Source organism: Nostoc sp. FACHB-190 (genome assembly GCF_014696905.1).
Classification (GTDB): Bacteria; Cyanobacteriota; Cyanobacteriia; order Cyanobacteriales; family Nostocaceae; genus Nostoc_B.
The window spans coordinates 1-57,671 of the sequence record NZ_JACJQW010000025.1 but is presented as its reverse complement, the minus strand read 5'-3'; the positions used below and the strand labels follow the sequence as shown (position 1 = coordinate 57,671).

General features: G+C 41.9%; 37 protein-coding genes, 2 pseudogenes and 2 CRISPR repeat arrays (1 of these 41 running past the window's edge). Of the genes and pseudogenes, 22 read left to right on the top strand and 17 right to left on the bottom strand.

The window, feature by feature from the left end:
• The 8 genes from cas3 to H6G28_RS36445 form a co-directional block, all read left to right on the top strand.
• Nucleotides 1-2,253, top strand: partial view of a CRISPR-associated helicase Cas3' gene (gene cas3 / locus H6G28_RS23695; RefSeq protein ID WP_190674706.1) — the 3' portion only. It extends 210 nt beyond the left edge of the window; 2,253 of the gene's 2,463 nt are visible here — the last part of the coding sequence; its start codon lies off the left edge, out of view; its stop codon occupies nucleotides 2,251-2,253.
• On the top strand, nucleotides 2,244-3,782 hold the full coding sequence (gene cas8a1 / locus H6G28_RS23690; RefSeq protein WP_190674703.1) for a type I-MYXAN CRISPR-associated Cas8a1/Cmx1: 1,539 nt from the start codon (nucleotides 2,244-2,246) through the stop codon (nucleotides 3,780-3,782). The genes cas3 and cas8a1 overlap by 10 nt, the downstream gene beginning before the upstream one ends.
• Before the next feature lies 1 nt (nucleotide 3,783).
• On the top strand, nucleotides 3,784-4,764 hold the full coding sequence (locus H6G28_RS23685; protein WP_190674700.1) for a DevR family CRISPR-associated autoregulator: 981 nt from the start codon (nucleotides 3,784-3,786) through the stop codon (nucleotides 4,762-4,764).
• The gene (gene cas5, locus H6G28_RS23680) at nucleotides 4,764-5,447 is read left to right on the top strand and encodes a type I-MYXAN CRISPR-associated protein Cas5/Cmx5/DevS (RefSeq protein WP_190674696.1); all 684 of its coding nucleotides are present in this window, start codon (nucleotides 4,764-4,766) and stop codon (nucleotides 5,445-5,447) included. The genes H6G28_RS23685 and cas5 overlap by 1 nt, the downstream gene beginning before the upstream one ends.
• A 30-nt stretch (nucleotides 5,448-5,477) precedes the next feature.
• Nucleotides 5,478-6,056, top strand: a complete 579-nt coding sequence (locus H6G28_RS23675; RefSeq protein WP_190674693.1) for a Uma2 family endonuclease — start codon at nucleotides 5,478-5,480, stop codon at nucleotides 6,054-6,056.
• A gap of 62 nt (nucleotides 6,057-6,118) precedes the next feature.
• Entirely contained in the window at nucleotides 6,119-7,783 is a 1,665-nt protein-coding gene (locus tag H6G28_RS23670; protein WP_190674690.1) for a type I-MYXAN CRISPR-associated endonuclease Cas4/Cas1, read from the top strand.
• A gap of 9 nt (nucleotides 7,784-7,792) precedes the next feature.
• Nucleotides 7,793-8,086: a CRISPR-associated endonuclease Cas2 gene (gene cas2, locus H6G28_RS23665; RefSeq protein WP_190674688.1), complete on the top strand. Its 294-nt coding sequence runs from the start codon at nucleotides 7,793-7,795 to the stop codon at nucleotides 8,084-8,086.
• Between the two features lie 271 nt (nucleotides 8,087-8,357).
• Nucleotides 8,358-8,899: a CRISPR direct-repeat array (repeat unit 36 nt; unit sequence CTGATTAAACCTTTGATGCCGTAAGGCGTTGATCAC).
• A 107-nt stretch (nucleotides 8,900-9,006) separates the two neighbouring features.
• A CRISPR array of direct repeats spans nucleotides 9,007-9,330; the repeat unit is 36 nt; unit sequence CTGATTAAACCTTTGATGCCGTAAGGCGTTGATCAC.
• 83 nt (nucleotides 9,331-9,413) lie between these two features.
• The gene (locus H6G28_RS36445) at nucleotides 9,414-10,352 is read left to right on the top strand and encodes a DUF6174 domain-containing protein (RefSeq protein ID WP_199332923.1); all 939 of its coding nucleotides are present in this window, start codon (nucleotides 9,414-9,416) and stop codon (nucleotides 10,350-10,352) included.
• Nucleotides 10,353-10,604: 252 nt separating this feature from the next.
• Here the strand turns inward: H6G28_RS36445 and H6G28_RS23655 are convergent, their stop codons facing one another.
• The 7 genes and pseudogenes from H6G28_RS23655 to H6G28_RS23630 form a co-directional block, all read right to left on the bottom strand.
• Entirely contained in the window at nucleotides 10,605-11,747 is a 1,143-nt protein-coding gene (locus H6G28_RS23655; protein ID WP_190674685.1) for a hybrid sensor histidine kinase/response regulator, read from the bottom strand.
• Between the two features lie 199 nt (nucleotides 11,748-11,946).
• Nucleotides 11,947-13,161 (bottom strand): EAL domain-containing response regulator, encoded by a 1,215-nt coding sequence (locus H6G28_RS23650; RefSeq protein WP_190590916.1) that lies wholly within the window; start codon nucleotides 13,159-13,161, stop codon nucleotides 11,947-11,949.
• Nucleotides 13,154-16,555 (bottom strand): PAS domain S-box protein, encoded by a 3,402-nt coding sequence (locus tag H6G28_RS23645; RefSeq protein WP_524538617.1) that lies wholly within the window; start codon nucleotides 16,553-16,555, stop codon nucleotides 13,154-13,156. Before H6G28_RS23645 ends, H6G28_RS23650 begins: the two co-directional genes overlap by 8 nt.
• Before the next feature lie 111 nt (nucleotides 16,556-16,666).
• Nucleotides 16,667-18,010 (bottom strand): annotated as a pseudogene (locus H6G28_RS37955) (PAS domain S-box protein); the annotation flags it as partial.
• Between the two features lie 598 nt (nucleotides 18,011-18,608).
• Nucleotides 18,609-21,299, bottom strand: a complete 2,691-nt coding sequence (locus H6G28_RS23640; protein ID WP_190674679.1) for a family 10 glycosylhydrolase — start codon at nucleotides 21,297-21,299, stop codon at nucleotides 18,609-18,611.
• Nucleotides 21,300-21,727: 428 nt separating this feature from the next.
• Nucleotides 21,728-23,053, bottom strand: coding sequence for a TIGR03279 family radical SAM protein (locus H6G28_RS23635; protein ID WP_190674675.1), 1,326 nt, complete (start codon nucleotides 23,051-23,053; stop codon nucleotides 21,728-21,730).
• 85 nt (nucleotides 23,054-23,138) lie between these two features.
• Nucleotides 23,139-24,098: an undecaprenyl-diphosphate phosphatase gene (locus H6G28_RS23630; RefSeq protein WP_190674808.1), complete on the bottom strand. Its 960-nt coding sequence runs from the start codon at nucleotides 24,096-24,098 to the stop codon at nucleotides 23,139-23,141.
• 552 nt (nucleotides 24,099-24,650) lie between these two features.
• On the opposite strand from H6G28_RS23630, the gene H6G28_RS23625 reads away from it, so the two are divergent.
• The 6 genes from H6G28_RS23625 to mazG all read left to right on the top strand — a co-directional run bounded on the left by H6G28_RS23625 (nucleotide 24,651) and on the right by mazG (nucleotide 31,197).
• Nucleotides 24,651-25,430 carry a DUF3120 domain-containing protein gene (locus H6G28_RS23625; protein ID WP_190674672.1) on the top strand — a complete coding sequence of 260 codons (780 nt, stop codon included), beginning with the start codon at nucleotides 24,651-24,653 and terminating at the stop codon, nucleotides 25,428-25,430.
• A 191-nt stretch (nucleotides 25,431-25,621) separates the two neighbouring features.
• A complete protein-coding gene (locus H6G28_RS23620; RefSeq protein WP_190674669.1) occupies nucleotides 25,622-26,437 on the top strand; it encodes an ester cyclase in 816 nt (271 codons plus the stop codon).
• A gap of 692 nt (nucleotides 26,438-27,129) precedes the next feature.
• Nucleotides 27,130-27,558 carry a photosystem II complex extrinsic protein PsbU gene (gene psbU, locus H6G28_RS23615; RefSeq protein WP_190591111.1) on the top strand — a complete coding sequence of 143 codons (429 nt, stop codon included), beginning with the start codon at nucleotides 27,130-27,132 and terminating at the stop codon, nucleotides 27,556-27,558.
• Between the two features lie 484 nt (nucleotides 27,559-28,042).
• Nucleotides 28,043-28,435: a photosystem II complex extrinsic protein PsbU gene (psbU, locus tag H6G28_RS23610; protein WP_190674805.1), complete on the top strand. Its 393-nt coding sequence runs from the start codon at nucleotides 28,043-28,045 to the stop codon at nucleotides 28,433-28,435.
• Nucleotides 28,436-28,658: 223 nt separating this feature from the next.
• A complete protein-coding gene (nadB, locus tag H6G28_RS23605) occupies nucleotides 28,659-30,353 on the top strand; it encodes an L-aspartate oxidase (protein ID WP_190674666.1) in 1,695 nt (564 codons plus the stop codon).
• A gap of 19 nt (nucleotides 30,354-30,372) precedes the next feature.
• The gene (mazG, locus tag H6G28_RS23600; RefSeq protein ID WP_190674664.1) at nucleotides 30,373-31,197 is read left to right on the top strand and encodes a nucleoside triphosphate pyrophosphohydrolase; all 825 of its coding nucleotides are present in this window, start codon (nucleotides 30,373-30,375) and stop codon (nucleotides 31,195-31,197) included.
• A gap of 11 nt (nucleotides 31,198-31,208) precedes the next feature.
• Here mazG and H6G28_RS23595 read toward each other — a convergent pair whose 3' ends face one another.
• Nucleotides 31,209-32,678: an aldehyde dehydrogenase family protein gene (locus tag H6G28_RS23595; RefSeq protein ID WP_190590900.1), complete on the bottom strand. Its 1,470-nt coding sequence runs from the start codon at nucleotides 32,676-32,678 to the stop codon at nucleotides 31,209-31,211.
• A gap of 519 nt (nucleotides 32,679-33,197) precedes the next feature.
• Between H6G28_RS23595 and H6G28_RS23590 the strand changes: the two genes are divergently transcribed.
• Together H6G28_RS23590 and trxA are read left to right on the top strand one after the other, a co-directional pair.
• Entirely contained in the window at nucleotides 33,198-36,320 is a 3,123-nt protein-coding gene (locus H6G28_RS23590; protein ID WP_190674661.1) for an MFS transporter, read from the top strand.
• 438 nt (nucleotides 36,321-36,758) lie between these two features.
• A complete protein-coding gene (trxA, locus tag H6G28_RS23585; protein WP_190674658.1) occupies nucleotides 36,759-37,091 on the top strand; it encodes a thioredoxin in 333 nt (110 codons plus the stop codon).
• A gap of 225 nt (nucleotides 37,092-37,316) precedes the next feature.
• Here trxA and H6G28_RS23580 read toward each other — a convergent pair whose 3' ends face one another.
• The 4 genes from H6G28_RS23580 to H6G28_RS23565 form a co-directional block, all read right to left on the bottom strand.
• The gene (locus H6G28_RS23580) at nucleotides 37,317-38,081 is read right to left on the bottom strand and encodes a metallophosphatase (protein ID WP_190674656.1); all 765 of its coding nucleotides are present in this window, start codon (nucleotides 38,079-38,081) and stop codon (nucleotides 37,317-37,319) included.
• 274 nt (nucleotides 38,082-38,355) lie between these two features.
• A complete protein-coding gene (locus H6G28_RS23575; RefSeq protein WP_190674653.1) occupies nucleotides 38,356-39,165 on the bottom strand; it encodes a metallophosphoesterase family protein in 810 nt (269 codons plus the stop codon).
• Entirely contained in the window at nucleotides 39,162-39,935 is a 774-nt protein-coding gene (locus tag H6G28_RS23570) for a CobW family GTP-binding protein (RefSeq protein ID WP_190674651.1), read from the bottom strand. The genes H6G28_RS23575 and H6G28_RS23570 overlap by 4 nt, the downstream gene beginning before the upstream one ends.
• Nucleotides 39,936-39,996: 61 nt before the next feature.
• On the bottom strand, nucleotides 39,997-40,341 hold the full coding sequence (locus H6G28_RS23565; protein WP_190590891.1) for a hypothetical protein: 345 nt from the start codon (nucleotides 40,339-40,341) through the stop codon (nucleotides 39,997-39,999).
• A gap of 471 nt (nucleotides 40,342-40,812) precedes the next feature.
• Between H6G28_RS23565 and metH the strand changes: the two genes are divergently transcribed.
• From metH to lepB, 3 genes are all read left to right on the top strand, one after another.
• Nucleotides 40,813-44,346 (top strand): methionine synthase, encoded by a 3,534-nt coding sequence (gene metH, locus H6G28_RS23560; RefSeq protein WP_190674648.1) that lies wholly within the window; start codon nucleotides 40,813-40,815, stop codon nucleotides 44,344-44,346.
• A 519-nt stretch (nucleotides 44,347-44,865) separates the two neighbouring features.
• Nucleotides 44,866-45,285: a hypothetical protein gene (locus H6G28_RS23555; RefSeq protein WP_190590886.1), complete on the top strand. Its 420-nt coding sequence runs from the start codon at nucleotides 44,866-44,868 to the stop codon at nucleotides 45,283-45,285.
• Nucleotides 45,286-45,419: 134 nt separating this feature from the next.
• Entirely contained in the window at nucleotides 45,420-45,992 is a 573-nt protein-coding gene (gene lepB, locus H6G28_RS23550; protein ID WP_190674646.1) for a signal peptidase I, read from the top strand.
• 180 nt (nucleotides 45,993-46,172) lie between these two features.
• Here lepB and panB read toward each other — a convergent pair whose 3' ends face one another.
• The 3 genes from panB to H6G28_RS23535 all read right to left on the bottom strand — a co-directional run bounded on the left by panB (nucleotide 46,173) and on the right by H6G28_RS23535 (nucleotide 50,779).
• Nucleotides 46,173-46,943, bottom strand: coding sequence for a 3-methyl-2-oxobutanoate hydroxymethyltransferase (gene panB / locus H6G28_RS23545; RefSeq protein ID WP_190590882.1), 771 nt, complete (start codon nucleotides 46,941-46,943; stop codon nucleotides 46,173-46,175).
• 87 nt (nucleotides 46,944-47,030) lie between these two features.
• On the bottom strand, nucleotides 47,031-48,152 hold the full coding sequence (locus H6G28_RS23540; RefSeq protein WP_190674643.1) for a ligand-binding sensor domain-containing protein: 1,122 nt from the start codon (nucleotides 48,150-48,152) through the stop codon (nucleotides 47,031-47,033).
• 470 nt (nucleotides 48,153-48,622) lie between these two features.
• Nucleotides 48,623-50,779, bottom strand: a complete 2,157-nt coding sequence (locus H6G28_RS23535; RefSeq protein WP_190590878.1) for a polyribonucleotide nucleotidyltransferase — start codon at nucleotides 50,777-50,779, stop codon at nucleotides 48,623-48,625.
• A 623-nt stretch (nucleotides 50,780-51,402) separates the two neighbouring features.
• On the opposite strand from H6G28_RS23535, the gene H6G28_RS23530 reads away from it, so the two are divergent.
• From H6G28_RS23530 to H6G28_RS23520, 3 genes are read left to right on the top strand one after another with little or no spacing between them, the layout of a single operon-like run.
• A complete protein-coding gene (locus H6G28_RS23530; RefSeq protein WP_190674640.1) occupies nucleotides 51,403-54,636 on the top strand; it encodes a sll1366 family intein-prone helicase in 3,234 nt (1,077 codons plus the stop codon).
• 38 nt (nucleotides 54,637-54,674) lie between these two features.
• Nucleotides 54,675-55,511: an SWIM zinc finger family protein gene (locus tag H6G28_RS23525; RefSeq protein ID WP_190674637.1), complete on the top strand. Its 837-nt coding sequence runs from the start codon at nucleotides 54,675-54,677 to the stop codon at nucleotides 55,509-55,511.
• Nucleotides 55,512-55,552: 41 nt separating this feature from the next.
• Nucleotides 55,553-55,855 (top strand): CU044_2847 family protein, encoded by a 303-nt coding sequence (locus H6G28_RS23520; protein ID WP_190674635.1) that lies wholly within the window; start codon nucleotides 55,553-55,555, stop codon nucleotides 55,853-55,855.
• A 300-nt stretch (nucleotides 55,856-56,155) separates the two neighbouring features.
• On the opposite strand, the gene psbC is transcribed toward H6G28_RS23520, so the two are convergent.
• Together psbC and H6G28_RS23510 are read right to left on the bottom strand one after the other, a co-directional pair.
• Nucleotides 56,156-57,544 carry a photosystem II reaction center protein CP43 gene (gene psbC, locus H6G28_RS23515; protein ID WP_190595213.1) on the bottom strand — a complete coding sequence of 463 codons (1,389 nt, stop codon included), beginning with the start codon at nucleotides 57,542-57,544 and terminating at the stop codon, nucleotides 56,156-56,158.
• A pseudogene (locus H6G28_RS23510) lies at nucleotides 57,528-57,671 on the bottom strand (photosystem II D2 protein (photosystem q(a) protein)); the annotation flags it as partial. The pseudogene H6G28_RS23510 and the gene psbC, both read right to left, overlap by 17 nt.

The window sequence follows — 57,671 nt, the reverse complement described above, 5'->3', positions numbered from 1 at the left end:
TGGATACAAGACTTAGGTAAAGGGAACAGCCATTTTCAAGAGATGCTTTCAGGGAAACCAGAGTTAATTCAATTACTGCGACATGAAACTATTTCAGGTTTACTAGCGTGCTTAGAACCGCGCTTTGTTGAATGGTTAGCACCTCTGGGTAAAGCCAAGTTTATTGCTGTTTGGGGTGCAATGGGACATCACCGCAAGTTTGATGCTCGGACTGTACAAAAAGACGTTACAGAACTGACGGTTTATGTAACTCATGAAGACTTCAAAACAAATCTTCAAGAAATGGCACAAGATTTAGGTTTATCAGAACCGCCATTATTTGAATCTGATTTAGTTATTGCACCTAAAAAATATGATATCTGCAATTTAGCAGCAGAAGAATCATTAAACCAAATAAAGGCATTATTTAATAAACTAGAATCAGAATTTAAGGATGAATTATCACGAAGATTTGTAGCATTAATCAAAGCTTTTGGCATTGCTGCGGATGGTTCTGCAAGTGGAGTAGCTAAAAAATATAAACACACACGAAATTATTCTTTAGCAGCCTTTGTTGTCGAGAACTTATCTCAAGGTTTAAAACCTAGTGACTTAACTACACTAATTAACGCTTGGGCTTGGAATAATAAAGATGTCGAAAAAGAACAGATTGATTTAACTAAACTACCAGATGATTTTGAGTTTCGAGAATTTCAAAAAAAAGTAGAAGCATCCCAGTCTTTCCTTACCCTTGCACTGGCAGGATGTGGTTCTGGAAAAAGCATAGCAGCTTATCTTTGGGGAAGGCGTTGGTGTGAAAAATTACTGGCACAAGGTAGAAACAATACACGTATATTCTTTTGCTTGCCTACTACGGGTACAACTACAGAACATTTTAAGGACTATGCCTTAGAATCTGGCATTCCTCCAGAGCTAATAAGTTTAACCCATTCTCGCTCTAGTGTTGACCTAGAAACTATGGCAAAAACTAGTAATCGGGAAGAAGCCAACGAGAAAGACGAGAACGATACAACAAAAGCTGCGGAAGCTGCACTAAAAGCAGAACGAGACAAAATTGAAGGTTTGGCGCTGTGGAGTACACCTTTAGTTGTAACTACTGCGGATACCGTTTTAGGGCTAATGGTAAACTCTCGTCGCGCTATCTACAGTACCCCTGCAATTATGCAGTCAGTCATTGTGTTTGATGAAGTTCACGCTTTTGATGATTATTTGTTTGGTCATTTGCTAGTATTTTTGAAAAATTTTCCGTATTTACCTGTATTACTAATGACTGCTTCATTACCAGAGCAACGCCGTCAGGCAATTGAACAAGTGCGTCCTGATGTGTTTTATGTTCCGGGTGATGAGAAATTGGAAATTTTACCACGTTATAAAATTCAATACCCGACTGATTTTCAACAAGTGTGGGACGCAGTTAAGGAATGTGTGGCTAACAATGGCAAAGTGCTTTGGGTGAAAAATCAGGTGGAGTGGGCAAATGTAACTTATACACAAGTTAAAGAAAAATTTCCTAATATTTACGTAAATGTTTATCACTCGCGGTTGCGTTACAAAGATAGGAGCGATCGCCACCGTCAAGTAATTGATAATTTTAAGCTACAAGGACAAGCAGCTATTTTAGTTGCAACTCAAGTTGCAGAAATGAGCTTAGATTTATCAGCTGATTTATTAATAACGGATATTGCCCCTGTTCCAGCTTTAATTCAACGAATGGGAAGATTAAATCGTCGTGCGACTCCTGAAACACCAGGACATCCAAAACCAGCATTAATTTGTCAACTACCTACTGACAATGAAGTTAAACCCTATGAAAAAAAAGACATAGAAATAACTGAAACTTGGATTCATAACTTACTTGCTAAAAACAAATCATTAAGTCAAAGAGACTTAGCACAAGAGTTTGTTGCTGTTAGTAACGAAGAGGAGTACAACTACAAAACAGCCAAGGAAAGAGCTTGCTTTTTTGGTATACCGAAAAAATCAGGTTTGTGGCGGACTCGTCCAGGTTTTACTCGTTGTGAAGGATACACTATATCAGTGATTTTAGAAGCCGACTATGAAGCTTGGCAAAAACAAGGCTTATCTGGAAACCCCGATGCTGATTGGATACGCAAGCATGAAGTTGCAATACCTATCCGTAAAGACGCTTTGAACTGGCCACAAGTTGGAGGAATTCGTATTGCACCAAAGGATGCAGTCACCTATGACTATGACGAAGTAACGAAAGAAGGAACGGGTGCAAGATGGCTTTGAGATATTATTTAAATGACGGCAATTTTACCATCTATCATCGTGCCGCTTTAGGTGGATTGGCTGCAACTATTACAGCTTGGGAAGATAACCCACCAGAAGGCATTCAAACCACTGTAGAATCAGATTTTGTCGAAATCACTTGGGATGAATCACTTACAGAACAAGAAGCTTTAGGACGCATTTTAGAGGCTTCTTTCAAATTAACTGAAGACAAATTAATTGATTTACCTGGTCAATTTATTGGTGAAGATGCGGCTGATTTAAAATTGGCAATTCACGAAGGATTATGTCTAACTTTTTTACAGCACAATAAAATGCGCCCTGGTGAAAAAACGCCCCGTGTATTCCCTTTAAAAAATGCTGATAGTGAAAATCCAAACCCAATTACTTATAAAGCTATCAATAGTTATGCACATCAAAAAGCACAAGGAACAGGATTGTTAGATGTTCCTAGAAGAGGAGAGGGTGGAAATTTTCCGATAAGTGCGACTATTCCGCAATCAGTAATTCCTGGTGCAATGACTGGTAAAAAACCATTACAAGCAACACCAGATGAAGCAATTTTATTATTGTATCTCATGGTAGGTTGCGCTGTATTTTTATTACGTCCTAGAACATACAAAGAAAAAGCCCAAGCTTGTATCGTGGTTCCCGATGTTACAGATTTATTAGACTTTGCTAATTCAATGCAAATTCTTGCTAGTAGCAGTCAAAATTTTCAGCGATTTAGCAATACTTATTTAGGACGTGTTGTTGGTGGTGCAGAAGAAGCTGCTCTTTCATTCTTAATTGATATTAAAGCCGATGCGATCGCAGATACATCATCTGGTGTCTCTGGTTGTCAGGTAATTGCAATGGGTAAAGTAGCCTGGGATAAAAATCAAATTAACCGCAGTCTCAGTGTAAAAGTGCGGGGTAATTATCCAGAGATGAAAGTTTTTCGTACAGCCAAGCAATATTTAGGAGTAAGTAAAATACTTCAAACTAAAGATGGTAAAAGTTATCCTATTCCCAAAAGTCCAGTTCCAGAGTTAATCGCTGCAAATCTAGCCGCAGAAAGACATTGGTGTGCTTATTTCACAACATTAGTAAGCAAAAAACAAGACTTTAATCGGATGTTATTTCAAAAGGAGTGTTTCAAAAAAATGGCAAAAGCCATACATGATGAAGATGACCAAGCAATTATCAAAGCTTTCCACAAAGCTTGGGAAATCACTATGGGTCAACTAGGCGAGAGAGCAAGAGAAAATAATCTTGATTTTAGCCGCTTAGTAGAAGTCAGACGGGAAAAAATGCGTAATGAAATTTTGCGTACTAAAACACCTAGTGCTTTAGCAAGCTGGTTTCTACAATTTTGCATTAACGCAACTAAAGGAGCAGCTTTAGATCCTATCCGCGAAGATAAAGAGCGCATCCGCAATTTTATCTTTAATCAACGTAATTTTGACAGATTTCAGAACTTACTTTTATTTGCGTTACTCAGTTACGCAGGAGATTCGTCTAACAATAAAAATACAGGAGACAAATAAAATGGCAACTTACTATCTTTATGGCACAATTTTAACCAACGAAGCAGTTGCAGCAAATAATCGAGGTGATAATTTAGGTAACACTACAACATTACAAAAAGTATTTCATCAAGATGATTTACATACTAGCGTTTCCGGGGAAACAATTCGCTTCTCTATGCGCTATCGCTTTCAGCTAGAGAATCCAAAATCAGTCAACCGCACCTATCATCCTGACTCTGGGAAACTAGAATATGCAGATGAAAAACGCCAAAATTGGGACCCTACTAAAGATGTATTCATTGATGATGATTTGATGGGGTTTATGGATGCTGAAGCTGCTGCAAAGGAAAAAGAAGAGGAAATTGAAGAAGATGAATTAACTGCAACAGATAAACCTACAAAAGGTAAAAAAGAAAAACCGAAAGGAAAAACAACCAAGCGCCAAAGTCCTCTAGCAGTAGGAAGAGCCATTAGTTTGCGTCCTTATCGAGGTGAACTATCTTTTAACTGTGTAAGTGGAGAAAAGAAAAAAGGTCAATTATCTTTGTACAGTGCAGAAATGCACACAACAGAATATCAATATTCCTTTGGGTTAAATTTAAATGATGTGGTTAAAAAACAGCATATTGGCAACTTTATTGATGCCATTATTGACCCACCACCAGTTGCTGGTAATCATAGCCGTTTTGCTTATGATTTTTCACCTGCTTCCATAATTTTTCGCTTCACTAATGCCCATTCTTCTAGAATTCAAAATTGTTTTGAGCATGATATTGCTAATCAAACTTACACCCTGCAAAAACTAATTCGACGAGTGGAAGCAGGAGATATCTCTGCGAGTGAATTGATTGTTGGTGGCGACGTTTATCATACTGAGGAAGGACAAAAACTCCAAGAATTGCAAGTAAAAATTTTTCCTGGTGTCTATGCTGCGGCGCAACAAGTTCGTCAACAAATAGCTGCAATAGGTGGAGATTACAAAGTTGTAGGAGAAAAATAGTGATAACATTGCATATTGAAGTACCCTATGCTAGTTTTCGCCAATCCTATGCCCGTTCTTTAGCAGAAACTTATCCATTTCCTCCTCCTGCGACTGTTTACGGAATGTTGTTGTCGCTGGTGGGCGAGTATTTCCGTGCTAAACATTCTGGTGTAAAACTTGCCTTCGCCTATGCAAAACAACCAAAAATTGCTACTACACTTCGCAAATTTAGCCGATTTAAATATGGTGTGGCTAGCAAACAATCAAAGTTAGGAAATGCACCAGATTTTGTTGATACTTTGTGCGAGATCAAGTTCCTCTGCTGGGTAGATAGTTCCGCAGAAAGCAGTCAAGAAATCACTTTAGAGTGCCGGATTCAGGAAAGCTTACAATTTCCAGAAAGAGTTACCAGAACTGGGATTCTTAGTTTAGGTTTAAGTGACGATGCTGTTAATGATGTCTCACTCATTTCTGAGAGTCAGGAAAAATGGCACTGGTTAACTCCTGCTGGTAATGGAAAAATTGAATTACCAATTTGGGTTGACCATATTGGTTCTATTAATACACGCTGGCAAAGGTATAGTTTTGATGTGAATCCATCAATCATAAATCATCAACCTCCGCCAGAAAAATTTACCCCAATCATCGATCCTCATTCTTACAAACTCTCTAAGCTGAATATGGGCGATCGCCTAAACTAAAAGTAAGCATATTTAACCCATATAACACCTATGCTTCAGTCTTCTCATCAACGCCTAACCTTAGAGGAATTTCTGGCACTTCCAGAAGGTGATATTACATACGAGTTTGTGAATGGTGAAGCTGTACCCAAATATAAAAACGATGAAATGTCACCAAAATTCTTTCATTCTAAGGTTCAAAAAAGTTTACTAATTCTTCTAGACCAATGTTTGCACAGTCAAGGTCATGTACAAGTTGAATGGGCTGTTAAATTAAAACTGCAAAATCAAGATTGGATGCTTGTACCAGATTTGACTTATGTTTCCTATCAGCGTCTTTCTGCTGATTGGCTATTAGATGAAGCTTGTCCTGTCGCACCGGAATTAGTAATTGAAATTATCTCTCCTGGTCAAACCTTTGGGGAAATTGCCGAAAAAGCAACTGATTATCTCAACGCTGGTGTTTCTCGTGTTTGGGTAATTGATCCAAAAGCTAGAACCATAACTGTATTTGCGCCATCTTCTTTGCCGATTACTTATCGTTCTCATCAAATAATTACTGATGATTTACTACCAGAATTGGAAATTACCCCTAACGCAATCTTTCAACGAGCCGGGTTAAATCCCTAAAATTATATTTCCTCTGATGTCGTAAGGCGTTTAACTAATCCAAAAAAACCTTACAGACATATATGCAAATTCTCGAACATTTTGAAATCTCCGCCAAACCCGAAACTATCCGCGTTTCTGCCCTGCACGCCCTTGCTTACTGCCCTCGGCTGTTCTACCTTGAAGAAGTTGAAGAACTTTACACCCAAGATGCAGCCGTATTTGCTGGACGCAGATTACACGCCGAACTAGAAAAACAGGAAGATGAAGAATGGGAAGAACTATTTCTCGAAAGCGAAGAATTAGGTTTGCGTGGTCGGCTTGATGCGCTTCGCACTCGTGATGGACAAACGATACCTTACGAACATAAACGCGGTCGCGCTCACCGGGATGAAAATAATCAGCCCCAGGCTTGGGAAAGCGATCGCCTACAAATTCTCGCTTATGCTTACCTATTAGAATCCGCGCATGGAATCACTGTTCAGGAAGGCCGCATCCGCTATCACGCCGATAATGTAGTTGTTCATGTGCCACTAGATGAAGCAGGACGTTTAAAAGTCAAAGAAGCAATCCAACAAGCCAGGATTCTCAGACAATCAACTTACCGACCACCTGTAATTGATAATGAACGATTGTGCGCCCGTTGTTCTTTGGCTCCGGTTTGTTTGCCAGAAGAAGCGAGACTTGCCCATAATCGAGAGTGGCAACCAATTCGCTTATTTCCTGAAGATGACGAACGCCAAGTAATTCACATTTTAGAACCTGGGACAGCTGTAGGCAGAACTGGAGAACAAATCAAAATTAGCCGTCGCAATCAACCTGTTGAAACAGTTCCGGCGCGTCAAATAGGACAACTTGTGCTGCACAGCTTTTCGCAAATTTCTACCCAAGCACTACACTTTTGCGCTGCTCAGGACATCGGAGTGCATTTTATTTCCGGGGGTGGTCGCTATCTTGGCAGTTTTGACACCCGACAAGGTAGTATTCAACGCCGTATTCGTCAGTATGCGGCACTGAGTAATCCTGATGCTTGTTTAGAGTTAGCCCGTAAACTGGTCATTTGTCGCGGTCAAGGACAACGCAAATTCTTAATGCGAGGTGCAAGAGGAAAAACCAAGACAGATAAATTAGAAAAAGCGATCGCACAAATGAAAGCGGTTCTCAAACAAGTTCCGCAAGCAAAGTCTCTAGAATCGCTTTTAGGATATGAGGGAAATCTGGCTGCTTTATATTTTGGTGCTTTACCCGATTTGATTTCGCCAGAAGTACCAAAAGAATTACATTTTGCTGGCAGAAATCGTCGTCCACCACTAGACCGATTCAACGCCATGCTGAGTTTTGGTTATGCCTTGCTACTCAAAGATGTGATGAACGCGATTTTAACTGTTGGGTTAGAACCTGCTTTGGGATTTTACCATCAGCCGCGCTCGCAAGCTGCACCCCTAGCGTTAGATTTACTAGAAATATTTCGCGTGCCTTTGGTAGATATGATTGTGATGGCTGCGGTTAACCGGGGTCAATGGGATGCCAAAGCAGATTTTGAGATTCGCGGAAAGCAGGTTTGGTTAAGTGAACTTGGGCGGCGTAAATTTGTTGAGTTATACGAATCTCGCAAACAAGAAAGCTGGAAACATCCTGTTACTGGTTACTCCCTTACCTATCGCCGTTTATTTGAGTTAGAGGTGCGACTGTTAGAAAAAGAATGGTCTGGTGAGGGTGGTTTGTTTGGTCAATTAATTTTGCGATGAGGTGCAGCAATGGGTGAATCACAAAACTGCTACCTGATTTGCTACGACATTCGCGATCCTAAACGTTGGCGGAAAGCTTACAACTTACTTCAAGGATATGGCGAAAGGATGCAATATTCTATTTTCCGTTCTTGGTTGACCATGCGATCGCGCGAAAAATTACGTTGGGAACTGGAAAAAATTCTCGCCCCAGAAGACAGTCTATTATTAATTCGGCTGTCCAATCAGTGCGTTAATTCTATTCCGGCTTACAATCGTCCCGGCGCTTGGACAAGTCAAGAAGAACCTTACCGGATCGTCTAAAAACATGGATCTGAGTTTGTGGAACATGAAATACAACTCAAGCAGGATAAAAACCTGACTGGGCTTGCTTTTGAGCTTTTTTAGGTGAACAGGAGGTGCTTGCATTTTTTTGCGTGAGGTCAAAACCTAGTTCTGGTAAGCGTTCTAAGTTGAGACGGAAACTTGAAAGTTTAACTTTTGGTAAGCAATTGACTTCTTTTGTTGCTTTTTTACTTAGATGCTTGCAAAATAGCAACTGAGTGGTCTGATGACATGGGTTTGAGCGATCGCTCTGATTAAACCTTTGATGCCGTAAGGCGTTGATCACAGAACAAAAACCATAAACTATGCTGTCTGGATTGTCTGATTAAACCTTTGATGCCGTAAGGCGTTGATCACGCAAACAAAATAGCCAAGGCATATAAGGAAACCGAATTCTGATTAAACCTTTGATGCCGTAAGGCGTTGATCACTAAATCTGTATGCGCCATGAGTACTTTAGAAGCCGTCTGATTAAACCTTTGATGCCGTAAGGCGTTGATCACTATTCTAAGTTCTCAAATCTGCGTTGATTAAATAGCTTCTGATTAAACCTTTGATGCCGTAAGGCGTTGATCACGAGAAAAAACTAAGGTAGTCCGTATTCCCTCCTCTACTGATTAAACCTTTGATGCCGTAAGGCGTTGATCACTCATTTATTTGTCGGCGTTCTTCCCGGTCGAACTTCCTGATTAAACCTTTGATGCCGTAAGGCGTTGATCACGCGTACAAGGTGCGATCGCTTTTCAATTAAAATCTCTGATTAAACCTTTGATGCCGTAAGGCGTTGATCACAACAATAGCATAATTATCAGAGAATGTTTTCTGGTACTGATTAAACCTTTGATGCACTTGGTAGGTAACGTTGATTTGCTTAGTCATATTAGAGAATGTTTTCTGGTACTGATTAAACCTTTGATGCCGTAAGGCGTTGATCACGAAATTGGCGCGATCGCTGTTTTGACAGATGCTATCTGATTAAACCTTTGATGCCGTAAGGCGTTGATCACTATTTACCAGTAAACTCAGAAGCGAAAGGACAGTACTGATTAAACCTTTGATGCCGTAAGGCGTTGATCACTTTCAATCGCTACTTGTTTCTCTATATTTAATATAGCTGATTAAACCTTTGATGCCGTAAGGCGTTGATCACAAAGCTTTAATGGTGAAATCAATGTTTTCGTTGATGTCTGATTAAACCTTTGATGCTGTAAGGCGTTGATCACGACAATAACTATCAACTGTCAACGAAACTTTTTGTAATTAGTCTTGTCTATAAAACTAATTGATTAGTTTATCAGGAATATATATGCGATCGCCTATCGTAATCGGTACAGGATTACTTGTATCTATAATTTTAAATACCCAAGTATTTGCAAAATCTACAGTTAATTTACCACAAATCACTGCCCAGAACTCTCAGCAACAAATATTAAATCAAAATAATCAAAAGACAAACTCAGGGCTGATTACTCTGCAAAGAACAGCCTGCTATGGTACTTGTCCCATTTATAAAATTACCATCTTTCCTGATGGGAGAGTTGTCTACGAAGGGGAGCGTTTTGTAAAAGTTGTAGGTAAAAGAACTGCCAGAATTAGTCCCCAAGCAGTAAGAAGATTAGTTGCAGAATTTAATAAGGTAAACTATTTTTCATTAGCAAATAGCTACCAAGGTGGAAGGACAGATGCGCCTTCTGCAATTACTTCTTTAACTATCGGTAAACGTCAGAAAACTGTTAATCATTATCTCGGTTCACCAAACGCACCGCAAGCACTAACAGCTTTAGAAAATAAAATCGATGCTGTTGTAAATTCTCAGCGTTGGGTTGGTTCTAAAAATGAACAAACACCAAATCCCAATGATGCTAATTCCACCCAACTCAAAGTTAATCGTCAATTGTGGAATCAGCAAAAGCTAAATAACTATCGTTTTACGTTTAGCCGGAGTTGTTTCTGTTTACCCAAAGCGACACAACCAGTAGTGATTACAGTGCGTAATAATCAAGTTGCTTCTATTACACCTGTGAATAATAACGAGCCAGTTGATACAGAATTGTTTCAACAGTATAATTCAATTCCCAAACTGTTTGGCATAATTGATGATGCGATCGCCAAAAAAGCATCTAGTCTCAACGTCAAATATGATCCGCAATTTGGCTACCCGACGCAAATTAATATTGATTACAACCAACAAATTGCCGATGAAGAAATATATCTGACTATTAGCAATCTTGAACCTTTGAAGTAAGTTCTTGCACAGAGTAAATTATCCTTGGGGGTGTACAATCGTATACTCCTTTTATTTTGCAAGTCATACCTAGGACTGACGCATTGACAAAAAACTAAATTTCAGATTCTCTACCCCTGAGTACCAACTATCTTCTGCTACTAACCTTGGTTTTACACCCCACTAATTGAGAAATCAACTCTTATCATCTTAACTGAACCGTAGTGCTATGTAGACAATGCCTAACAAAAAGCCTGAGTAGTCTGATAAGTTTTAAGTACTGAGTGCTGAGTGCTGAGTCATGATAGATGCTTCCGCTTCCTCACTATTGCAGGGAAGGGTGACAGTCACAATAGTATATTCGTAGGGCTTACTGTCAATTTTCAGGGTACCACCGTGCAGTTCTGCTAATTTTTTGGCAATGATTAAGCCTAACCCAGAACCTTGTTGTTCATGAAGTTTGCGCTCAAATTGCCGATAAGCACCTAATTCCGCAATTTGCTCTCGGCTCATTCCCCGGCCGCGATCGCTAAAAGATACACTAAAGCTATTATTAATAGTTTTTGCTGTAATTTTAATCGGCGTACCACTGACAGAAAATTTTAAAGCATTATCCAGTAACTCTTCAATAATTCTGGTAATCTTGCTCACCGAAATCTTGACAATACAAGGCGATAAGTCAATTTGCATATCATCTTCTCTGCCAGCATTTTTAACTTTTTCACCTATCAAATTCGTCAAAACTGGTGTAGGAAACTCTGTTGACTGCTTTTGAATTTCCCTGACTCGCTGCGGGTCTGTGGCAATAATTTCTAATTCTGCGTAGAGTAAAAATTTTTGAATTAAATGAAATAAACGTTGACTTGATTGATGAATAAATTCTGCCATTTCTTTGATTGATGGTGCATCTAGCAGTTCACTTTCTTCCATCAGAATTTGCGAGAAACCCAAAATCCCATTCAGTGGGGTGCGTAATTCATGAGGCAGTGACAAAGTAATGCTAGTACGTAATTTATCAAGCTTATCTTGAGTTTGTTGATAAATTGCTGTTTGTTTTTCTAGCCGACAAGTAATAGCTGTTAATAATTCTGTTCGAGAAAATGGTTTAACAATGTAATCATCAGCACCTAAATCCATACCTTTGCGAAAGTCTGGTTTCTCTGATTTAGCCGTTAAAAAAATGAAGGGAATAATTGCTGTTTTTGGGTTTTGGCGTAATTCTTTCAGGACTTCATAACCATCGATTTCTGGCATCATTACATCACAAATCACCAAATCAGGAACTTCGGTTTGTGCTAACTGTAAACCAAAGTAACCATTTTCGGCAGTGATGACGTTGAAATTTTCTGCATAAAGTAAATCTACTAAATTTTGACGCACATTTATGTCATCTTCGATCACTAATATTTTATTCATATATTTAATTAAATGTGAATAAGTATAAAATTTTTAAAATAGGTTTTAGATAGCTTTTATAAATAAGATATGACATAAATTTTTCACTATATGCACCCATCTTGCCTTGAAATAACCAATTGAATTATATATTTAATTATCTTTAAGAAATACGAAAATTTCATGTAATCAAAACAGGGATTATAAATTTTATATAAACTTAGATATATAAATGTCGATTACTCCATAAAAAATTCTCAAATTCTGGTGCTGGTAATGGACGGCTAAATAAAAAACCCTGCATATAATCACAGTGCGCCTCACGCAAAAAATGCAATTCGTCTTCTGTTTCTACACCTTCAGCCACTACTTGCATATTTAGGTTATGTGCCATTTCAATTAAAGCTTTAGTAATGGCTGATTTTTGATAATCAACAGCTACATTATGAATAAAATAACGGTCAATTTTTAAGGTATTAATCGGTAAGTTTTTGAGATATATAAGTGAAGAATAGCCTGTACCAAAATCATCAATAGCAATTTTTAAACCTAAAGATTTTAATTTATTCATAGTAGCGATCGCACTATTGATGTCTTGCATAATCATACTTTCAGTTAGTTCAATTTCTAAATATTGGGGTTCCAGATGATTATTGTGTAAAAAATAAGTAATTTTTTGGATTAAGTCTGGCTGATGAAATTCTATCACCGACAAGTTAACGGTCATTTTCAAATAAGCAATGCCGACATCATGCCAAATCTTAATTTGTTTACAAACATTTTGTAATACCCACTGATCAATCGGGACAATTAACCCTGTAGATTCGGCAATTGGGATAAATTCTGTGGGAGTAACTAAACCTAATTCTGGACTTTGCCAACGTAATAAACTTTCAGCCGCAACAATTTGTCCAGAAGCGATATCCACAATTGGTTGATAATACACCTCAAATTCGTGAAATTTTTGTTTCTGTACCACCTGTTGTAAATTCATTTCCAACAACTGAATTTTGGGTGAAACAGTTTTAGTGAAATTTGTTGGATGAGAGAGATATTTTTTTAAAGTAGCTTGTCTTTCTAAGCGGTTCATAATTGCACTTAGTAATTCTGCCCGCGTAAATGGCTTAGTGAGATAATCATCCGCACCCATATCCATACCTTGGCGAAAATCAGACTTGGCAGATTTAGCTGTTAAAAAAATAAAGGGAATGGTTGCTGTTAATGGGTCTTTTCGTAGTGCTGTTAATACTCCATAGCCATCAACTTCTGGCATCATCATGTCACATAAAATTAAGTCTGGAGCCTCAGAAAATGCCAAATCTACACCTGTTTTGCCATTAGCAGCAGCAATTGTGTGAAAATCCTCTGCTTCTAGTAAATCCAACAGGTTTTCCCGGACAGATTCTTCATCTTCAATCACCAAGATTTTAATCATCTTTTTCCTCAATTTGCATTGTGTGATTTAATGGCAGAGAGACAGTAAAGGTAGTACCTACTCCCAAAGAACTAGTCACAGCAATTTGACCTTGATGTATATCCACACACTTCTTGACAATTGCCAGTCCTAACCCAGTTCCGAGAATATTGCCTACATTTTTAGCACGATGAAAAGACTCAAACAAATGTGGTAGGTCTTCGGGAGGAATCCCAATTCCTTGGTCTTGAATTTCTAAGATTACTTGTGCATTTGTACAAGTTATGTTTAATTTAACAGTACTCCTCTCTGGAGAATATTTAATGGCATTCGAGAGTAAATTATTCAGAATATGTCCGAGTAATTTTTCATCCATACAGCATGATATAGCAGGATATTGACTCGTAAACGCAATCAAGCAGCGATTGTTTTGATTGAGTTGTGCTTCTTCAATGATGTGATGACAGTAAGCTACTAAGTCAAAGGTTGTGGGTGTATATTCTAGTTTTCCTGCTTCTGCTTTCCCAATTACTAAAACATCATTCAACATTTCATTGATGCGGTTGACTGCGGCTTGAATGCGATGCAGGTGAGTAATTTGTTTTTCTTCTGTCCATTTATGGCGATAATGTTCGAGTAATTCCGCAGATGACAAAATCGTACTCAACGGTGTGCGAAATTCGTGAGAAGTCATCGAAACAAACCGAGATTTCAGTTCATTCAGTTCTTTTTCTTTTTCTAGGGCAACTCTGAGTTCCTGTTCTAGTTGCTTGCGTTGTGTGATGTCTGCTAAATAACCAACCATTTCCACTGGATTACCTGCATCATCCCGGACTAGTTTACCTTGGTCAGATACCCAACGGTAAGTACCATTTTTGTGGAGAAAACGATATTCTAAGCTGTAATGTTCTTGCTGTAAGATTTTATTGAATTCGGCAAACACATGCTTCACATCTTCGGGGTGGATATGGTTTGACCAAAAGTTGGGGTCTTCTGTGAAGTCCTGTGGTTGATAACCAGTGATGGAGCTAATATTGTTGCTGACAAAGGTAGGGCCAAAATTCGCGGCGGCTTTGCTGGTGTAAATTACCGCCGGACTGGATGAAAGTAAGTATTGCAGTCGCTGTTGACTGACTAATAAAGCTGTTTCTGTTTGTTTGCGTTCAGTAATATCTGTTTGAATGCCGATGTAATGGGTGAGTATGCCATCCGTGTCGTAGACAGGAGATATATTGAGTTCATTCCACCACAGACTGCCATTTTTACGACAGTTACGCTCAACTACAGTGTAGGGTCGACCAACTTGCATGGCAGTATGGAGTTCTTGTAAAACAGATTGTTCCATATCTGCGCGTTGGAATAAGCCAAAGCTTGTACCGATGACTTCATCGGCGCTGTAGCCTGTCATCTGTTCATAGGCTGGATTAACGTAAATAATTGGGCCGTTGGGAATACTGGCATCGGCAATGATAATTCCATTACTGCTGGCCGCGATCGCTCGATCACGGAGTTTTAATCCTTCTTCGGCTTGTTTGCGCGGTGTCATATCCGTATGGATAGCAACCAATCCGGTAATTTTACCAGTACTATCTTTAATGGCGTTAGCCCGTAAATAAATGTGTAATAGCAGCCCACGACGAGTTTGCATGGTCACTTCACCCCGCCATGACTCACCATTGGCGATCGCAGTTAATACTTGATTTAACTCTTGCGGATACTTGAAAATACTCTTTGAACCGCCCGCCGCTTGATATTCTTCTATGGTGTAACCGTATATTTCCGTAAATCCCGAATTAACATAAGTGATGTTACCTGTGATATCCGACATACACACAGCATCACTAGTACTTTCAATGGCTTTTTGAAAGCACGTTAAAGATTCCTCCGCTAATTTGCGTTCTGTAATATCTGTAGATAAACCACAAACCGCGTAACACACCCCATCGGCATCTTTTAAGGGGAACTTCACCGAAAAGTAGGTGCGTACTCCATCCTCTAGGGGGACAAATTCTTCTACTTTGATGGGCAAACCATGAGTCATTACCTGAAGATTATTCTTTGCAAACCCATCGGCAATTTCTAATGGCCACAAATCATAAACACTTTTCCCGATAATTTGCTCTTGGGTGATGTTGAGTAGTTGTTGTATATAACGGTTAACCAACATAAACCGATGGTTGGTATCGAAGATATAAATCGCCGCCGCCGAGTGATCTAAAATTGCCTGGAGTTGTTGTTGAGTTGCTTGTAAGACTGTCTCAGCTTGTTTACGTTCAGTAATATCTCGATTTGTGCCACGATAGCCAATGAATTTGCCATCTGTATCAAAGACCGGCACGCCACTGGTTTCTAACCAAACTAAATGTCCGTCTTGATGAACTTGGATGTTTTCTAAACATTTAAATGGTTGTGGTGAGGCGAAAATTGCCTGAAAACCGGGGGCTAGGGTTTCATGCAATTCTGCTGGCATGAAATCTAGGGGTGTTTTTCCTAAAACTGCTTCTGGTTCGTAACCCAAAATGTCTTGAATTTTGGGACTGACGTAAGTATAAACACAGTTGAGATCCACTTCCCAGATGACATCGTAGCTAGATTCAACTAAGTTACGAAAGCGTTGTTCACTGTTTTTTAGAGCTAATTCGGCTGTAACGCGGTCATCAATGTCAGTATTTGTGCCGAACCAAGTGTAAATTTCACCTGCTTGATTTCGCCAAGGGATTGCTCGTACGAGATGCCAGCGATATGTTTGATCTGTGCCTCTGAGCAAGCGAAACGCACCTTCCAATAGTTGACCTGTAGCTAAAGATGCTTGCCAATTTGCTACACACTGGGGTATATCATCGGGATGTACCCATTGCTGCCATCCTGAACCACAAACCTGCTCTGGAGTGCAGCTATGATAGTCGAGAGCTTTTTGGTTAACGTATTCGATGCTACCATTGGCATTCGCCATCCACACATGCTGGGGTATGGATTCGGCTAATAAACGAAAGCGTTCTTCACTGATTTGTAAATCAGCCTGTGCTTGTTGGCGTTCTGTAACGTCTTCTACTGTCCCCAACAGGCCAATAACATTACCTGCAACGTCATGGATAGGGATTTTACTAATTTCTATCCAAGTGTGTTTGCCATTCACTAGTCGCAGGTATGAAATCAGATGATGTTCTGGTTGATGAGTTGCCATTACTCTGGCATCGCATTCATGGTGAAAGTCTGCTTCTGATTTATTTGCCAGAAATTCATCGACGGTTTTGCCAATAATATCTTCTGGTTTTTCCACACCCACAATTGTGGCAAAGTTACGATTACAACCCAAAACCACAGAATTGCAATCCTTCCACATAATGCCTTGAGGAATGGCATCCATGACTAATTGCAACATACTTTGAGACTGCCGTAATTGGGCTTCAATCATTTGACGTTCGGCAATTTCCGTTAATAATTGCTGATTGGTTTGCTGTAGGGCGGTGGTGCGCTCTCTAACTCGCTGTTCTAATTCTTGGTTGGCTTGTTTGAGTGCGGCTTGTGTTTGTTTGAGTTCGGTGATGTCTCGTCCTTCACTAATCAGGAGGATGATTTGGCCTGTTTCATCTTTGAGGGGTTTGAGGGAAAAATCTATGGTGCGGACTGTTTGGTTAGCACCTAAAATATCGACTTCGTAACGGATAAATTCTCCCCTGGACGCGATCGCAATTGCTTGTTTTAATTGCTGTGGAATAGTAGGTGAACTCTGCCACCAGGGAGTTTCCCAAAACAATTGGCCGAATACATCTGGCGCTTGTAGTTCTCCAAAATCAAGTAATGTCTGGTTGGCTTCGAGTAATTTGCCTTCTGGAGTGAGTAAGCCAGAAAACTGAAATGTGCCATTGAAAATTGCCCGGAATCTTCTTTCGCTTTCGTGCATGGCGGCTTCTGCTTGGATGCGTTCAGTCACATCTACATCTATAGCGACGAAGCGATAGATTTGTCCATAATCATTTTTGAGAGGAAAGATTTTGCTAGAAATCCAGCGTTGCTCACCATCAGGGCGGACAATCTGGTATCTTTCATCAAAACATTCGCCAGTGAATAACTTTTGAAACGCTGCCATGACGCGATCGCGGTCTGATGGCTCAATGGCGGCAAAATATGATTGAGGATCTGCCATGAGGCGATCGCAACTTCTCCCCCAAATTTTTTCATAAGCTGGGCTAACATACTCTAATTTTTGTTGAGTTGCATCCCAGACATAAAAAGCTTGGGGTAGATTTTCGGTTAATTGGCGAAATAATTCTTCACTTTTCTGTAATGCTGCTTCTGCCAATTTACGCTCGGTAATGTTGCGGTGAATAGCCAAAAAGTGCGTGACTTGTGCTTGATCATCTTTAATCGGCACTAAGTTCATATCCACCCAATAAGTTGAGCCATCCTTGCGATAGCTAAGTAACTCGGTTCTAATGGGCAACCCTGCTTGTACAGCCGCAAACAGTCGATTCATTTCTGTAGGGCTAGTTTGTTCACCATGTGAAAATCGCGGTGTTTTTCCCATGACTTCTTCTAGGGTGTAGCCAGTCATCTGCGTAAATGCTCTATTGGCATAAACTATCCTTGGTTCTATCTGGCCGTTATTGAGGTGAGCGGCTGTAATTAAAATTGAATCGTTGGCATTGACTACGGCTGACTCTAGTAAACGCAGTCTTTCGGTTTCGGCGCTGCTTTGAGTTGATTGTTCTAGTACTTGACAAATACTTTTGGGTGTAACCGTGCCGATTAGTTGACCTGCTTCATCAATAATTGGCAAAATATTTAACTGATGCTGATGTAACAGTGATAATACGGCAGTGATATCCTGAAATTCAGATATTTTCAGTGTAATTACAGGAGATTGCATCACCTCCGTAATTTTAGTATTTTGACAGTCAATATTTGCAGCTACAATTTTCACCACATCTTGTGCTGTCAACCGTCCTATTACTTGGGAAACTGAAGCTACTAGCACATCCACACCACACTTTGCCATCAGCGAGATTACCTCTGATACTGTTGCTTCCGGCTGAACCGTTAGTGGCGAAAAGTCAATTACAGCCTCTAAGCTGTGGAGCCAGAGATTTTGTTCTTGAGTATACATAGATAATCACGATAGCTATCATCAATGAATAGTTATCTCAACTTATATATTCCCGTATGTTCTGGGATTGGGCAGGTAAATTAATAATATTATCCTAATGAAAAATACTGTAAGTATAATGTAAATTTTGGATGAAGAAATCAAAATATTAAGAATGGTTAATATAGCAATTCGATTTGGTTTCCGAATTGACTTGTGTGGGAGGGAAGTAGGGAGTGGGGTGGGGAGTGGGGAGTGGGGAGTGGGGAGTGGGGAGTGGGGAATGGGGAGTATGAGACTGGTGAACTCAAGGTTTTAAAGGTGATGTGTTTAACCCATCGTTAATTGACTAACAGCCTCATAACTCCTCATAACTCCTTACTCAACGTAATTGCGATCGCCTCTCGCCATAACGCAACAATCTTTCAATGGTGGCTAGGCGATTTTCCCACACTTTGACTTGATAAGGGTTATTAGTCCCGGCTTCTCGCATCCAAATGCGAAATTGCGTCTGGAAGCGAGTTAAAGAAGCTTTAGCTGTAAGTAGTTTAGCGGGAGAAGGTGCAGCCGCCAATTGCGTTAACGCTTTTTCGACTACTTCGATTTGATTGTTAAAATCAGCAATGTTAATGGCTGGGAAGGGGATTTGCTCGTTTTGGATGACTAACTGCCATTCACGTTTTAACAATCCATAACGCACCACGGCTGTTTCAAAAGGTTGGCGTAAGGGAATTGGTTCATCAGCCACCGATGGCAGTTTACCTTGAGTACTATTAAAGATTTTCAGCAAATCATTATTAAAATTCTCAGCCGCAAACAAGGCATAACCACTAGCAGGTAAATCTCGAATCAGTTGTAATTGGTCAAAGGCGGCTAAATTTGGTAACGATAGTAAACGAATTCCTGGTACTAATAAAGTTGAACCCAACTGACTAGAAGCTATCCAAGGTTGGGCAAGACGTTGGAAACGGGCAGTATCTTGAGCATAAGTCATCGGGACAATTACATCTATATCGCCTCGCCTCGCCCACACTTCCCAATGTTGTTGGAGTTTCTGAATCCGTTCTCGTTCTGGTAGGGGAAACACCGCCACCGACAAAATTAAATCTTCCCGCTTTTGCCGCACCATTGCTGAGACTTCGGCCACAAAGCTATCGATTTGTTGGGTGCGAAATTCTGTCCACTTTTGCCATAACTCGGTTTGGCTAGGGGAAATTGTCAAGGGATCGACACCAGTTAACTGTTGAAATTGCGCTCTGGCGGCTTTGCCATAGCCGTAAATTCTGCCAGCCAAGGGATCTTGGAAGGGATAGCGAATGTAATCTAGCTGCAAACCATCTACTTGATATTCGCTGACAATTTCCTCAAACAACTTCAGAAGATATTGGCGCAATTCTGGGTTAGCTGGATCAAAAAATGGTTTGGTTTGACCAGGGGGAATGGTGTTACCTTTGTTGTCGTAGTTTGCCCAATCGGGATGGGCGGCTAGGACTGGCCCTGGATAATCGGGATGAACATTAATTACTTGGTTGTGGCGTTGGTTCCCGGCGGCAAAAGCCCACACCCAAGCATGTAATTCCATATCACGTTCATGGGCTAATTTCACCGCCACGGCTAAGGGGTTCCAGCCTCGAATCAGGGGGTTTTGCTGGGGTGCAACTTTACTGGGGTAAATGGGATAACTGGCGTTGAGGGTTTCAAAAAAAACCGTGTTAATCCCTGACTGTGCCAAGCGGTCAAAAATTTCGGCTAATTTTTTTTCACTACCAGCCCGGACAATTGTCCCCCTATCTAACCAGACGGCGCGGATTTCGGCGGGGGCTAATCTTCGGTTCAGGGGAAAATGTTTCCACAAATTGGTTCTGGTGGCTAACCATTGTTGCCGGACTAGGGCATAGTTTTTATTGGCGAGGAGTTGGGGAATGTTTTTGGCGACTAGTCGCGCTTGGGCAATGGCTTGTTCTTTACTCTGGCTAGATAACCCTGGTCTGGTGGAGGCGACACGGGTTTCATCTTCTTTCAGGGACTGGGGGTTGCTGGTGATGGCTTCGTCCAGATTTGCTGTGTGAACTGCGGCGGCTAAATGGGCGCTTTCTACCCGACTAATTAAATTTTCTAATTCTTGCTGGAGAGCGATCGCTTCTTTTTCATCAATAGGTGCATTAGAATTTGGTTCGACATTCCAATGTACTGTTTGTTCTAGTTGGTCAATGGCTTCGGCTTGGGATGATGGCCGCGGGGCGCGGGGAATGAATGGTACTTGGGGAACTACAGGCGGAATATTCGCGGTAGCAGTCTCGATGGTGGTTGCACAGCGAGAGTCAGCCCCAGGAATTTTTTGCTGTCCTGAAGATGAGGCAGTGAGATGATGATCAATGGCAGCTTTTAACCAAGCATTATCTAATTCAAAACTGGAAGCTGCATCTGTTCCCCAACGCCAGCCGAATAAGGTAGACCATTCTGTACTGACAACGGCGGCGGGATTATCTTGGGCATTCCAAACGGCGGTGGCTTGACTAGCCCCACCTTCAGGAATAATCACACCGCCACGCACTTGCCCAAATAGTTCTTTTTGGTTAGCCCATTTTTGTGGTTTAGTGGTGGCTGGTTTGATTTGTTGTGTTTCATCTAAACCAAAGCCCCAATAACTCCCCAAGAGCGATCGCAATAACTGTCGGACTCCTGGTGCTGATAAACTGCCGACAGGGCCACTGGCAATGACTTTACCGCCTTTACTCACCCAGGATTCTAACGCGATCGCTTGGGCTGGGTTTATCGTTTCGACGTTGGGTAGAAATAATACTCTGCGATCGCCCCAATCAGCACCGCTTCTCACTTGTGTTAAGGGAATTACGCAATACCTCACCCCAAGTGCTTGTAAGCGTTTAGTAATTCCTGTCCATTGCTGTTGGTTTTCTGCACTCTGGACTACACTGAATACAGGTTCTGCATCTGCCGCCCTGACTGATAAAATATTAAAACTAGTTAAACAATTAATCATTAAAAAGTTAAAACTAAAAATGAAGAATCTGGCTCTTTTGGTGACTTTGATTGCAGTTTCCTGATTCTTCACTTTTAATCCTCACTTTAATTTAGTATTTAACAGTACTTATTATTTATCATTCAGCATAACAATAAAATGCCTCCGAAAAACAACTGATGTTTTTATATTTGTCAAATAAAAGTTAGGATTCAAAATTTAGGTTTTAACGAACCGCAAAGGGCGCAAAGGACACAAAGAAGAAGAGAGAAGAGAGAGAAGAAAAAAAATACACATGATTCATGACTTCAATGAATGATAAGACTTATGCAATAAATCTCTCAAATTCTTACACTTCGTTTCCTACCCTGCGGGAAGCCGCTATCGCGTCTATGTGTCCTTTGCGGTTAGTTTTTTCAGACTTTTGCGTAAGTCATGGAATGATTCAGAAACAACTCTCTACCTTGTCCCCCTTGTCCCCCTTGTCCCCCTTGTCCCCCTTGTCTCTTTTACTCAAACACTCATCCTATACAAGTATTAATCAATTCTTCCACTCCCGCGACTGGGAATATTTTTGTATTTAATTTTGTCTCTAAATCTGCAACTTTGACATCATCTAAAAATACTAATTCGCCATGTTTAAGCATGACATTTGGCAGCAAAATTCCATCACCTAAATCTTTATTTTGCAAATTTAAAAGTAAATCATGACCTGTAAGTAAGCCAGTCACACTAATAGCTTGCCCCCAATAATCACTGGCTAAAGCCATCATATTTACTTCTAAACCATCAACAGAATTTAGGCGTTGCAATATCGGTTGAAATGCTTTTTCAACGGCGTTACCTACTACCCAAGTAAATTTTCTGGGTGGAGAAATTTGGCTTGGGAGTAATTGCGTTGCGGCAGATGCAAATTGCTTGATAAATAACTGAATTGAACCGACACCGTTATCAATTTGCGGATAGTCTTCGTATTCCGCTTCTGTTGGTAGTTCTTCCCCGGCAATTAAAAACCATTCATCGGCTAACCAGACAACATTTGAGCCACATTTTTGGCGAAATTGTTTGGCGATCGCTCTCACCTGTAAAATAACTTCTTGGGCTTTTTCTCTGGTAACAGGTATCAGTTCATCTTCTGACGGACGAAACCGCGTCAAACCTACCGGCACGACTGCCACCGATGCCACGGCAGGTACATCACCAGTATAAAATGACGCTAAATCTGTGAGTGTTTGTTCCAGATGTTCGCCATCATTAATTCCTGGGCAAACCACTACTTGAGCATGAATTTGCAAGCGTCTTTTTTGGAACCAGCGCAATTGTTCCATAATTTGTCCCGCACGCTGATTTTTCAGCAACCGGATTCTAATATCTGGTTCGGTGGCGTGAACTGACACAAATAAGGGCGACAAGCGCATTTGTTCAATTCGCTGCCATTCCCGTTCGGGTAAATTGGTTAAGGTCAGGTAAGAACCATACAAAAAGCTCAAACGATAATCATCGTCTTTTAAATACAAGCTTGAGCGTTTACCTGGGGGTTGTTGATCAATAAAGCAAAACGGACAGCGATTATTACACTGAATTAAAGCATCAAATAAAGCGGTTTCAAATTCCAACCCTAAATCATCGTCGTAGTCTTTTTCAATTTCAAGGTGATGGGTTTTGCCAGTACTATCTAAAACTTCTAATTCTAAAAATTCATCTGCACAGAGAAATTGATAATCAATTAAATCGCGGGGACGTGTACCATTAATAGCAACGATCGCATCCCCCACCTCAAAGCCAATCTCAGAGGCGATGGAGTCGGGTAGCACCTTGGTAATTTTGGCTGGATGAAGGTTAGTCATGGGAAGTATGAAGTGAGAAGTATGAAGTGTGAAGTATTATTTTTTCAATCTTCACTCTTCATAATTTATCCTTCATCCTTACGGATTAACTATTTTTCAAAATTCCAGCACTGATCGCACCTAAAATAGCTATACCAAAGGCGAGGCGATACCAAATAAATACCCAAGTGCTTTTGGTTTTGAGGAAGCGGAGTAAGCCAGCAATGGATATATAAGAAAATATCGCCGCCGAAATCACACCAGCAATTAAGGGTAAGAATCCTGTACTGCTAACTTCACCCAAAGCACTTTTTAACTCGACTAACCCAGCTAGGGTAATGGCGGGAATGCCAAGTAAAAAGGAAAATCGGGCGGCTGTTTCCCGTTGTAAAGTCATAAATAAGCCGGCGGTTAAGGTAGAACCAGAACGAGAAACTCCAGGAATTAACGCCAAAGATTGGGCTAAACCCATCAATAGCCCATCATTCATGGTTAATTGTTCAAAGTCCCGTTCCCGCTTGCCGAGTTTTTCTGCTATTCCCAACAATATAGACATAACTATCGAGGCGATCGCGATCGCGCCGATACTTCTAATCGGTGAATTATCATAATCTGGGATAAATCTTTTAATTAATAAGCCAAAAAAGATAATTGGCAAAGTTCCCAAGGCAATGCCGATAGATAAACGCAAATCATAATCAGCATAATCTTTTTGCGCGATCGCTCGAAACGCCCCGGTGGCAATTTTTGTCAAATCTCCCCAGAAATACCACAGCACAGCCGCAATACTCCCCAACTGAATTACCGCCGTAAACGCCACTCCCGGATCACCCCAACCAAGGACTACAGGTACAACTTTTAAATGGGCGGTACTACTAATCGGCAGGAATTCTGTCATTCCCTGCACAAAGCCTAAAACAATTGCTTGCAAAATATTCATTTGCTGCACTCCCCCAGCCTCTGGGGTGGGTGGAGTACTCAGGACTTTGAGTGGAAATGCCGCAACTGAAATTATTGCTGAGGCGACACTCATAAACACGAACCATTGACGTTTTGATAAAGCCATCAGTCTACCTGCGATCGCTGCGATTACAACCAATTACACAAACATCTTTTTGAGAAGCCTACAGGATAGTTACTAAAAACATAATCAAACGTTTCCAGCTTGGTAAGGCTTACACCTTACTGGGCTAACTACAAGCCTCTCTATTGAGTTTCTATCAAAGATAGAATCCCCAACTACCTTTCTTAATATATTTAGGGAACCATTTAAATCTGCCGAGTAGGTTTTCCCGGACTTGGGGCGAAACAAACCTCTCTTGATTCTTGTTCCTAAATACTGCTCATGCTTTTTAATGGGTTCAAAATCCAGAAAACTACATTTTGACGTGTAACTCTCTTCACTGATTTGTACCTTATTCTCCCTTGTCCCCCTTGTCCCCCTTGTCCCCCTTGTCTCCCTCATCTCCCCACACCCCTAAACCCCTCATCCCCCCATACCCCTCCAAAAAGACATTCCCAATTACGCAAAATCTCGGTACAATAAAAATGCCCCAGGGGGGGATTTATGGGTATGTTATCTTAAATAAGATAAAGATTAGTTACAATTATTAAAACTTTGATTAATAACACATTGTTTACTTACAACGCCTCTACCACCACTATTGATAAGAAATTATCTGTAAAGAACGCTGCTTCACTGGGTATAGAAGAATTAGAATCTACACTTTCTGCGTCGCCATCTTTACCATTGTTAATATCGTCCCGACAAACTTGGTTAGTGTTGGCGGCGGCGGTGTTCTTAGTATCAGTGCCAGTATTTATTGAAGCACCACTGGTGCGATCGCTACCCGGCCTCAGTTTAGCCATGACTGGATTTTGGGTATGGTTGAGTTTTCGCTTAATGTCTCGTCCTGCAACATACCTGTGGGGGGATTTACTTTTAGGCTTTAGCTGGAGTTGGTTGGCAGGGGCAATTTATTGGGGTTGGCTGCGTTGGGAACCTTTTTGGCATTTACCAGTGGAGTCTATCGGCTTACCATTTGCTTGTTGGTGTCTAGCAAGAAACTGGTGCAAGGTTGGTAGTTGGTTTTATTTAGGTTCTTTATTCGGTACAGTTTTAACCGATGTATATTTCTATATAGTTGATTTAATGCCCTATTGGCGACAAATCATGCAAGTCGAACCTGACAGTGTGTCGCCGATTTTACAAGCTGCTGTTACTCAAGTCCGTACACCTTGGGGTCAAACTTGGGCTGTAGCGTTGGCATTAGTATTACTCACAGCCGGAACTTTGCCTTTACGTCACCAGCAAAAACACTGGTTTGCATTTGGGGGAGCAGTTTTAAGTACTATTTTGGTAGACAGTTTATTTCTACTAGCTGCCTTAGTCGCTTAAATTTACAAAATTTCTGAGTTGGCTAAGGTTGGATCAACTATCAACTAACTGCAACATCAGTAGTTAATTATTCATAAAATCTGCTCAAAAAGCTGTAAACTTGTGGCGATCGCACTTCGGGGATATCTCTGCAACTCGCTAAATATCAGGATTTACAAGTTCTTGTTGGTAATTTTTGAGCAGAGGTATTTATGACTGAAATTAACATTGAAAATCTGCCACTTTGGGTACAAGAAAGAGACATCGTACTTAAATACAATACTCAGGCGACATGGCGTTATGGTGAGCAACCAGATTATACCCGCTCTAACGAAAATTTAGCTAAAGAAAGTCTGTGTAATCATCCAGCAAATTCCCTGGAAAAACTTGTCCAGAATTTGGTCAGAACTTTCGACATTGAAGCTAATTTCAAAACAAATCCTCAAGAGTGGTTGTCTGTAGTTCAAGATAAATTTCGGATGAGTACCAATGGCGGAACTAGCTATACATTAGAGGATTTAGTTCAGGCAGGTACTTACAAACTTTTGATTGGCAAAACCCAGCACTATCAAGCTCCCCAAGAAGATTTTGAATCTTCTACTCAGCTATTTCACACTGCATTTCCCGATGGTTTTTTGTGGGAAGTATTAGAAGTTTATTCTGCACCTCCTACCATTGCTTTTAAATGGAGGCATTGGGGACATTTTCGCGGTAATTTTAAAGATTATGTTCCGACTGGGCAGATGATTGAAGTAGTGGGGATGAGTATTGTTCAAGTAACAGAAAACTGCAAAATTCTGTCTTTAGAACACTATTACGACAATGGAAAATTTCTCAATCAATTAACTTCTGGCGGCAAAATGGGCAATGCTACTCAACAGCAGCTAACCCCAGCAGGAACACCATCAGCTAATTCTGGGAAAACAACTTTTTTGGGTTTTTTCCGGCGCTTCTTACCAAATAGAACCAAACCAGCATCGGCTAATACAAACGCTAGTGGTTGTCCATTTGCTGCTTTATTACGTTAATCTCCGCACTGGGTGTCAGGGTTTAAGGGTGTAGGGGTGTCTGACAAGTGTAGGTTTTTTACGTTATGCCCCATAGGGTGTAGGGGTGTAAGGGTGTGAGGGGGATGGAACTCTGATTAAATTGTGATTTTTAGAGTCGCTACTTATCACTCTGTTAAAAACCTACTCTTGTGAGTGTAGTGGTGTAGGGGCTGACAGGTGTAACTTTTTTCCTTCCCTACACCGCAAATCCTTGATGTTTCATCTTCAAATTTCCCGGTGGAGCTTTACAAAAAGTTACAAAGTTATCAATCAGTAAATTCAGGCTGCAATTCTGGCGTTATTCTGCCAGGAAGCAATATCAGCCAACAAGCAAGAGTATCCTAGCCAGCGTTGTAGGAAGCACAGCACATCTGTAGCGATGTCAGTAAGTCAGAGAAGTAAAATAATTTTTGCCAAAAATACAGTCAAACCCAGTAACAGTAAATATTGTGGATATTAATACGCTGTATATTAGTTTCTGATGACTGCTGTGTGTTGATTGAGCGATCAGTTCCTAGTCAAGAGTCGCTGTTGCTGTTATCGGCTGTGCCGAGTTGTAGCAACTGGCGTTGAAAAATCAAGAGTCATAACTATGGCTCAAAGATTATAAACTGTTGACAGCTGTCAGCTTAAAGCCATTATTCAGTTTGATGGAAAGAGGTAAAAAAGTCGTGAAAAGATTGGTGCGTTTATTAACAGTATTTAGTTTGTTGCTGGGTTGCTGGGGATGGTTAGGTACAACAGGTGTAGCCCAAGCTGCTGGGATCAACAGTTTGGCTTTACCACAAGTGCCTGTTTTAGCAGTGGAGTTACGTAACCGGGCAGATCAAAAGTTAGCAACGGAATTTGGTAAAAAAATTGATTTAAACAACACCAATGTCCGCGCTTTCCAAAATTACCCCGGTTTGTATCCTACCCTAGCTAAGAAAATCATCAAAAATGCACCTTACAAAAGTGTAGAAGATGTGCTGAATATTGAAGGATTGAGCGATCGCCAAAAACAAATCCTCCAAGCTAATTTCGACAACTTCACCGTTACCGAACAAGAATCAGTCTTCAACGAAGGAGACGATCGCTTTAACAACGGTATCTACAGATAAGCTCAATTATCGTTAATGTAGAGATATAGTAGTCCACTCCCAATTTTTGGGGGTGGTTCTCTTATAAAGTGCTGAGTGCTGAGTGCTGAGTGCTGTACACTGAGCGTAATCGTTATTCTGCCAGAATGGGATCAGCGAACAAGCTAGAGTATCCTAGCCAGTGTTTTGGGCAGTACAGCACAGATGTGGCGATGTCAGCAAGCCAGAAAAGTAAAATAATTTTTGCCAAAAATAGTGTCAAACCCAGTAACAGTAAATATTGTGGATATTAATACGCTGTATATTTAGTTTCTGATGACGGCTGTGTGTTGATTGAGCTATCATCTCCTCGTCAAGAGTCGCTATTGCTGTTGTCGGCTGTGCCGAGTTGTAGCAACTGGTGTTGAAAAATCAAGAGTCATAACTATGGCTCAAAGATTACAAACTGTTGACAGCTGTCAGCTTAAAGCCATTATTCAGTTTGATGGAAAGAGGTAAAAAAGTCGTGAAAAGATTGGTGCGTTTATTAACAGTATTTAGTTTATTGCTGTGTTGCTGGGGATGGTTAGGTACAACAGATGTAGCCCAAGCTGCTGAGATCAACAGTTTGGCTTTACCACAAGTGCCTGTTTTAGCAGTGGAGTTACGTAACCGGGCAGATCAGAAGTTAGGAACGGAATTTGGTAAAAAAATTGATTTAAACAACACCAATGTCCGTGCTTTCCATCAGTACCGTGGTTTGTATCCTACCCTGGCGAAGATGATCATCGACAATGCTCCTTACAGCAAGGTAGAAGATGTGCTGGAGATTGAAGGATTGACCGATTTACAAAAAAAACTCCTCACATCTAATTTAAGCAACTTCACTGTTACCAAAGCAGAAGCAATCTTCAACTAAGGAGACGATCGCTTTAACAACGGTATCTACAGATAAGCTCAATTATCGTTAATGTAGACATATAAGTAGTCCACTCCCAAAAATTGGGAGTGGTTATCTTCATAAAGTGCTGAGTATTGAGTGCTGAGTATTGAATGCTGTACACTGAGCGTAGTCGAAGTGTAAGTGCTGAGTTTACAAGCTGGTTTTCTAAACATTCATAAAAATTTTCCCCTATCTAACTTTGCCTGAAATAGAAATTCCTCGCCAATTTGATGTGATAGTAGTCGGCGCTGGCGCTGCTGGACTATACACAGCGTTGTGTTTGCCAGAATCTTTGCAAGTCGGCTTAATTACTAAAGAAACTGTAAGTTTGTCTGCTAGTGATTGGGCGCAAGGCGGGATTGCGGCGGCGATCGCTCCTGAAGATTCGCCACAGTTGCACATTGAAGATACAATTCAAGCTGGTGCTGGTTTGTGCGATCGGCAAGCTGTAGAATTTCTCGCCCAAGAAGCCCCTAACTGTATTCAATCTTTGGTAAATTTGGGCGTAGCTTTTGACCGTCATGGTAACGCCTTAGCTTTAACTTTAGAAGCTGCCCATTCTCGTAACCGGGTGCTTCATGCTGCTGATACCACTGGTCGAGAAGTCACAACTACTTTAACAGCGCAAGTATTACATCGCCAAAATATTCAAGTTATTCAGCAAGCTTTAGCCTTGAGTTTGTGGTTAGAACCCGAAACAAATCGCTGTCAAGGAATTAGCTTGTTTTATCAAGGTGAAATTACGTGGGTAAAAGCCAAAGCCGTAGTTCTCGCTACTGGTGGCGGTGGTCAAGTTTTTGCCCAAACAACTAACCCCGCCGTCAGTACAGGTGATGGGGTGGCGATCGCTTGGCGGGCTGGGGCTGTTCTGCGAGATTTGGAATTTGTGCAGTTTCACCCCACAGCTTTAACAAAACCAGGCGCAGATCGCTTTTTAATTAGTGAGGCTGTCAGAGGCGAAGGCGCACATTTAGTTGATGATACCGGGCGACGCTTTGCCTTTGACTATCACCCCGCCGGAGAACTCGCGCCCAGAGATGTGGTGAGTCGAGCGATTTTTAGCCATCTGCAAAAAACGGCGGTTGATCCAGCTACCGCCCATGTCTGGTTAGATATGCGCCCCATCCCGCCTGATAAAATTCAACATCGCTTTCCCAACATCATCAAAGTTTGTCAGCGTTGGGGAATTGATGTATTTCATGAACCAATTCCCGTTGCGCCTGCGGCCCATTACTGGATGGGTGGAATTGTCGCTGATTTACAAAATCACACCAATATTCCGGGTTTATACGCGGTCGGAGAAACTGCGAGTACGGGAGTACATGGAGCCAATCGTTTAGCGAGTAACTCTTTACTAGAATGTATTGTGTTTGGCGCACAGATGGCAAATATTCAATTGACAGATGTGGAATTACAACCAGAGTTGTCAGATTTATCTGTGCGGGAATTTAATTTAGATGAAAATGCTTGGCAAACCCAGCAAGCACAAATAGCAGCATTACGGGAGAAATTACCCCGTTTAGTCTGGCAAAGTGCGGGGATTTGTCGAGAACAAGCAAGATTAGACGAGGCGATCGCAACAATAGCAGCTTGGCAGCAAGATTTTGTTAATTTACCTTTGAGTCAATTCTTGCTGTCTTTGCGTGCCAACGAAACTGTGAAGTTCCAAACTCTGGGTATAGAACGCCAATTAAGACTTTGGGCAGAAACTCGCAATCTACTGGATGTAGCTAATTTAACTCTCAGAAGTGCTGCTTTCAGAACAGAAAGCCGGGGCGGACACTATCGCATCGATTACCCAGAAACCAATCCAGATTGGCAAATTCACACAATTGTACAATCACTTCATTGGAGTAAATCTACACCTGATGTTAGAGATTTAAAGAAGTATTAAACTAGGCGACAGGTTAATTATGGAATTAAATCAAAATCAGGCTGAAACATTGGCAGCGTTACAAGAATTAATTGATGTGGTGGCAAAATTGCGATCGCCTGATGGTGGTTGTCCTTGGGATTTGGCACAAACTCCACAAACTCTGATACCTTACGTGATTGAAGAAGCTTACGAAGTGGTGGACGCAATTAAAAGTAATGATCAAGTTGCCATTACTGAGGAATTAGGCGATTTACTTTTACAAGTTGTACTACAAGCCCAAATCGCCAGCGAAGATCAGCAATTTTCCCTCAAAGAAGTCGCCCAAGGCATTTCCCAAAAACTCATCCGTCGCCATCCCCATGTTTTTGGTGATGTGTCGGTGCAGAATGTGGATGAAGTGCGGCAAAACTGGGAACAAATCAAGGCGGCAGAAAAAGGTGAAGCAACCCCAGAAAAGCACCAACTCAGTGCCAAACTCAGCCGTTATGGGCGCACTCTTCCCCCGTTGATGGCAGCAATGAAAATTTCCCAAAAAGCGGCGGCGGTAGGCTTTGAATGGGAAAACATTGATGGCGTGTGGGCAAAGTTTCACGAAGAATTGGCAGAGTTTCAGCAAGCTGTGGCGGAGGAAACACCAGAACGTCAAGAATCTGAATTAGGGGATTTATTATTTGCTGTACTGCAACTTGCCCGTTGGTATAATCTTGACCCTAGCGCCGCTTTGCAAGGAACAAATCAGCGATTTGTCCAGAGGTTACAAAAAATGGAGGCAGTGGTTGACCGCCCCCTTTCTGATTACAGTTTGGATGAGTTAGAAACGCTCTGGCAACAGGCAAAAGCCCAACTTGCCAAAGAGCCTTGATACATACCAGTTTACAGTTTGATGGTAACAGTCTTAACTTCGGTGTATTGCTGTAAGCCATATTCACCTAGTTCCCGACCAATACCAGATTGCTTGAAACCACCAAAGGGTGCAGCAGCATCAAATACGTCGTAGCAATTGACCCAGACTGTACCTGCACGGAGATTGTTAGCGATCGCATGAACTTTGGTAACATCCTGTGTCCAGACGGCGGCGGCGAGTCCGTACATGGTGTTATTTGCCCGTTCAATGACTTCGTGAATATCTTTGAATTTAATAATGCTCAGTACAGGGCCAAAGATTTCTTCTTGGGCAATTTTCATGTCATCACGCACATCAGCAAAAACTGTAGGGGCGATAAAGTAACCTTTGTCACCAACTTGTTGTCCACCACAAAGCATCTGAGCGCCTTCTCTCATCCCAGATTCGATGTAACTCATGACTTTGTTAAATTGCTCTTGGTCTACCTGCGGCCCTTGTTCTGTAGCAGCATCAAAGGGATCGCCGACAATTCGCTGTCTAGCTTTTTCCACAGTTCTCGCCACAAATTCGTCATAGCATTTTTCTTCGACAAATAGCCGCGAACCAGCACAACAGCATTGACCTTGGTTAAAGAATAAAGCTTCGTGGGAACCTGCGATCGCGGCATCCATGTCTGCATCCGCAAACACAATATTTGGGCTTTTTCCACCGAGTTCTAAAGTGACACGCTTTAAGTTACTTTTCGCCGCCGCTTCCATAATCAGGTGTCCCACTTCTGTGGAACCTGTGAAAGCAACTTTGTCGATGTCTCGATGATATGCGATCGCTGCCCCAGCCGTTGGGCCGTATCCTGATAACAGATTCACTACCCCAGGGGGAAAACCAGCCTCAATAATTAATTCTCCCACCCGTAATGCTGATAACGGTGTTTGTTCCGCCGTTTTCATCACCACAGTATTACCTGTTGCCAAAGCTGGGGCTAATTTCCACGCCTGCATTAACAAGGGGAAATTCCACGGGATAATTTGCCCAACTACCCCCACAGGCTCATGACGGGTGTAGCAAAAGTAAGGGCCGTTAATCGGGATAGTTTTACCTTGGACTTTATCAGCCCAACCTGCGTAATAGCGATAACAGGCAATAACTAAACCCAAGTCTCCTAAAGAATCTTGTAGTGGTTTGCCGTTATCTAGGGTTTCTAGTCGCGCTAACTCGTCAATATTCTGTTCAATTAAATCAGCTAACCGATAAAGCAACTCACCCCGACGGGTTGCAGACATATTGCGCCATTCCCCACCTTTAAAGGCGTGACGTGCTGCTTGCACGGCTTTATCGACATCGGCTGCATCTGCTTCTGCGACTTCGCAGATCACATCGCCTGTAGTTGGATTGATTGTGGCAAATCGGCGACCACTGACACTATCTACCCACTCATTATTAATCAGTAGTTTGGTTGGGCCGATTTTGACCTGCTGTTTCGGTTCTGTCGTTGTAACCATCAGGCCCTCCTAAAGCTTTTGGAGAAAAATTGGCTGAAATCTATTAATTATGTTGTCGGGAATACAGTATTATGGACGATTTTCTTTATAAATCTTTTGATTTTCGCCGACTGAACAATTCCTGTATTTAGTTGATTCATCCCGCATTTATGCAACGGCATTTAAGATTAATTGACCGCAGATATAGGAATCCGGTTTGACTTCTGAATTTATTTGTGCAGGTAGGGAATGGGGAGTCGGGAGTAGGAAAGAAGCCTGATCTGTATGTACTGATTTTTTTCCCAAATCAAATATGAGTCCTATAGAAGATAATCATGTTTTACTTCGATTGGTGAGCGACGTGCTTTAAGCGCAGTCGAAAGGAGCCAAATCACTGCCTCCAACTATAAAACTACGACTTTCGGAAACAGACTTTACCCCCTAAGAAAGTGTCAGCTAAAGAATTTGGTACTTAGCGTAGGAAGTAGCCGGTTATTTACAAAGTAACTGGCATTTATTGAGCATGAATGAGAAAATACTATGCTTCAAATTGTCGAAAATTTTTTAGGATGGCATTGGCTGAATAATGGATTAGCAGCCATAACCGAGGTGCAAGAAATACTAACTCCCGAACAAGCATCAGTGGTTTTTTCTGGGCCGAAATTTTTAGTTTCGTTGGTGGCTGGTGTCTTAATGGCATTTGCTTTTCAACTGTTATTAACCAACTTTGCATTAGCAGCAATAATTTCTGCCACCGATGATGATTCATCTTCTAGTGATGATGACGAAAGCTTAGGTACTACAATTCGCAAAGTAGAAAATAAAGTTGGTTTTTGGGCATTAATTAGCGCCACTACTGCATTATTTATTGCTTGCTTTTTGGCTGTCAAACTTAGCTTAATAGATAGTGCATTTTTAGGCGCAATTATTGGTGTAGTTATTTGGTCAGCGTATTTTTCAATAATTGTTTGGTTTGGTTCTTCCACAGTCGGTTCTTTAATTGGTGCAGTGGCGAATACTGCTAATAGTGGCATCAAAGCATTAATGGGAACTGCGACTAGTGCGATTGGTGCAAATTTTGCTAAACAACAGATGGTTTCGACTGCGGAAGATATTACAGCCGCCGTTCGCCGCGAGTTAACTTCTGGGTTTGATGTTGATAGTATTCAAAATACACTGCAAAGTTCTTTAAGTAATTTGCAAAAACCGCAACTAGATTTTAAAGATATCCGCAAACAATTTGATCAGATTTTTGGTGATATCGATTGGCAATCTCTACCGGAAAATTTGACGCAAAATTTCAATCGCCAAACTTTTGTTGATTTAATTAGCGATCGCACAAATTTCTCGAAAGCTGATGTGAATAAAATTGCTGACCAATTAGAAGCGGCTTGGAATCAAACTTCGGCACGACGCAACCCAGCACAGCAAGTCATTAACTTAATTACATCGGCAACCCCCGAAGAATTGCAATCAGATGAATTAGGCGATCGCTTGCAAGAATTAGTGACTGTTGGTGGTAACGGTAATGGCAATAATGGCGGTATCAGCAAAGCCATTCAAACTGGTTTAACTGCTGCTTTACCAGTAGTCTTAGAACGACTAAATGCCCCTGATATAGATGTGAACAAAATCACCAATCAGTTACAAAAACTGAAAGATAAAGTTCAAGATTTAGATATCGAAAACATATCTCATCAACTGCAAGAAACTATTGCAAAAACTACGCAAAGACGAGGTAATTTATCCAATTCTCATTACCGTCAAGATGTAGAAGATTACGTTAAAAACTCTTTACCTTGGCACTTTAACCGCATCACTATTAAAGATGAATTTCGGGATGTGATTTATGACCCGCAAGCAGATGCAGCAACTATGCGGCGAGAATTAGAAGATTTCAACCAAGAAGAGTTTGCGAATTTACTGATCCGTCGCAGTGATATTAGCGAAGTTCGAGTCAAAGAAATTGCTCAACAAATGGAAGAAATTCGCCAAGAAGTGTTAACAACTTTGCAACAGGCGGAAGTTAAAGATAAAAGTCAAGATTTGCGTAACCGCATCGAAAATTATCTGCGTTCTACAAGTAAAGAAGAATTGAATCCTGAAGCTGTTGAGCGAGATTTTGCTAACTTAATCACAGAATTAAACGCTGATTTTGATGATTTAAATGAACGCTTCCAAGGATTGGCTCGTGATGTCTTGCTGCAAGTTTTACAGCAGCGTCAAGATTTCAGTGATGAAGAAGCTAATAATTTGCTAAATAACTTAGAAAGTGTCCGGGATTCTGTTTTAAATCAATTACAGGAACAAGCGACAACCCAAACTGAAAACTTACGCCAAAGAGTCGAAGATTATTTACGCAATACTAATAAGGAAGAATTAAATCCTGAAGGTATTCGCCGCGATTTCAGCACTTTACTGCAAGACCCCCAAGCCGGATTTAACTTGTTGCGTCAGCGTTTATCGCAGTTTGATCGTGATACTTTAGTCAGTCTGCTTTCTCAGCGTCAAGACTTGAATGAGGATGAAGTTAACCAAATTATTGATCAGCTAGAATCAGCCAGGGATAACATCTTGCAAACCCCGCAAGTTGTCGCAGATAAAGCTAAAGAACAGTACGAACAAACCACAACTCAAATTGCTGAATATCTCCGCAATACTAACTTAGAAGAACTTGACCCCGAAGGTATCCGCCGAGATTTAGAAAAATTACTGGTTGATCCGCGAGAAGGAATTTCTGCAATTCGCGATCGCTTGTCGCAAGTTGACCGCGAAACTTTAGTTAAACTCGTCAGCCAACGGGGAGACTTAAGCGAAGAACAAGTAGAAAAACTAATTGACCAAACACAAGAGGCGATTACTAACATTATTAAAGCGCCGCGCCGCTTGGCAAACCGTACTGTTCAGCAAGTTGTGGATTTTGAAAAAAATCTCGAAGATTACCTACGTCACACCAATAAAGAAGAACTCAACCCAGACAGTATTAAGCGTGATTTACAACTGCTGTTGCGAGATCCTCGCGCGGGAGTTGGTAACTTGAGCGATCGCTTGTCTCAAGTTGACCGTTCCACAATTGTGGCATTACTATCCCAACGTGAGGATATTTCTGAAGAAGATGTTAACCGCATTGCTGATCAAACATTATCGGCGCGGGATGCAGTTGTAAATCAATATCGGCAGATTCAACAAGCTGTACAATCAGCAACCGAACGAGTCAGAAACAGAATCCGTAGCTATCTCAATTCCTTGGATCGTCCTGAGCTAAATTATGAAGGGATTAAACATGATTTTGCCAAATTGTTTGATGACCCCCAAGCCGGATTTGAAGCCTTGCGCGATCGCCTGAGTGAATTTGACCGTGATACCTTAGTGGCTGTCCTCAGTTCGCGGGAAGACATTTCTCAGGAAGACGCTAACCGCATTATCAACCAAATCGAATCCGCCCGCAATAGTGTCCTGCAACGCGCCGAACGCATTCAGCAAATCACCAAAGAACGTTTACACAGCATCCAACACCAAGCCAAAAAACAAGCTGAAGAAACCAAAAAAACCGTTGCTAACGCCGCTTGGTGGTTATTTGGAACAGCACTCACCTCTCTGGTTGCAAGTGCGATCGCTGGTGCTATAGCTGTTACAGGTTTAACTATCTCAGCTATTGGATAGAAGGCAGGAGGCACTCCGGCAAAGCCGGAGAAGTCAAAAGTAAAAAACCAAAAGTCAAAAGTATTCTTCATTTTTGCCTTTTTACTTTTGCCTTTTGACTTACCACTACGCGGTTGAGGCAGGAAGCAGGAAGAAAAGTCCTACTATTCCTGGTATTCAAGCTTTCAAATCAAAACTAAAAAATGATTTTGGAGGGGGTTTGGGGGACGCAACCGTCCCCCAATCGGGGGCTTGGGGATTCTCCCCCAAATCTTGCTCATTGTCTTATAGGCAGAGCAGAAATTGAGAAATCAACTCTCATCAGCTTAACTTAACTGTATTGGCTTTTCCATTGCTGCGATCGCTCAAAACTGAGATTAAAGCCGTTTTGCGATCGCTCCTACCTATATACTCTGTATAGTTACTTAGTTATTGAATTTAATATTGAGGGATTTAAAAATGTCTACCGAAGCTGGTACAGTTGCCGATATTCAAGAAAGTGAATTTTATACCCTTTTAACTCAAGAGAAAATTCTAGTTGTTGATTTTACTGCTACTTGGTGCGGCCCCTGTCGCCTTGTCAGTCCCTTAATGGAACAACTTGCAACAGAATACAACGGACGCGCTAAAGTCGTTAAAGTAGACGTAGATAACAACAAACCACTATTTAAACAATATGCTCTTCGTAGTATTCCCGCCATTTTAATCTTTAAAGATGGTGATTTAGTCGAAAAAATTATTGGAGTTTCACCTTACGAAAAGTTTAAAGAAGCTGTTGACAACCTTCTTTAACAAAGTAGAGACGTTACATATAACGTCTCTACATAGTTTTGGGTTTTACCCTTGTACCTTATGTACCTAAAATACGCTGTAGCGAGTATTTTAACCTTATTAATCAAGCTCAACTATTAGTCCACCACACAAATTATGATGTGTCGTAGATCCCCGACTTTTTCAAAAAGTCGGGGATCTGAACAGCCGCAAACTAAAAAAAGAATCTTGTTTGACCATTACTCATTAATAGATGCTAGATTTCGCCTTTTTACCCGCAGATTGACTGTTAAATCCTTTATTACTCCCGTAATATACAGTTTTAAATTCCACTTGATTGCTACTAGGATGATAAAGAGTGTAAGTTGCTTGTCCCTGTGTGCATCCTACGTTACCAACACCGATGACTTGACGAGGGGAGACGGTAATAATTTGCTGAGAATGTTGGAAATCAAGTGTTGTAAGACCTGTGGTAATTGAACCGGTTTGCAATTGATATTGAAAGGTTAAACCAGAACGACCGCAAAACAAATTATTTGCTTGCATCCGCGACAGTCTATCAAGCATTTGAATTGGGGGAGTTTCGGGAGTTAATTCTTCAGCCACACTGACTGTTGAACCGTGGATTAACAAACAATCTAATTCAAAAAAACCAAAGTCGAGCGATCGCAACCATTGTACAGTCTTGCGAGAAACACTATCCCACAGCAGTTTTACGGTATCACCCCCATATTTGGCAATTAATTCTGGAGCATCCCCACTCGCCCCCAAACCATGTAAAATCAAACATTGTTCTTCCCACCATCCCTTACAAATTAAGGGTTCTAATTCTCCCCGCTTTGGGTTCATGACTCGTTCAATTAACTTTTCTGTTTCAGGTCTTGGCCCTACCAAATCACCTAAAATATACAAAGCTTCTATTTGATGACCGTAACGTTTAATATCTGCTACTACAGCCTCATAGGCGGCAAGATTTCCGGTAATGCCACTCAAAATCGCCCATTTATTCATAATCGTTGATTTTTTAATAATACAGAGGAATGAGAAGGAAGCCCCGATGAAACTGATTTCACAAAGCTAGTACAACAAGGCAAAAGTAAAAGGTCAAAAAGAAAGAATAGTCCTATAGCAGTCTTATTTGAAACATAAACAAAGGAGACAAGGTAGACAAGGTAGAGAGATGTTTGTGAATCATTTAGGATTGCCATAGCACAAGTCTGTTAACAATTCCTTATGGTCACTGAGCGTAGTCGAAGTGACTCAGCACTTTCAACTTAGATAGAAATTACCTTGTACATACATGGGTTGGATCATCGGCTCGTTCTGCATACTCCAACCCATTTGCTAAACGCCAAGCAAAAATGGCTGGTAAACCTTTCTCGATAATTGCTGCACAGGTTTTTTGATAATCGTAAGGTACTTCTCGCAGTTGAATATCTTGAGTATCTGTGTCGTAAATTACATAAGTGGCGTTTGGTCTACCATGTCGCGGTTCACCTACGGAACCAACATTAACAATTCGTTTCAGAGGCGAGTTAAAGTTAATTTCTTGTGCTGTTTCTCCTTGAGCAACCTTGATTTGTAACTGACCTGCATCTAAAGTTCGAGCATAAGGTACATGGGTATGACCACAAAACAGCACATCTGCTTCTGTAGCAAGTACACGTTCTAGTGCTGTAAAAGCATCGATTTCTGGTAACAAATACTCATGGTTGCTGTAAGGGCTACCATGAACAAAGGCTAAATTTTCTTGTTTGAGACTGTGGGGTAATTGGGCTAAAAATTCGCGGTTCTCTGGATGAATTTCTTTGTTAGTCCATTCATGAGCCTTGATACCTCTTTTTTCTGCCAATAATGAAGGATAGCTACACTCACAAGAGTTCAATCCTTCGATAATATCTTCATCCCAACAACCGACACAGGTGGGAATATCCAAAGAGCGAATTTGGCTAATCACTGCGTTGGGATGCGGCCCATAGCCAACTAAATCACCAACACAAAAGATTTTCTCAGCTTTTTGCTGGTCGATATCTAGTAATACCGCGTCTAAGGCGGTGTAATTGCCATGAATACATGACATAACGGCGATTTTCATACTAATTCCCCTTGCAATAAAATTTGCTGTACTTGTTGTTGGTATTGGGAAATCAACCCGTCAGATAAACAGCAATCTAGTAAGGTTTGTTTTAAATTTGCTTCATCTAAGTTTTGTCCTACCACTTCCAAACCACTGAAACGCTGCGGTCTACCATCCAAGCAGCGTGGTAGGTCTAATTCCAGAAAATCTGTTTGGGGAACGCCAGCCACAAAATCACAGTAAATGGAACGACCATCGTTAACATCAAAAATACCTTTGGCGCGGCTGACCACACCGTAAGCACCGTGGGTAATTTCGTACCAAAATTCTTCTAAACTGGTTTCATCCACGACTTGACCGTTGCTGGCTATCCGCCATAAACTTCCAGCCTGATTTGTTGGGGCTGGTGCGCCTGGTATAATTTCGGTTGCCCAAGTGTGATATTCAGAGTTGCTCAGGTTGGGTGGTAAGACCGCGACAGCATGGTAATTTTGATTACCTAAAATTTGGGCGATCGCTCCTAACTCAAAATAAAAACCTAATTCTAAATACACTGCTTCAGCTTGGGGTATTTGGCTGAGAAATTCAGTTTCCTGACCTTCTCCAAAAACTTTTATCCCCGGAAACTCAGTTGCTATCAGGGTTTGGTCGATGGGAACAGTCCCAGTACCAGGGCTGAAATAAATTACTTGGTCAACAGCACTCATATCTCTTAACTGTTGGCAAATCCAGGTAGTTTTTCCAGCACCAGATGTGCCAACAATGACGGTGATCGTTGGTTTAGTCATAATAGAATGATAATCATTTTTATGTAATATTAAACATATTACTTTTTAGTGGCAATAAGAGTTACTCTGGTTGGTCAATTAACTTAAAGCCCCAAGGTTTTAAAGCGGCGATCGCAATTTCTCGATCCACACCTTCATACACCTCCCATTCATAGGGATGTTCTTTGGGGTGTCCTTCACCGACATTACCAGCAACCTTAACTACTGGAAAATGCGCCACGCGATCGCGTTCTAACCATTTCGGTACTACCAGCCGGACTTTATGACCGATAAACTTGGTTGTACCTTCATTTGCTACGGATTCCCGGATTAAACAGATATCACCAGCCGTTCCCCAAGTAGTTTGGTAGATGTAGAGAAAAGATATGTAAGTCGCTGGTTTGATGGGTCTTTTGATCGGTCGCATTATCTGTAATCCTTAAACAAGGCGTGAAAACTGATACAAGTGTTGTTGATTGCTTGCTACAGCTATTTTAATCTCGCAACCTCACCAACATAACGTTTATTGGGTTTTTCTAACAACTGGGAATCAAGTCTTGTCATACATCCTTCATGATTCATCAGATCCCCGACTTCTAAAATGGGATTTCCGCGTTGGTATGTAAGTTGAGATTATGAGCGATCGCCCATATTACCCCACAATTAGGGAAAATAATAAATTAAGTGGAGTATTACAATACTCACTACATTTCCAATATTCTTGGATCAAACTTCGAGCGTCCTAAAATTAGATCCCCCCGCCTACGGCGACCCCCTTAAAAAGGGGGTTAAAAAACAATCCTCTACTTTTTAAGGGGATAAATAAAAAAATAGCCCCCCTTTTTAAGGGGGGTTGGGGGGATCTCCTCAACTAAAAAATCATTTCTTCTGGGAAAATATGACTCATCCTTTCCTTGAACGCCTGCGTAGTCCTGATAGCCCGGTGATTGTTTTTGACGGGGCGATGGGGACTAACTTGCAAACCCAAAACCTGACTGCTGAAGATTTCGGTGGCGCACAATATGAAGGTTGTAACGAATATTTAGTTCATTCAAAACCCGAAGCTGTCGCTAAAGTGCATCGTGACTTTCTCGCGGCTGGTGCGGATGTGATTGAAACCGATAGTTTTGGCAGTACCTCGATTGTACTGGCAGAGTATGACTTAGCAGACCAAGCTTACTACCTCAGCAAAACTGCCGCCGAACTCGCCAAGGGTGTGGCGGCGGAATTTTCCACACCTGAAAAACCCCGGTTTGTTGCAGGTTCCATCGGCCCCACCACCAAACTCCCCACCTTGGGACATATTGACTTTGACACTATGAAGGCTTCTTTTGCGGAACAAGCCGAAGCCCTCATGGATGGCGGTGTTGATTTATTGTTGGTTGAAACTTGCCAAGATGTGCTGCAAATCAAAGCTGCACTGAATGGGATAGAAGAAGCCTTTGCCAAGAAAGGCGATCGCATCCCGTTGATGGTATCGGTGACAATGGAAAGCATGGGGACAATGTTGGTAGGTACAGAAATCAATGCTGTCCTGACCATTTTGGAACCATATAAAATCGATATTCTCGGTTTAAACTGCGCCACAGGCCCAGATTTGATGAAACCACACATCAAGTATTTGGCAGAACATTCGCCGTTTGTGGTTTCTTGTATTCCTAACGCGGGTTTACCGGAGAACGTTGGCGGTCAAGCACACTACCGCTTGACACCGCTAGAATTACGGATGGCATTAATGCACTTTGTTGAAGATTTGGGTGTCCAAGTGATCGGGGGTTGCTGTGGGACACGTCCAGAACACATTCAACAACTAGCAGAAATCGCCAAAGAATTAAAGCCAAAAGTTCGACAGCCCAGCCTCGAACCTGCGGCGGCATCAATATATACAACTCAACCTTACACCCAAGACAATTCTTTCTTAATTGTCGGTGAACGTCTCAACGCCAGTGGTTCTAAAAAATGCCGCGACTTACTCAACGCCGAAGACTGGGACGGACTGGTGTCAATGGCACGGGCGCAAGTCAAAGAAGGCGCACATATCCTAGATATCAACGTCGATTATGTGGGGCGTGACGGCGTGAGAGATATGCACGAACTCGTTTCGCGCATCGTGAATAATGTTACCTTACCCTTAATGCTCGACTCCACCGAATGGGAAAAAATGGAGGCGGGGTTAAAGGTAGCGGGTGGTAAATGTTTGTTAAACTCCACCAACTACGAAGACGGCGAACCTCGCTTTTTGAAAGTGCTGGAATTAGCGAAAAAGTACGGCGCGGGTGTAGTCATTGGTACGATTGATGAAGAAGGTATGGCGCGGACGGCGGAGAAAAAATTCCAAATTGCTCAACGTGCCTACCGCCAAGCTGTAGAATACGGCATCCCACCCACAGAAATCTTCTTTGATACTTTAGCCCTACCAATTTCTACGGGGATTGAAGAAGACCGAGAAAACGGCAAAGCCACCATTGCATCTATTCGCCGCATTCGCCAAGAATTACCAGGATGTCATGTAATTTTGGGTGTGTCGAATATTTCCTTTGGACTTTCCGCCGCCGCGCGTATCGTCCTTAACTCCATGTTTCTGCACGAAGCAATGGCGGCGGGAATGGATGCGGCAATTGTTAGCGCCAACAAAATCTTACCACTAGCGAAGATTGAACCCCGTCATCAAGAAGTTTGTCGCCAGTTGATTTACGACGAACGGAAATTTGAGGGTGATGTCTGCGTTTATGACCCCTTGGCCGAACTGACAACCTTATTTGCTGGAGTCAGTGCGAAACGGGAAAAAGGCGTTGATGAAAACCTCCCCATTGAAGAAATTCTCAAACGCCATATCATTGACGGCGAACGCATTGGTTTAGAAAAGCACCTCACCAAAGCCTTAGAAACTTACAAACCACTGGAAATTATCAATACTTTCTTGCTAGATGGGATGAAAGTAGTCGGTGAGTTGTTCGGTTCAGGACAAATGCAGTTACCCTTCGTCTTGCAGTCAGCCGAAACCATGAAAGCGGCGGTAGCTTACCTAGAACCCTTCATGGAAAAATCCGAGGCGGGTAATAATGCCAAAGGCAAGGTGATTATTGCCACAGTTAAAGGTGATGTCCACGACATTGGGAAAAACCTAGTAGATATCATTCTTTCTAACAACGGCTACAAGGTAATTAACCTGGGAATTAAGCAGCCAGTAGAAAACATCATCGAGGCGTACCGTCAACATAAAGCTGATTGTATTGCTATGAGTGGCTTGCTGGTGAAATCCACTGCCTTCATGAAAGAAAACTTGGAAGTATTCAACGAAAAGGGAATTACTGTCCCAGTAATTTTAGGCGGTGCGGCGTTAACTCCCAAGTTTGTCAATAATGATTGCCAAAACACTTACAAAGGTAAAGTGGTTTATGGCAAAGATGCTTTCTCTGACTTGCATTTCATGGATAAATTAATGCCAGCCAAAGCTGCTGGTAATTGGGATGACTTGCAAGGATTTTTGGATGAAGTCAGTGATGAACGAGAAATTACTAACCAAGTCATCACCAAAGACTCCCCACTCCCCATTCCCCATTCCCCACTCCCCATTGATACAAGACGTTCCGAAGCGATCGCAGTAGATATAGAACGTCCCACGCCACCGTTCTGGGGAAGCAAGTTATTACAGCCTGCGGATATTCCTTTAGAAGAATTATTCTGGTATTTGGATTTGCAAGCTTTAATTGCGGGACAATGGCAATTCCGTAAGCCGAAGGAACAATCAAAGGAAGAATATCAGGCGTTCTTAGATGCAAAAGTTTACCCAATTTTAGAAACTTGGAAGCAGTGCATTATTGAGGAGAATTTGTTACATCCTCACGTAATTTACGGTTATTTTCCTTGTCAGTCTGAGGGGAATACGCTGTATGTCTATGAAACGAACCGCCGAGGCGCAGAGGGCGCGGAGGTAAGAACTAGTTTTGAGTTTCCGAGGCAAAAGTCTTCCAAAAGGCTGTGCATTGCAGATTTCTTTGCGCCCAAGGAGTCGGGGATAATTGATGTTTTCCCGATGCAGGCGGTGACTGTGGGTGACATTGCGACAGAATACGCCCAAAAGCTGTTTGCAGATAATCAATACACCGATTATCTCTACTTCCACGGTTTAGCAGTGCAGATGGCTGAGGCTTTAGCGGAGTGGACACACGCTAGAATTCGCCAGGAGTTAGGTTTTACTGCTGAGGAACCTGATAATATTCGGGATATTTTAGCCCAACGCTATCGCGGTTCACGCTATAGTTTTGGCTATCCAGCTTGTCCCAATATGCAAGACCAGTACAAGCAATTGGAGTTGTTAGACACTGGCAGAATTAATCTGTATATGGATGAAAGTGAACAGCTTTATCCTGAACAGTCTACAACGGCAATTATTACCTACCACCCAGTAGCGAAATACTTTAGTGCATAGGTAATTAAGGGTGTGAGGGTATAAGGGTGTGAGGGTGTACTTCGGCTGCACTCAGTAACCAGGGTGAGGTATTCACAACCCTTACACCCCTAAACCCCTACACCCATTCTCTACAGTTAAGAGAATAGTAGGTTGGGTGTAGCGATAGCGTAACCCAACAAAGTATGCGTGAATGTTGGGTTGGTTCCGTTCCTTCACCCTTAAACCTTGAGTACTGACGCAAAAACTCTCTTAAACTCTTATAACTTTGTGTCCTACCCTTCGGGAAGCCACTTCGTGTCTATGCGTCCTTTGCGGTTCGTTTTTCCATAATTTTGCGCCAGTCATAACCTTTTTCCTCCCACATCTGTATTCTGCGGATGAGTAGAATCTGGGGTTGTAGTATTTAGTATGGCGTGCTAAAAGTGTTTAGTTGCATTCTGAATCGGAAGTCACAGCAGTGTCTCTTAAATGTTAATGCTGCACTAACAGTACCTCAAAATTCAATTGAATGCTCTGTAAGGAAACATGGTCAAACCGATGTCTGAAAAGCTTGAAGAACAATCAAAACCAGAAAAACCCGAAAGATCAGAACGATACGAAAGGTCAGAAAGATCCGAAAGATACGAAAGATCCGAAAGATACGAAAGATCCGAAAGATACGACAGCTCAGATAGCTCAGAAAAACCAGAAAAATTTTATCCCACACAACATCTAAAAGTCTATCAAACGAGTGATGCCGGACAGTTAATAATTTGTGAATGTCGTCATTGTTCGACTCCATTATCTATTGATGTGATTTTTCTCACACCACAAAATTCTAAACCTAAACCAAAAAATAAACCTGATACTCAACAAGATGATGTGATGAAATGTCCTAACTGTGGACGTGTCCCTATATTTTTAGAAGGCTGTGCTGTGCAGTCAATTGCCCAACTACCTTCTTCACCGTGGCAATAGTTTTTCTACCCATCATTAACCATCATTGAATTTGTTTGAGGAAATGAGGTAGTAGTGATGGGTATTCCTGTTTATTTGGTAAATAATATAGCAGAAGGCATTTATCCCACTGTTTGCACTGGCTAAAAAATTCTATGATTCCCCAGGAAACTGATACAAAAGCAGCTAATACCTCATCAAAAACATGGCGTGGTTGGCGAGAAAATTTAACTTTAGTAGCGATCGCTTTATTATTGGCAGTATTAATCAGAACTTTTGTGGCGGAACCTCGCTACATCCCTTCTGATTCTATGGTGCCAACTTTATATGAAGGCGATCGCTTGGTGGTCGAAAAAATTTCTTACCATTTTCAACCTCCCGCCACTGGGGATATCGTAGTTTTTCAGGCCCCCGAAGAATTACAGAAACGCGGCTACCCCAAAGACCAAGCTTTTATTAAACGGGTAATTGCTACACCAGGGGAAATTATTAAAGTGGCTGGTGGTAAAGTTTATCTCAATAATCAACCTTTGTCAGAAGATTACATCGCTGAACCAGCAAATCAGCCATTCCCGCCAGTACAGGTTCCACCAGATGAGTTGTTTGTCATGGGAGACAACCGCAACGACAGTAATGATTCCCGTTATTGGGGCTTTCTCCCCAGACAAAATATCATCGGTCGCGCCGTATTTCGCTTTTGGCCTTTACACCGCATTGGGTTTATTTAATCTTAAGTGGGAGTTGGGAGTGGGGAGTGGGGAGTTGGGGGACAAGGGGGACAAGGGGGACACGGGAGACACGGGGGACAAGGGGGACAAGGGGGATACGGAAGCAATCTTTCTACCTTGTCTCCCCCCTCTACCTTGTCTCCCCCCACTCAGCACTCAGCACTCAGCACTCAATAAAAATTACGGAAATTTTCTCTCCCGCACTTCAATAGTGTAATCTTGTACCGCTTGAGTAATTGTTTCCCGCAGGTTGGTGTAGGTTTTAGCAAACGGTGGTTGCTTGGCGGAAAGACCAAGAACATCTGAAGTGACTAACACTTGACCATCGCAGTAGGAACCAGCACCAATCCCAATTGTGGGAATGCTGAGTTTTTCGGTGATTTGCCTTGCCAAATCTGCGGGAATATGCTCTAACACAATGGAGAAGACACCCGCTTGTTCTAAGGCGATCGCTTCATTTAAAATTCTCTCTGCTTGTTCTTCAGTCTTTCCCTGTTGGCGCAAACCTAGTTGATGAACTGATTGCGGTGTCAATCCCACATGACCCATCACCGGGATTCCCGCCTGGACTAGACGTGCTATTGTTTCTACCATCGCTGGATAGCCACCTTCTAGCTTGACTGCTTGCGCTCCAGTTTCTTTCAATATTCTGCCGGCTGAGTGCATAGCTTGAGCAATACTTTCTTGATAAGTCAAGAATGGTAAATCAACCACCACTAAAGCGCGTTTGACACCCCGACGTACTGCTTTAGCATGAAATAGCATTTCCTCTAGGGTAATGGGGAGTGTGGTTTCATAACCTAAAACCACCGCCATCGAGTCTCCGACCAAAATTAAGTCTACACCAGCCGCGTCGATCAGTTGGGCGATCGCATAATCCCAAGCAGTTAACGCTGCGATCGCACGTCCCTGTTGTTTCCATTGAATTAATTGCTGGGTAGTAACTGGCATTTTTGACTGGGGAGTAGGGAGTAGGGAGTAGGGAGTAGGGAGAGGAAACAAGGAATTACTATTCCCCATTCCCAACTCACCACTCCCTCATTTCACTGCACGAGTAAAAGCAAGATGGGGTTTTGCACCACCCATTTTGGGCATTAACCAAGCTAAACCTTCACTAGTGCCGATCCATAATTTATTACTAATATCTGGTACAAGCGCAAGCACTCGACTAGAAGGGAGTCCTGCAACTTGATCTAAAAGTGCGCCTGTGTGTGGATTTAATCGTAACAAACCATTGTTTGTCCCTACCCAAACACTACCATCTTGGGCAAATTTGATTGCTGTGACATTCCGTCCCCGCAATGGAGTCACCGATCGCAATACTTTATCTGTTTTTGGGTCAATTACCAGCAAATTGTTAGCCATTCCCGCCCAAATTAACCCTTCTGGACTAATAGCTAAAGTTTGCACTGTTGTACCTGGTAAACCGTCAATCCGCTTCATAATATAAGCGTTGGTAGTATTTACACGTACCAAACCATCTAAAGTCCCCACCCACAGTTGACCTTCTGCATCTAAAGTTAAGGTGTTGGCGCTGACTCCAGGTAAATTTTTCACTGTCGTCATAATTAAGCCTTGGTCAGGACTAATTAAAGCTAAACCGCTATCAGTACCCACCCACAAGTAACCGCGCTTGTCAACTAACATCGACAACACCCGCTTGGAAGGTAAAAACAAATTCTGCGCTGTAATTTCATTTGTCCGGGGGTCAACTCGCATCAGTCCTTCATAAGTTCCCACCCATAAACGCCCCACTTTGTCTTGAGCTAAAGCACCGATCGCCACATTCGGTAAATTTACCCGCGCTAATATTTTACCTGTCTTGGGGTCAATCCGCGATAATCCCCGCCAATAACCCACCCACAAATTTCCTTTAAAGTCTTTCAGCAAGTTACTGACACGGTAATCTGTTTCTATTGACCTTTCCTCCAGATTTCTCTCGTCTGGTAAAGGTTTAACTTGTGGCGGTGGTGCAGAAGCTGGGTAAGAAGGAGTCACTTGCGATCGCTGAACATCTGGAGTCAGAGTTGATGGATTTTCACTATTGGTTTGCGCCTGGGCTGGATTTGTCATCATTACCAGGCCAATGTTTGGTAAAGTCATCAACCCCAGCAAAATCGAAGTCGTCAAAAAACTTATATGCTTGCGAAACAATACCACGGTGACATTTCCTCAAAAGACAGTAAGTTTAGCCATTACCTAAATTGGCAGGCGGTTAAACTCAGTATTCCCTTTGTTGATATTGTTTAAATCGTCTTCAGGTATTTTTCCCAGAAATTACTGATTAAGAATTTCGGTTTAAGCACTTGAGTCAAGGATGCGATATTTTAAATAATCTAGATTTGTTAAGTATTTTTTACCTTGTTAAAAGCATAATCGCAAAAAATTCTGAGAACCTATTTTTATAATTCCCAAAATTAGGCTGTCAAACATTGATTGTATAGATACAACTTATAATTTTTTTAGCCTGCGTTCGGCTGGGGCTTTGCCGTAGGCTAGGCAGGCTTCGTTCATCTAGACGCGACTTCAGTCGTCCGGCTTATTGTTAATTGATATTTTAAAAAAGCTACGGCGATGCCTACAACAAAGGCATCGCGGATTTTAGATCATCTCTAAAATCCCAAATCGATTTATCGATTTACTGCCGCAGCTTCTCTGGCCGCAGCTGCTTGGTCTGGATGAATACCCAAACGTGTGAGATTAATTCGGCCTTTGCCGTCAATCTCACGCACTTTGACAATCACTTCATCACCAACTGCAACTTCATCTTCGACTTTGCCGACGCGATAATCAGCAAGTTGAGAAATGTGGATCATTCCTTCCTTACCGGGTAAAAACTCCACGAATGCACCAATTGGGATAATTCGCGTAACGCGACCCGCGTAGACATCCCCTTCATGCAGCTTGCGAGTCATTCCTTGGATAATGTTCCGCGCTTTCTTGGCTTTGCTTTCATCGACGGCAGAAATAGTCACTGTACCATCATCTTCAATGTCAATTTTGGCACCAGTTTCTTCTGTAATGCCTTTAATTGTCTTACCACCAGGGCCGATGACTAGACCAATCATGTCTGGGTCAATCTTGATAGTCAGCAGACGTGGTGCGTAGGGTGATGTTTCGGTACGTGGTTGGTCGATGGTTTGCAGCATTTTATCTAAAATGTGCAACCGGGCATCTTTGGCTTGGTGAATGGCTTGGGCTATGGTCTCCAAAGGCAGACCAGAGATTTTCATATCCATTTGTAAGGCTGTAATCCCAGCATCTGTTCCAGCAACTTTGAAGTCCATATCACCTAAAAAGTCTTCAATGCCCTGAATATCAGTCAAAACGCGGACTTCATCACCTTCTTTAATCAGACCCATTGCTGCACCGCTAACGGGTTTGATAATTGGGACACCAGCATCCATCAAGGCGAGGGTAGAACCGCAAACCGAACCCATTGAGGTGGAACCGTTGGAAGAAAGTACTTCGGAAACTACCCGAATTACATAAGGAAATTGTTCTTTGGGTGGCAGAATTGGTAAAATTGCGCGTTCTGCTAAAGCGCCGTGACCAATTTCCCTTCTACCAGGGGCGCGTAATGGTTTGGTTTCGCCGACGGAGAAGGGAGGAAAGTTGTAATGGTGGAGGTAACGTTTAGATTGGTCGGTTTGGAGGTCGTCGTTGAGGTTTTGGGCATCTCCGGGAGTACCAAGGGTACAGTTGGATAATACCTGAGTCAGTCCGCGATTAAATAAACCGCTACCGTGGACTCGTTTTGGTAAGACACTAACTTGACAAGAAACCGGACGGACTTCATCAAGTTTGCGACCATCAACGCGCACGTTGTCTTCAACGATTTGACGGCGCATGAAATATTTGGTGATTTCTTTAAAAGTCTTACCAACTGCTTTGGGGTCAGCAGTAGCCGCAACGCGAACGGGATCTTCTTCTGATAATTCAGCGATCGCAGTTTGGATGGTATCTTTAACTGCATCTAAAGCAGTATCACGCTCAGTTTTAGTAAATGTAAATTGAGACAGAATTTTCTTAATCTCGTCGTTGGCGCGATCGCGGATATAATTTTCCAGGGTTTGGTCTACCTCTGGTGGTGCTTGGTGAATGATTTGCAAACCCAAATCAGCAATGATATCTTGCTGGGCTTTAATTAAATCGCGTACTGCTTCATAGCCAAAATCAATCGCTTCGATAATATCTCGTTCTGGCAACTGATTGGCTCCTGCCTCAATCATGATTACGCCTTCTGGCGAACCAGCTACGATCAAGTCCAGGTCTCCGGCTTCAATTTCTGCATAAGTAGGATTAATAATAAAATCATCTCCTACTAACCCTACCCTTACGGCTGCCATTGGCCCGTTAAAGGGAATTTGGGCAATTAAGGTCGCTATGGAAGCACCAGTAACTGCTAAAACATCAGGTGGCACTAACTCATCCATTGATAATGTTAAAGCCACAACTTGCAGGTCATCCCGCAACCATGAAGGGAACAAAGGACGCAGAGGACGGTCTATGAGACGGCTGGTGAGAATTGCTTTTTCCGGTGGACGACCTTCCCGGCGCATAATCCCACCAGGAATTCTACCTGCTGCATAAAGTCTTTCTTCGTAGTCTACGGTAAGGGGCAGAAAATCAATGCCTTCTCTGGCTTCTGATCGCGTAGCTGTTACCAAAACAGCTGTATCCCCTGATTCTATCAAAACCGACCCACCAGCTTGGGGAGCTAGTAGGCCTAACTTCAGTCGAATATCCCGTCCATCAAAGGATATTGACTTTTCAACTTCTGCCATTCAGTTTTTTTTCCTTCTATGCACGCTATTCTCTCTCTGTGGCAATCCTAACATTTCTGCACTCTGGCTGGCTTCTGTTACATACAAAGATAAACAAGTGATTTGCTGCCAAATTTATTACATATTTGCCTATTAAGCGGCAGTAAATTCGACGGCTTGGCTATCTTTGTGGATTACCACAGGTAGAATATGCCTAATCATACTCAAAAGTTTGAGAAATTGCATGTATGGCAATCTCTGTCATTGCTCAACTACTGGTGGAGGTAAGGTATAAAAAGTAGATTTTTTTACAACTCTGCAACGGAATGGGATCTTTCTTAAATCATTCTTAAATTAGAGAAAAACAATCTCACACCAGCATGTAGCCCTGGTTGTACAATAGTACCAACCTTGGAAATATGGCGGCGATCGCCTCAACAAAATAAATATTAATTCAAATTATTTATAAATAGCAATTTGACTTTTAGCAGATATTGAAATGGCAATTTTTTCTAAACTAAGTAATAATTTGATAATTTAGAATGTTAATTAATTTGCTAATTTGATAGGGCGAAAATCAAAATAATATATAAAAAATTTTAATTTTCAATAATTTAATCTGAGAATAATTCGAGTAATTCACAATGGCGATTTTACACGGTAGCTGGGTAAGAAAAAATCAAAACAGTTGTTTATTTATCTGGGGAGAAACTTGGCGATCGCCGCAAGTAAATTGGGATGTAAATCAATCCTTAGAAATTCCACCACATCCGTTAACAATGACAGCCGTGGAGTTGAGTGAGTGGTTAGCAGGAAGGAATCTGAGAATTGCCAGCACTCAGCCACAGCCAGCACCAACTTCAGGGCGATCGCGCAAAACTCCAAAACCGTCAGAAATCAGCTTACCAAGCCATTCGCAAATTATCGCTTTACGAACTCAGATTAGCGAAACCAAGGAAGATCACAGCTTCAACTTATTACCTTTACATTCTGCCAGCCAAGATTTAAATTCTGACGCTGCACCATATCTCCAACCTTGGCAAGTTGCAGGTTTTTGCCTGAATACCAGCGAAGCAATTCAATTTCTCCAATCTCTTCCTCTCAACATTACTAATGGTGAAGCTGCTTTTTTAGCTGGAGATTTAAGATTTTGGTCACAGGTAGCCCGTTGGAGTTTAGATTTAATTTCCCGTTCTAAATTTTTACCGAATATTCAACACCAAGCGGACGGTACTATATTCGCTAACTGGCAAGTTTTGTTAGACAGTGCGGTAGATGGAACTCGCTTAGAAAAGTTCGCCGCGAAAATGCCTCTAGGTTGTCGGACTTATCAGGAATTTGGGAATGGGGAGTCGGGAGTCGGGAGTGGGGATATATATGTCAATTTACCCGAATCGCCTCAAGAGTTAATTTTAGATTTCCTCAACAGCATCATAGATGTGCAAGTGCGGCAAATGGTGGGTAATCAACCCATCATCGAAACCAGAGTGATGGCGGCTTTACCGTCAGCAATTCGCCAGTGGTTACAAGCTTTAACGGGTGCATCTAGTACCGTGGTTGCAGATGCAATTGGTGTAGAACGCTTAGAAGCGGCGCTGAAAGCTTGGACTTTGCCGTTACAACATCAACTTACAGGAAAGCCCTTATTTCGAACTTGTTTTCAACTATCTTCCCCAGAAGTGGGAGAAACAGAATGGAAACTGGCGTACTTTCTCCAGGCGGCGGATGATCCTGAATTTGTAGTGGATGCAGCAACAATTTGGCAAAATCCCGTTGAAGAATTAATTTATCAAAACCGCACCATTGAAAAACCCCAAGAAACTTTTTTGCGTGGTTTGGGTTTAGCTTCTCGATTATATGGAACAATTACACCCAGCTTAGAAACAGAATATCCCCAATCTTGCCAACTCAACCCCATCCAAGCTTATGAATTTATCAAGTCTGTGGCTTGGAGATTGGAAGATAGCGGTTTGGGTGTAATTCTGCCACCTAGTTTGACAAACCGCGAAGGCTGGGCGAACCGTTTAGGGTTGAAAATTACCGCCGAAACCCCCAAAAAGCAAAAAGAACGCTTGGGTTTACAAAGTTTGCTGAATTTTCAATGGCAATTGGCGATCGGGGGACAGACAATTTCTAAAGCAGAGTTTGACAGACTGGTCGCTTTAAATAGTCCCTTGGTAGAAATTAACGGCGAGTGGGTGGAATTACGTCCCCAAGATATTAAAACAGCCCAGACATTTTTTGCTTCCCGTAAAGAACAAATGGCACTTTCTTTAGAAGATGCCTTACGCCTGAGTACAGGTGATACCCAGGTGATTGAAAAATTACCAGTTGTTAGCTTTGAAGCATCGGGGGCGTTACAAGAATTAATTGGGGCGTTGACAAATAATCAGGAAATTACACCCTTACCCACACCCGCCAGTTTCCAAGGAAAATTGCGTCCCTATCAAGAACGAGGTGCGGCTTGGCTGGCTTTCTTGGAACGTTGGGGTTTAGGCGCGTGTCTCGCCGACGACATGGGACTAGGTAAAACCATTGAGCTTATAGCATTTATTTTATACCTCAAAGAACAAGACGTACTAGAAAAACCCATCTTATTAGTCTGTCCCACTTCTGTGTTAGGCAACTGGGAACGGGAAGTGAGAAAATTTGCCCCCAGCCTGAAAGTTATGCAGTATCACGGTGACAAACGCCCCAAAGGAAAGGCATTTGTTGAAGCCGTAAATAAGCATAATTTAGTTATTACTAGTTATTCTTTAATTCACAGAGATGTGAGATTATTACAGACTGTTTCTTGGCAGATAATTGTCTTAGATGAAGCGCAGAATGTCAAAAATCCTGATGCTAAACAGTCCCAGGCAATTAGACAAATAGAAGCAACATTTCGCATCGCCTTAACAGGCACACCAGTAGAAAATAGATTGCAAGAATTATGGTCGATTTTAGATTTTCTCAACCCTGGTTATTTGGGTAATAAACAATTCTTTCAACGGCGGTTTGCTATGCCGATTGAAAAGTATGGTGATGCGGCTTCTTTAACTCAATTGCGTTCCTTAGTTCAGCCATTTATTTTAAGAAGGTTGAAAACAGACAAAGAAATTATTCAAGACTTGCCGGACAAGCAAGAAATGACAATATTTTGTGGTTTAACTACAGAACAAGCCGCACTTTATCAACAAGCAGTCGATACATCCTTAGTAGAAATAGAATCCGCCGAAGGATTGCAACGCAGAGGTATGATTTTAGCTTTACTAACTAAGCTCAAACAAATTTGTAATCATCCATCCCAGTATTTAAAAGAAAGCACATTAGGAGAACATAATTCTGGTAAATTGCAACGTCTAGAAGAAATGTTAGATGTGGCGATTTCCGAAGGAGATAGGGCGTTAATCTTCACTCAATTTGCGGAATGGGGTAAGTTACTCAAACCCTATTTAGAACAGCAATTAGGCAGAGAAGTTTTCTTTTTATATGGCGGTAGCAGTAAAAAACAACGCGAGGAAATGGTAGACCGATTTCAACATGATCCACAAGGGCCGCCGATAATGATTCTTTCTTTAAAAGCGGGTGGTGTAGGCTTGAATTTAACCCGTGCCAATCATGTATTTCACTTTGATAGATGGTGGAATCCAGCAATTGAAAATCAAGCCACAGACCGAGTATTTCGCATTGGTCAAACGCGAAATGTGCAAGTACATAAATTTGTCTGCACTGGCACTTTAGAAGAAAAAATTCACGACATGATTGAAAGTAAAAAGCAGTTAGCTGAACAAGTCGTGAGTGCTGGAGAAGAATGGTTAACTGAGTTAGATACAGACCAACTGCGAAATTTACTCATCCTTGACCGCAATGCTTTAATTGATGAAGATGCAGAATAAAGCCGAGTATTTTTTAAGTTAATTACTAGAGATGAATGATGACTAGTTACACATTACAAGCAAGCCGGGAATGGTGGTCACAAAGATGGCTAGAATTACTCGATTCTTATCGGTTTAAAAAGCGGTTAGAACGTGCCAGAAATTATGCGCGGCAAGGTAATGTTCTCAGCATTGAATTTAAAGGCGCGAAAGTATTAGCTAAAGTCCAAGGTAGTGAAGTCGAACCTTACACAGTGTCCCTTTCTCTTAACTCTTTTACTGATGAAGAGTGGGGTTATGTCATTGAAACTATGTCTAAAAAAGCATTATTCGCTGCCAAATTATTAGCAGGAGAAATGCCCCAAAATATTGAAGAAGTTTTTACGGCTAATGGTCTTTCGTTATTTCCGTTTACTTTGGGTGATGTTCACAGTAAATGCTCTTGTCCAGATAAAGCTAACCCTTGTAAACACGTTGGCGCAATTTACTATCAATTAGGCGACAGATTTAGTGAAGACCCCTTTGTGCTGTTTCAATTACGCGGTCGGACTAAAGAACAAATTATTCATAACTTACGCCAACTACGCGGCGCTAAACCAAAAGCAAATACACCTGCAACATCAGAGATTCCATACACAATTACTCCTCAGCAACCCGCAGTCAATCTTAATGCTTTTTGGGAATATCATGAGCCTTTAGATTCATCTTTAGTAGTGATTGCGCCTAGTATGGGTGATACAGTCTTAGATGTTTTAGGTGCAATTCCCTTAGCTAAAACTGAAGATGAAGCGGTCAGTGTTAATGCGGGTGATGTGGTCATGAAATATTTAGATGGCGTTTACAAAGATGTTAGCCAAAAAGCGATGTTAGCAGCGATGAATGTGGGTGGTGGTTAAGTTTGTATGTTATTACAGCATGGATATGTATTTAAACTCACATGGAAATTCAAAGCAGAATTATTACAGTAGAACTTGCTGATGGTACTAATATTAAAGTTGAAGCTACACCAATAGGCGATCGCAAACCAAATATTCAAGTTAGACCGTTTAGCGAAGTCACAACCCCCCTAGAAGCTCTTGTAACAGAAATTGCCGAAGTATTAAATAAAGTTAAGCCAGATAAAGCTAGTGTCAAATTTGGCATAGATATTGGCATTGAATCAGGGAAGCTCACACCTATATTAGTGAAAGGTAATGATACAGGTAATCTGGAGATCACTTTAGAATGGAACCACTGTTGAGAATGGTGTAAGGGTTGAGGGGTGAAAAATTCATACACAATTCTTTCCTGGTTGAATTTATTTTTGCGTTCTTTAAGTAATAGCCATTGGTATTTACTCATCACTCATTACTCCTTCCAAAACTGTATGAATAAAAAATGGGTAAATCTTATCAAAGTCAACACCCTACCCTTATACCCTTGCTCAAACCCTTGATTTTTCGTCTTACTGCGTAAGTCCTAATTCAAAGAAAAAGGCTCTTGTCGTAAAACAAGAGCCTTTTAAAAATTCGATTGTCAGTGATGAAAAAAGGACTTCAACTTAGTCGAGGTCATTCATGAACATTACTGGTTCGTTCTCACGGTCGATACCTTTCTCGAAACCACCAGCAGCAGCACGAGCGCGACCCGCGTGCCACAAGTGACCTACTAGGAAGAAGAATCCTAATACGAAGTGAGAAGTAGACAACCATGCACGAGGAGATACATAGTTGAAAGAGTTGATTTCAGTTGCAACACCACCTACAGAGTTCAAAGAACCCAGAGGAGCGTGGGTCATGTATTCAGCAGCGCGGCGAGCTTGCCAAGGCTGAATATCGTTCTTGATTTTGTCTAAGTCCAGACCGTTAGGGCCACGCAGAGGCTCTAACCAGGGGCCTTGGAAATCCCAGAAGCGCATGGTTTCACCACCGAAGATGATTTCACCAGAAGGAGAGCGCATCAAGTATTTACCTAGACCGGTGGGGCCTTGAGCAGAACCAACGTTAGCACCTAAGCGTTGGTCACGAATTAAGAAGGTTAAAGCTTGTGCTTGAGAAGCTTCAGGGCCTGTGGGGCCGAAGAATTCGCTGGGGTAAACGGTGTTGTTGTACCAAACCATACAAGAAGCGATAAAGCCCATTAAGGACAATGCGCCTAAGCTGTAGGAAAGGTAAGCTTCACCAGACCAGATAAAGGCACGACGCGCCCAAGCGAAAGGCTTGGTGAAGATGTGCCAAATACCACCAGAGATACAAATTAATGCAATCCAGATGTGACCGCCAACTACGTCTTCCAAGTTATTAACGCTGACAATCCAACCTTCGCCACCAAAAGGAGCTTTGATCAGATAGCCAAAGATAACTGCTGGGTTGAGTGTTGGGTTTGTAATGACGCGCACATCACCACCACCAGGAGCCCAGGTGTCGTAGAGACCACCGAAGAACATCGCCTTCAGCACTAACAGCAACGCACCAGAACCTAAGATGATCAGGTGGAAGCCGATGATGTTGGTCATCTTGTTTTTGTCTTTCCAGTCATAACCAAAGAAGGAAGAATACTCTTCTAAGGTTTCTGGGCCGCGAACTGCGTGATAGATACCACCAAAACCCAGGACTGCGGAAGAAATTAGGTGGAGTACACCAACTACGAAGTAGGGGAAGGTGTCAATTACTTCACCACCAGCGCCTACACCCCAACCTAAAGTAGCGAGGTGAGGTAGCAGAATTAAGCCCTGTTCGTACATAGGCTTTTCTGGGATAAAGTGAGCAACTTCAAATAATGTCATTGCTCCAGCCCAGAAGACAATTAAGCCAGCATGAGCAACGTGAGCGCCTAGCAGTTTACCAGACAGGTTAATCAAACGAGCGTTACCAGACCACCAAGCAAAACCGGTGGATTCTTGGTCACGACCGCCACCCATAACTGCGGGTCTATTAGAGAGCGTTACCACGAGGTAATACCTCCTCAGGGAATATAAATTGTTCGTGGGGCTGGTCTTGAGGAGCCATCCAAGCGCGGATACCCTCGTTCAGCAAAATGTTTTTGGTATAGAAAGTTTCAAATTCTGGGTCTTCGGC

Excerpts from the sequence above, each read along its gene's own strand:
- H6G28_RS23620 (WP_190674669.1), top strand. The coding sequence starts at position 25,622 with ATGACTGAAATTAACATTGAAAATCTGCCACTTTGGGTACAAGAAAGA.
- H6G28_RS23565 (WP_190590891.1), bottom strand. The coding sequence starts at position 40,341 with ATGCGACCGATCAAAAGACCCATCAAACCAGCGACTTACATATCTTTT.
- H6G28_RS23670 (WP_190674690.1), top strand. The coding sequence starts at position 6,119 with ATGCAAATTCTCGAACATTTTGAAATCTCCGCCAAACCCGAAACTATC.
- cas8a1 (WP_190674703.1), top strand. The coding sequence starts at position 2,244 with ATGGCTTTGAGATATTATTTAAATGACGGCAATTTTACCATCTATCAT.
- metH (WP_190674648.1), top strand. The coding sequence starts at position 40,813 with ATGACTCATCCTTTCCTTGAACGCCTGCGTAGTCCTGATAGCCCGGTG.
- H6G28_RS23580 (WP_190674656.1), bottom strand. The coding sequence starts at position 38,081 with ATGAATAAATGGGCGATTTTGAGTGGCATTACCGGAAATCTTGCCGCC.
- cas2 (WP_190674688.1), top strand. The coding sequence starts at position 7,793 with ATGGGTGAATCACAAAACTGCTACCTGATTTGCTACGACATTCGCGAT.
- H6G28_RS23655 (WP_190674685.1), bottom strand. The coding sequence starts at position 11,747 with ATGAATAAAATATTAGTGATCGAAGATGACATAAATGTGCGTCAAAAT.
- H6G28_RS23535 (WP_190590878.1), bottom strand. The coding sequence starts at position 50,779 with ATGGCAGAAGTTGAAAAGTCAATATCCTTTGATGGACGGGATATTCGA.
- H6G28_RS23555 (WP_190590886.1), top strand. The coding sequence starts at position 44,866 with ATGTCTGAAAAGCTTGAAGAACAATCAAAACCAGAAAAACCCGAAAGA.
- H6G28_RS23650 (WP_190590916.1), bottom strand. The coding sequence starts at position 13,161 with ATGATTAAAATCTTGGTGATTGAAGATGAAGAATCTGTCCGGGAAAAC.
- H6G28_RS23570 (WP_190674651.1), bottom strand. The coding sequence starts at position 39,935 with ATGACTAAACCAACGATCACCGTCATTGTTGGCACATCTGGTGCTGGA.
- trxA (WP_190674658.1), top strand. The coding sequence starts at position 36,759 with ATGTCTACCGAAGCTGGTACAGTTGCCGATATTCAAGAAAGTGAATTT.
- H6G28_RS23520 (WP_190674635.1), top strand. The coding sequence starts at position 55,553 with ATGGAAATTCAAAGCAGAATTATTACAGTAGAACTTGCTGATGGTACT.
- H6G28_RS36445 (WP_199332923.1), top strand. The coding sequence starts at position 9,414 with ATGCGATCGCCTATCGTAATCGGTACAGGATTACTTGTATCTATAATT.
- H6G28_RS23685 (WP_190674700.1), top strand. The coding sequence starts at position 3,784 with ATGGCAACTTACTATCTTTATGGCACAATTTTAACCAACGAAGCAGTT.
- H6G28_RS23630 (WP_190674808.1), bottom strand. The coding sequence starts at position 24,098 with ATGGCTTTATCAAAACGTCAATGGTTCGTGTTTATGAGTGTCGCCTCA.
- H6G28_RS23575 (WP_190674653.1), bottom strand. The coding sequence starts at position 39,165 with ATGAAAATCGCCGTTATGTCATGTATTCATGGCAATTACACCGCCTTA.
- H6G28_RS23675 (WP_190674693.1), top strand. The coding sequence starts at position 5,478 with ATGCTTCAGTCTTCTCATCAACGCCTAACCTTAGAGGAATTTCTGGCA.
- H6G28_RS23525 (WP_190674637.1), top strand. The coding sequence starts at position 54,675 with ATGACTAGTTACACATTACAAGCAAGCCGGGAATGGTGGTCACAAAGA.
- H6G28_RS23530 (WP_190674640.1), top strand. The coding sequence starts at position 51,403 with ATGGCGATTTTACACGGTAGCTGGGTAAGAAAAAATCAAAACAGTTGT.
- panB (WP_190590882.1), bottom strand. The coding sequence starts at position 46,943 with ATGCCAGTTACTACCCAGCAATTAATTCAATGGAAACAACAGGGACGT.
- H6G28_RS23595 (WP_190590900.1), bottom strand. The coding sequence starts at position 32,678 with ATGGTTACAACGACAGAACCGAAACAGCAGGTCAAAATCGGCCCAACC.
- H6G28_RS23590 (WP_190674661.1), top strand. The coding sequence starts at position 33,198 with ATGCTTCAAATTGTCGAAAATTTTTTAGGATGGCATTGGCTGAATAAT.
- mazG (WP_190674664.1), top strand. The coding sequence starts at position 30,373 with ATGGAATTAAATCAAAATCAGGCTGAAACATTGGCAGCGTTACAAGAA.
- H6G28_RS23645 (WP_524538617.1), bottom strand. The coding sequence starts at position 16,555 with ATGATTGAAGCCCAATTACGGCAGTCTCAAAGTATGTTGCAATTAGTC.
- H6G28_RS23635 (WP_190674675.1), bottom strand. The coding sequence starts at position 23,053 with ATGACTAACCTTCATCCAGCCAAAATTACCAAGGTGCTACCCGACTCC.
- lepB (WP_190674646.1), top strand. The coding sequence starts at position 45,420 with ATGATTCCCCAGGAAACTGATACAAAAGCAGCTAATACCTCATCAAAA.